General features: G+C 35.5%; 53 protein-coding genes, 4 tRNA genes and 5 pseudogenes (1 of these 62 only partly in view). 27 read left to right on the top strand and 35 right to left on the bottom strand.

Features of this window, described 5'->3' with window-relative positions; genetic code table 11:
* Positions 1-12 precede the first annotated feature (12 nt).
* Complete coding sequence (locus OPR43_RS00650; protein WP_265034959.1) at positions 13-1,044, top strand: PDDEXK nuclease domain-containing protein; 1,032 nt, start codon at positions 13-15, stop codon at positions 1,042-1,044.
* Between the two features lie 206 nt (positions 1,045-1,250).
* On the top strand, positions 1,251-1,973 hold the full coding sequence (gene recO, locus OPR43_RS00645; RefSeq protein WP_265034957.1) for a DNA repair protein RecO: 723 nt from the start codon (positions 1,251-1,253) through the stop codon (positions 1,971-1,973).
* 144 nt (positions 1,974-2,117) lie between these two features.
* On the opposite strand, the gene OPR43_RS00640 is transcribed toward recO, so the two are convergent.
* The 10 genes from OPR43_RS00640 to OPR43_RS00595 all read right to left on the bottom strand — a co-directional run bounded on the left by OPR43_RS00640 (position 2,118) and on the right by OPR43_RS00595 (position 14,331).
* Positions 2,118-3,500: a PleD family two-component system response regulator gene (locus OPR43_RS00640; RefSeq protein WP_265034956.1), complete on the bottom strand. Its 1,383-nt coding sequence runs from the start codon at positions 3,498-3,500 to the stop codon at positions 2,118-2,120.
* On the bottom strand, positions 3,472-3,768 hold the full coding sequence (gene tatB / locus OPR43_RS00635) for a Sec-independent protein translocase subunit TatB (protein WP_265025903.1): 297 nt from the start codon (positions 3,766-3,768) through the stop codon (positions 3,472-3,474). Before tatB ends, OPR43_RS00640 begins: the two co-directional genes overlap by 29 nt.
* A gap of 5 nt (positions 3,769-3,773) precedes the next feature.
* Positions 3,774-8,525 (bottom strand): NAD-glutamate dehydrogenase, encoded by a 4,752-nt coding sequence (locus OPR43_RS00630; protein WP_265034955.1) that lies wholly within the window; start codon positions 8,523-8,525, stop codon positions 3,774-3,776.
* A 27-nt stretch (positions 8,526-8,552) separates the two neighbouring features.
* Complete coding sequence (gene clpB / locus OPR43_RS00625) at positions 8,553-11,210, bottom strand: ATP-dependent chaperone ClpB (RefSeq protein WP_265034952.1); 2,658 nt, start codon at positions 11,208-11,210, stop codon at positions 8,553-8,555.
* Between the two features lie 167 nt (positions 11,211-11,377).
* A complete protein-coding gene (locus tag OPR43_RS00620; RefSeq protein ID WP_265034950.1) occupies positions 11,378-12,163 on the bottom strand; it encodes a hypothetical protein in 786 nt (261 codons plus the stop codon).
* A 65-nt stretch (positions 12,164-12,228) separates the two neighbouring features.
* Positions 12,229-12,618 (bottom strand): phage tail protein, encoded by a 390-nt coding sequence (locus OPR43_RS00615; RefSeq protein ID WP_265025905.1) that lies wholly within the window; start codon positions 12,616-12,618, stop codon positions 12,229-12,231.
* Positions 12,593-13,003 carry a DUF3168 domain-containing protein gene (locus OPR43_RS00610; protein ID WP_265034948.1) on the bottom strand — a complete coding sequence of 137 codons (411 nt, stop codon included), beginning with the start codon at positions 13,001-13,003 and terminating at the stop codon, positions 12,593-12,595. Before OPR43_RS00610 ends, OPR43_RS00615 begins: the two co-directional genes overlap by 26 nt.
* Positions 13,004-13,005: 2 nt before the next feature.
* Complete coding sequence (locus OPR43_RS00605) at positions 13,006-13,224, bottom strand: hypothetical protein (protein WP_265034946.1); 219 nt, start codon at positions 13,222-13,224, stop codon at positions 13,006-13,008.
* Positions 13,225-13,334: 110 nt separating this feature from the next.
* Positions 13,335-13,883, bottom strand: a complete 549-nt coding sequence (locus OPR43_RS00600; RefSeq protein ID WP_265034945.1) for a head-tail connector protein — start codon at positions 13,881-13,883, stop codon at positions 13,335-13,337.
* Between the two features lie 136 nt (positions 13,884-14,019).
* The gene (locus OPR43_RS00595; RefSeq protein WP_265034944.1) at positions 14,020-14,331 is read right to left on the bottom strand and encodes an ECH_0659 family protein; all 312 of its coding nucleotides are present in this window, start codon (positions 14,329-14,331) and stop codon (positions 14,020-14,022) included.
* Positions 14,332-14,354: 23 nt separating this feature from the next.
* Here OPR43_RS00595 and OPR43_RS00590 point away from each other — a divergent pair, with 23 nt between their 5' ends.
* Complete coding sequence (locus OPR43_RS00590) at positions 14,355-14,603, top strand: hypothetical protein (RefSeq protein WP_265034943.1); 249 nt, start codon at positions 14,355-14,357, stop codon at positions 14,601-14,603.
* 97 nt (positions 14,604-14,700) lie between these two features.
* On the opposite strand, the gene OPR43_RS00585 is transcribed toward OPR43_RS00590, so the two are convergent.
* On the bottom strand, positions 14,701-17,088 hold the full coding sequence (locus tag OPR43_RS00585; RefSeq protein ID WP_265034942.1) for an ankyrin repeat domain-containing protein: 2,388 nt from the start codon (positions 17,086-17,088) through the stop codon (positions 14,701-14,703).
* Positions 17,089-17,352: 264 nt separating this feature from the next.
* Between OPR43_RS00585 and OPR43_RS00580 the strand changes: the two genes are divergently transcribed.
* The 4 genes from OPR43_RS00580 to OPR43_RS00565 all read left to right on the top strand — a co-directional run bounded on the left by OPR43_RS00580 (position 17,353) and on the right by OPR43_RS00565 (position 20,087).
* Entirely contained in the window at positions 17,353-17,499 is a 147-nt protein-coding gene (locus OPR43_RS00580; protein ID WP_265035733.1) for a hypothetical protein, read from the top strand.
* A gap of 594 nt (positions 17,500-18,093) precedes the next feature.
* A tRNA-Asn gene (locus OPR43_RS00575) sits at positions 18,094-18,165 on the top strand.
* A 33-nt stretch (positions 18,166-18,198) separates the two neighbouring features.
* Positions 18,199-19,695: a 2,3-bisphosphoglycerate-independent phosphoglycerate mutase gene (gene gpmI, locus OPR43_RS00570; protein WP_265034941.1), complete on the top strand. Its 1,497-nt coding sequence runs from the start codon at positions 18,199-18,201 to the stop codon at positions 19,693-19,695.
* Between the two features lie 251 nt (positions 19,696-19,946).
* Entirely contained in the window at positions 19,947-20,087 is a 141-nt protein-coding gene (locus OPR43_RS00565) for a hypothetical protein (RefSeq protein ID WP_265034939.1), read from the top strand.
* On the opposite strand, the gene fabD is transcribed toward OPR43_RS00565, so the two are convergent.
* Positions 20,079-21,059 (bottom strand): ACP S-malonyltransferase, encoded by a 981-nt coding sequence (gene fabD, locus OPR43_RS00560; RefSeq protein ID WP_265034937.1) that lies wholly within the window; start codon positions 21,057-21,059, stop codon positions 20,079-20,081. The genes OPR43_RS00565 and fabD overlap by 9 nt on opposite strands.
* A 128-nt stretch (positions 21,060-21,187) precedes the next feature.
* Between fabD and rpmE the strand changes: the two genes are divergently transcribed.
* From rpmE to OPR43_RS00530, 6 genes are all read left to right on the top strand, one after another.
* Positions 21,188-21,391, top strand: a complete 204-nt coding sequence (gene rpmE / locus OPR43_RS00555) for a 50S ribosomal protein L31 (RefSeq protein WP_250294634.1) — start codon at positions 21,188-21,190, stop codon at positions 21,389-21,391.
* A 38-nt stretch (positions 21,392-21,429) separates the two neighbouring features.
* Positions 21,430-22,224 carry an NAD kinase gene (locus tag OPR43_RS00550; RefSeq protein ID WP_265034936.1) on the top strand — a complete coding sequence of 265 codons (795 nt, stop codon included), beginning with the start codon at positions 21,430-21,432 and terminating at the stop codon, positions 22,222-22,224.
* A gap of 92 nt (positions 22,225-22,316) precedes the next feature.
* Positions 22,317-22,466, top strand: a complete 150-nt coding sequence (locus OPR43_RS00545; protein ID WP_265034935.1) for a hypothetical protein — start codon at positions 22,317-22,319, stop codon at positions 22,464-22,466.
* A 128-nt stretch (positions 22,467-22,594) separates the two neighbouring features.
* Positions 22,595-23,938, top strand: a complete 1,344-nt coding sequence (locus OPR43_RS00540) for a hypothetical protein (RefSeq protein ID WP_265034933.1) — start codon at positions 22,595-22,597, stop codon at positions 23,936-23,938.
* Positions 23,928-24,176, top strand: coding sequence for a hypothetical protein (locus OPR43_RS00535; RefSeq protein ID WP_265034932.1), 249 nt, complete (start codon positions 23,928-23,930; stop codon positions 24,174-24,176). The genes OPR43_RS00540 and OPR43_RS00535 overlap by 11 nt, the downstream gene beginning before the upstream one ends.
* A complete protein-coding gene (locus tag OPR43_RS00530; RefSeq protein ID WP_265034930.1) occupies positions 24,148-24,276 on the top strand; it encodes a hypothetical protein in 129 nt (42 codons plus the stop codon). Before OPR43_RS00535 ends, OPR43_RS00530 begins: the two co-directional genes overlap by 29 nt.
* 116 nt (positions 24,277-24,392) lie before the next feature.
* Here OPR43_RS00530 and OPR43_RS00525 read toward each other — a convergent pair whose 3' ends face one another.
* The 3 genes from OPR43_RS00525 to OPR43_RS00515 form a co-directional block, all read right to left on the bottom strand.
* Positions 24,393-24,572: a hypothetical protein gene (locus OPR43_RS00525; RefSeq protein WP_265034929.1), complete on the bottom strand. Its 180-nt coding sequence runs from the start codon at positions 24,570-24,572 to the stop codon at positions 24,393-24,395.
* Between the two features lie 336 nt (positions 24,573-24,908).
* Positions 24,909-25,505 carry an RDD family protein gene (locus OPR43_RS00520; RefSeq protein WP_265035727.1) on the bottom strand — a complete coding sequence of 199 codons (597 nt, stop codon included), beginning with the start codon at positions 25,503-25,505 and terminating at the stop codon, positions 24,909-24,911.
* Positions 25,506-25,529: 24 nt separating this feature from the next.
* Positions 25,530-25,612, bottom strand: a tRNA-Leu gene (locus OPR43_RS00515).
* A 107-nt stretch (positions 25,613-25,719) separates the two neighbouring features.
* On the opposite strand from OPR43_RS00515, the gene OPR43_RS00510 reads away from it, so the two are divergent.
* Positions 25,720-27,171, top strand: coding sequence for a replicative DNA helicase (locus OPR43_RS00510; protein ID WP_265034928.1), 1,452 nt, complete (start codon positions 25,720-25,722; stop codon positions 27,169-27,171).
* 123 nt (positions 27,172-27,294) lie between these two features.
* A complete protein-coding gene (locus OPR43_RS00505) occupies positions 27,295-28,578 on the top strand; it encodes a coiled-coil domain-containing protein (protein WP_265034926.1) in 1,284 nt (427 codons plus the stop codon).
* Positions 28,579-28,675: 97 nt separating this feature from the next.
* On the opposite strand, the gene metG is transcribed toward OPR43_RS00505, so the two are convergent.
* The 3 genes from metG to icd all read right to left on the bottom strand — a co-directional run bounded on the left by metG (position 28,676) and on the right by icd (position 32,525).
* Positions 28,676-30,223, bottom strand: coding sequence for a methionine--tRNA ligase (gene metG, locus OPR43_RS00500; protein WP_265034925.1), 1,548 nt, complete (start codon positions 30,221-30,223; stop codon positions 28,676-28,678).
* 208 nt (positions 30,224-30,431) lie between these two features.
* Complete coding sequence (gene nth / locus OPR43_RS00495) at positions 30,432-31,070, bottom strand: endonuclease III (protein WP_265034924.1); 639 nt, start codon at positions 31,068-31,070, stop codon at positions 30,432-30,434.
* Positions 31,071-31,097: 27 nt separating this feature from the next.
* A complete protein-coding gene (gene icd, locus OPR43_RS00490) occupies positions 31,098-32,525 on the bottom strand; it encodes an isocitrate dehydrogenase (protein WP_265034923.1) in 1,428 nt (475 codons plus the stop codon).
* 143 nt (positions 32,526-32,668) lie between these two features.
* Here icd and OPR43_RS00485 point away from each other — a divergent pair, with 143 nt between their 5' ends.
* Both OPR43_RS00485 and OPR43_RS00480 read left to right on the top strand, forming a co-directional pair.
* Positions 32,669-33,163 (top strand): RDD family protein, encoded by a 495-nt coding sequence (locus tag OPR43_RS00485; RefSeq protein ID WP_265026289.1) that lies wholly within the window; start codon positions 32,669-32,671, stop codon positions 33,161-33,163.
* Between the two features lie 482 nt (positions 33,164-33,645).
* Positions 33,646-34,549: pseudogene (locus OPR43_RS00480) on the top strand (transposase).
* 215 nt (positions 34,550-34,764) lie between these two features.
* On the opposite strand, the pseudogene OPR43_RS00475 reads toward OPR43_RS00480, so the two are convergent.
* From OPR43_RS00475 to OPR43_RS00450, 6 genes and pseudogenes are all read right to left on the bottom strand, one after another.
* Positions 34,765-35,606: pseudogene (locus tag OPR43_RS00475) on the bottom strand (IS982 family transposase).
* 145 nt (positions 35,607-35,751) lie between these two features.
* On the bottom strand, positions 35,752-37,272 hold the full coding sequence (purH, locus tag OPR43_RS00470; protein ID WP_265034922.1) for a bifunctional phosphoribosylaminoimidazolecarboxamide formyltransferase/IMP cyclohydrolase: 1,521 nt from the start codon (positions 37,270-37,272) through the stop codon (positions 35,752-35,754).
* Positions 37,273-37,359: 87 nt separating this feature from the next.
* Positions 37,360-38,259 carry a methionyl-tRNA formyltransferase gene (fmt, locus tag OPR43_RS00465; protein ID WP_265034921.1) on the bottom strand — a complete coding sequence of 300 codons (900 nt, stop codon included), beginning with the start codon at positions 38,257-38,259 and terminating at the stop codon, positions 37,360-37,362.
* 19 nt (positions 38,260-38,278) lie between these two features.
* The gene (rplT, locus tag OPR43_RS00460) at positions 38,279-38,644 is read right to left on the bottom strand and encodes a 50S ribosomal protein L20 (RefSeq protein ID WP_064125369.1); all 366 of its coding nucleotides are present in this window, start codon (positions 38,642-38,644) and stop codon (positions 38,279-38,281) included.
* A 20-nt stretch (positions 38,645-38,664) separates the two neighbouring features.
* Positions 38,665-38,871, bottom strand: a complete 207-nt coding sequence (rpmI, locus tag OPR43_RS00455) for a 50S ribosomal protein L35 (RefSeq protein WP_265034920.1) — start codon at positions 38,869-38,871, stop codon at positions 38,665-38,667.
* A 98-nt stretch (positions 38,872-38,969) separates the two neighbouring features.
* Positions 38,970-39,413, bottom strand: coding sequence for a PAS domain-containing protein (locus tag OPR43_RS00450; protein WP_265034918.1), 444 nt, complete (start codon positions 39,411-39,413; stop codon positions 38,970-38,972).
* Positions 39,414-39,935: 522 nt separating this feature from the next.
* Here OPR43_RS00450 and OPR43_RS00445 point away from each other — a divergent pair.
* From OPR43_RS00445 to OPR43_RS00430, 3 genes and pseudogenes are all read left to right on the top strand, one after another.
* Positions 39,936-40,694, top strand: a pseudogene (locus OPR43_RS00445) (IS5 family transposase).
* Between the two features lie 48 nt (positions 40,695-40,742).
* Positions 40,743-41,399, top strand: a pseudogene (locus OPR43_RS00440) (Rpn family recombination-promoting nuclease/putative transposase); the annotation flags it as partial.
* A 375-nt stretch (positions 41,400-41,774) separates the two neighbouring features.
* A complete protein-coding gene (locus OPR43_RS00430) occupies positions 41,775-42,974 on the top strand; it encodes a ribonuclease D (protein WP_265035725.1) in 1,200 nt (399 codons plus the stop codon).
* Here the strand turns inward: OPR43_RS00430 and coaE are convergent.
* Together coaE and OPR43_RS08455 are read right to left on the bottom strand one after the other, a co-directional pair.
* The gene (gene coaE / locus OPR43_RS00425) at positions 42,957-43,544 is read right to left on the bottom strand and encodes a dephospho-CoA kinase (RefSeq protein WP_265026525.1); all 588 of its coding nucleotides are present in this window, start codon (positions 43,542-43,544) and stop codon (positions 42,957-42,959) included. The genes OPR43_RS00430 and coaE overlap by 18 nt on opposite strands.
* A 232-nt stretch (positions 43,545-43,776) precedes the next feature.
* Positions 43,777-44,018 (bottom strand): annotated as a pseudogene (locus OPR43_RS08455) (IS5 family transposase); the annotation flags it as partial.
* Between the two features lie 34 nt (positions 44,019-44,052).
* Between OPR43_RS08455 and OPR43_RS00415 the strand changes: the two are divergent.
* The 3 genes from OPR43_RS00415 to infC are packed head-to-tail and all read left to right on the top strand — an operon-like array spanning position 44,053 to position 46,741.
* Complete coding sequence (locus OPR43_RS00415) at positions 44,053-44,316, top strand: hypothetical protein (RefSeq protein ID WP_265034917.1); 264 nt, start codon at positions 44,053-44,055, stop codon at positions 44,314-44,316.
* Complete coding sequence (gene thrS / locus OPR43_RS00410; RefSeq protein ID WP_265034916.1) at positions 44,309-46,210, top strand: threonine--tRNA ligase; 1,902 nt, start codon at positions 44,309-44,311, stop codon at positions 46,208-46,210. The genes OPR43_RS00415 and thrS overlap by 8 nt, the downstream gene beginning before the upstream one ends.
* A 12-nt stretch (positions 46,211-46,222) precedes the next feature.
* A complete protein-coding gene (gene infC, locus OPR43_RS00405; RefSeq protein ID WP_265026521.1) occupies positions 46,223-46,741 on the top strand; it encodes a translation initiation factor IF-3 in 519 nt (172 codons plus the stop codon).
* A 28-nt stretch (positions 46,742-46,769) separates the two neighbouring features.
* On the opposite strand, the gene nuoF is transcribed toward infC, so the two are convergent.
* Both nuoF and OPR43_RS00395 read right to left on the bottom strand, forming a co-directional pair.
* The gene (nuoF, locus tag OPR43_RS00400; protein WP_265034915.1) at positions 46,770-48,023 is read right to left on the bottom strand and encodes an NADH-quinone oxidoreductase subunit NuoF; all 1,254 of its coding nucleotides are present in this window, start codon (positions 48,021-48,023) and stop codon (positions 46,770-46,772) included.
* Positions 48,024-48,041: 18 nt separating this feature from the next.
* A tRNA-Lys gene (locus OPR43_RS00395) sits at positions 48,042-48,114 on the bottom strand.
* A gap of 348 nt (positions 48,115-48,462) precedes the next feature.
* Between OPR43_RS00395 and OPR43_RS00390 the strand changes: the two genes are divergently transcribed.
* From OPR43_RS00390 to OPR43_RS00375, 4 genes are all read left to right on the top strand, one after another.
* A tRNA-Ala gene (locus tag OPR43_RS00390) sits at positions 48,463-48,538 on the top strand.
* Between the two features lie 265 nt (positions 48,539-48,803).
* Entirely contained in the window at positions 48,804-50,273 is a 1,470-nt protein-coding gene (locus OPR43_RS00385) for a magnesium transporter MgtE N-terminal domain-containing protein (protein ID WP_320157468.1), read from the top strand.
* Positions 50,274-50,319: 46 nt separating this feature from the next.
* Positions 50,320-50,763, top strand: a complete 444-nt coding sequence (locus OPR43_RS00380) for a hypothetical protein (RefSeq protein ID WP_182320993.1) — start codon at positions 50,320-50,322, stop codon at positions 50,761-50,763.
* Between the two features lie 101 nt (positions 50,764-50,864).
* Positions 50,865-51,209: a hypothetical protein gene (locus OPR43_RS00375; protein WP_265034914.1), complete on the top strand. Its 345-nt coding sequence runs from the start codon at positions 50,865-50,867 to the stop codon at positions 51,207-51,209.
* Positions 51,210-51,278: 69 nt separating this feature from the next.
* Here the strand turns inward: OPR43_RS00375 and ccmE are convergent, their stop codons facing one another.
* The 7 genes in view from ccmE to nuoK are tightly spaced (at most 17 nt apart) and all read right to left on the bottom strand, a layout consistent with a single transcriptional unit that may run on beyond the window.
* Positions 51,279-51,680, bottom strand: a complete 402-nt coding sequence (ccmE, locus tag OPR43_RS00370; protein ID WP_265034912.1) for a cytochrome c maturation protein CcmE — start codon at positions 51,678-51,680, stop codon at positions 51,279-51,281.
* Positions 51,664-51,801 (bottom strand): CcmD-like small membrane protein, encoded by a 138-nt coding sequence (locus OPR43_RS08450; protein WP_179943858.1) that lies wholly within the window; start codon positions 51,799-51,801, stop codon positions 51,664-51,666. Before OPR43_RS08450 ends, ccmE begins: the two co-directional genes overlap by 17 nt.
* Positions 51,798-52,841, bottom strand: a complete 1,044-nt coding sequence (locus OPR43_RS00365) for a biotin--[acetyl-CoA-carboxylase] ligase (RefSeq protein WP_265034910.1) — start codon at positions 52,839-52,841, stop codon at positions 51,798-51,800. The genes OPR43_RS08450 and OPR43_RS00365 overlap by 4 nt, the downstream gene beginning before the upstream one ends.
* A gap of 17 nt (positions 52,842-52,858) precedes the next feature.
* Positions 52,859-54,223: an NADH-quinone oxidoreductase subunit N gene (locus tag OPR43_RS00360; protein ID WP_265034909.1), complete on the bottom strand. Its 1,365-nt coding sequence runs from the start codon at positions 54,221-54,223 to the stop codon at positions 52,859-52,861.
* Positions 54,220-55,662: a complex I subunit 4 family protein gene (locus tag OPR43_RS00355; RefSeq protein ID WP_265034907.1), complete on the bottom strand. Its 1,443-nt coding sequence runs from the start codon at positions 55,660-55,662 to the stop codon at positions 54,220-54,222. The genes OPR43_RS00360 and OPR43_RS00355 overlap by 4 nt, the downstream gene beginning before the upstream one ends.
* A gap of 7 nt (positions 55,663-55,669) precedes the next feature.
* Complete coding sequence (gene nuoL / locus OPR43_RS00350; RefSeq protein WP_265034906.1) at positions 55,670-57,523, bottom strand: NADH-quinone oxidoreductase subunit L; 1,854 nt, start codon at positions 57,521-57,523, stop codon at positions 55,670-55,672.
* A gap of 4 nt (positions 57,524-57,527) precedes the next feature.
* Positions 57,528-57,671, bottom strand: the end of a protein-coding gene (nuoK, locus tag OPR43_RS00345; RefSeq protein WP_019236815.1) for an NADH-quinone oxidoreductase subunit NuoK. It continues 165 nt past the right edge of the window; the window shows 144 of its 309 coding nt (coding positions 166-309); the start codon falls outside the window, past its right edge; its stop codon occupies positions 57,528-57,530.

The following is a 57,671-nucleotide window of genomic DNA, read 5'->3' as shown; positions in this document are numbered from 1 at the left end:
AAAAGGAACCGTATGACAAAAATTATAGCAAAAGAATATACAGAACTTTTAGAGCAGTTGAAGGATCGTATTGCAACAAGCCGTTATAAGGCAGCAAGAACAGTAAATAAAGAACTGCTACTGCTTTATCATTATATTGGAACGCGGATTCTAGAAAAACAAAAGAGTCAGGGTTGGGGATCTAAAGTAATTGAGCAGTTAAGTAGAGACTTAAAGGCTGGATTCCCTGAAATGAAAGGTTTTAGCACGAGAAACTTGAAATATATGCGCCAATTTGCAGTGGAGTATCAAGATATTGAATTTGTGCAACAACTTGTTGCCCAATTGCCGTGGGGACATAATGTATTTCTAATGGACTTAGTTCAGGACAAAGAAGCGAGGCTATTCTACATAAAAGAAGCTATTGAACATGGCTGGTCACGTAACATTATGGTGATGCAGATAGAGCTTGGTCTACATAAACGTCAAGGGAAAGCTATTACTAATTTTGAAGAAAAATTACCATCTCCACAATCCGATCTAGCACATTACACATTAAAAGATCCATATATTTTTGATTTTTTAAGTATAGGTAAGGATGCTCACGAAAGAGAAGTAGAAAAGGGACTTGTAGGGCATATGGAAAAATTTCTGTTAGAACTCGGTGAGGGATTTGCATTTGTTGGTAGACAATTTCATTTAGATGTTGGTAATAAAGACTTTTATATTGATTTATTATTCTATCATTTAAAGTTACGTTGCTTTATAGTGATTGAGTTGAAAGATAATAAATTCAAACCAGAATACGCTGGAAAAATGAATTTTTATCTTTCTGCAGTTGATGACTTACTGAAGCATGAGACTGATCAACCATCTATAGGATTAATTTTATGTAAATCAAAAAATAATGTACTGGCCGAATATACACTGCGAGACATGACAAAGCCAATAGGTCTTGCAGAATACCGAATAACTGAAAATCTACCAGAAAACATAAAAACAGCTTTACCGACGATAGAAGAATTAGAAGCTGAATTATCCAAAATTTCAGATAAGAAAAAGTAATGTTACTAAAATCATTCAAACAATTATTTAGCAGACCAAAAACCAAAAGCTCAGCATGGAGGCTCAGGAAGAAGAGTGGCAGCCAATAACTTACTCTCTCATAGCCTTGAAACTTTGGAAGCAGACAGTGACGGAGTAAGTAATTTTTATGGATTACAAGCTCTAGGTGCACTATCCTATAATATCATACGGTCAATATACTCTAAATGAGATGGAAAGATGAAGGCATCATTATAGCTGCTAAAAAATACGGCGATAAAAACTTAATTCTTTCTCTGTTTACAAAAAATCATGGAAAGCGCAGGGGATTAACTAAGCTAACAAACAATAGCAATTATAAGTTTCAGATAAGTAATCTATTACATGCAGAATGGAGTGCTAAATTACCTGAAAATCTAGGTTTTTTTAAGTGCGAATTAATCGAATCTCCATTCCATCATTTCTTTCAAGATAGGTTAAAAAGCATTACTATTGTTTCTTTCTCCTCTATTTTAGAAAAAGTGCTTCCAGAGAGTGAACCTTGTGTTGTACTGTATGATAACTTTCGATATTTCATCGATATAATTAAGCACAATAATGAACTTTGGCAAGGCCATTACCTCAACTTAGAGCTTCTGCTTCTTACGCAATTGGGATTCAAGTTAGACTTATCCAAATGCGCTGTAACAGGTGTTAAGGAAAATCTACAATTTATTTCTCCAAAAACTGGCAGAGCAGTGTCAAAAAAAGCAGGAGATTATTATGCAGATAAACTCCTACCTTTTCCACAAATGTTGCATGATGTATACAATAATAACCTACAAAACAGCTACTCATTCCAAGAATTTCAGTTAGGACTGAAAGTCACAGGATATTTTTTAAATAAGTATCTATTTTTGCAGTTAAACGTGAAATTTCCAGAGCTGAGAAACCTCATGTTGTCGCTTTAACCTTAGTTATCATTTTTTTGAAATCATTTCAGAAATCTATAGCTAACCCAAGCAACACGTCATACCGCGATTCATTCGCGGTATCTCAGCATAGATTCCGCTAACGAGTAGCGGAATGACGGTTGTCGGTAAACTTAAGCCACTTTAGCTATAGCCAGTAATCACTCTATTTCTACCACTGTTTTTTGCTTTATATAAATATTTGTCGGCACGTACTATAAATTCTTTAATATTGTCAAGGTCAGATTCTTGCATTTCTGCAATTCCAATGCTCACAGTTACATTGTGGGTTGTATTTTTATCCGCAAGTATAAAAGGTTTTTTAGCAATAATTTTGCGTATTCTTTCCGCAATAGTATACGCATCCGATGTATCGGTATCTGGCATTACAACAACAAATTCCTCACCACCAAATCTAGCTAACAAATCTGTCACTCTAATATTTTCAGAAATTCTTCTCTGTATTTGCTTTAAAAGTTCATCTCCAGCACTATGTCCAAAATTGTCATTCACCATCTTAAAATAGTCTATATCAAGTATCATAAGAGACAACCTTCTATCTTTTTCTACAGAGTCCTTAACAATGTTTCTTAAGTGTGCATCAAAATATCTTCTATTATAACAGTTAGTTAATGGGTCCTTTATAGACATTTCCGCATTATTAAATAAATTCATTCTCAAGGCATCTTGATATCTTTTGCGTTTCACTTGCGAATTAACCCTTGCTATTAACTCACCCTCATCCAAAGGTACTGTTAAATAATCATTAGCACCTACATCAAGTGCTTTTACTAAATTGTTTTTATCATAATCCTCAGAAAGAATTAGAATTGGTGTATAACGTGTTTCCACCTTACTACGAAACCCAGAACACAAACGCAAGCCGTCAGTTTTTGAAAACTGCATATCAGAAATGATCAGGTCGTAATTATCCTTAATACCAACCTTTAATGCCTCTACTGGATCACTCAGTATTTTAATTGACCTAAAGCGGTGCTTTAGTACATTATATATCTGCTCTGCTTGAAAGACATCTTCATCTACAACAAGTATGTTAGCATCAAAAATCTGATTAGAATAATCCATAATACTGTTTCCTGCTACTCCGCCAATCTCAACGTTGGTTTCTCCTCTTAAACGCAATTCATCTATAATCATTTTTAAGCGCGTGAGAGACTTGATCCTTGCAGATAAAGCAGTTTCGTCTATTGGTTTAGTCAGAAAATCATCTGCACCAGCATTAATGCCCTGTACTCTATCATGAGCGTCATGCAGCGCAGTTACCATAATTATTGGAATATGAGTCGTTAAGGGATCACTCTTTAGCTTCTTACAGACTTCAAAGCCATTCATTTTTGGCATCATGATATCGAGCAATATAATATCAGGCTGCTGCTTTGCTACTAAATCCATGGCTTCCTCACCATCATAGGCTACGATAACCGTATAGTACTCTGCTTTTAGTCGAGCTTCTAAAAGCTTGACATTAGATAGTACATCATCTACTACCAGAATCTTCGCTGTCATTATCTTTAGATGTATTATCTATATCGTAAGTAGGATAAAGCTTACCATTTTTACCAACTATGTAATTTACTTTCTCAGTATTACACTCTTTATATAAGTCTTCAATTCCGGCATCCTTCAATAACCTTTTGGCTTTTGACTTTGCAATTATAAAATACCTATATATAGTCTTAATAAAATCAATAAATACAGGTACCTTATTTTTATCAAGAACAATTATGCTCACTAAAGCTACAACTAAAATCTCTGAAAAACCTATATTAAACATTTTCCCTATGAAGCAAGTACTTTAATTCTCCTGATTATAAATATTAATTTGCTTAAATCAAGTTTAGAAGCAACCATCTCATCTAAAAAACTATTATAACGTTCTATGTAGTCCTTATCATTACAAGCCCAGGTTTGAACCTTATCTTCGGGGTTATCAGTAGCTTTTATGACTTTAACAGCTAGCTTGTGATGGTAATTGCTTAAATCGTCCAATAAATCATTAACTAAGCTGCGATCCCAATAAGAGGAGCGGCTTTTCATCTTGATGACAATTGTTCTAATCAGATCGAATCTTAACAGCGACTTTAACTCAAAGTATATTTTACCAGCATCAAGAATGGACAAAGATGTCTGTTCAGCAACAGATATAATGTCCAGTGCATAAGCAAGAACGCATAGATCAGCAACTTTTTTTGCTAGATCTTTATTTATATTAAGTTCTACTAAAGAAGTTGATCCATGGCTATAGACCTTTAATAGGTGTTCATCTAAAACATCAGTTAAGTTCTGGCCTAAAGTTTCAATTGCATCTTTAAATTTTGTAACATCATCCAATTCTACAAAGCTAAGCTTGCCAAGATTTTTCACTAACCAAAATGATACCCTACCAATAAATTTCTGCACGTTCCTCACTATTTGTAAGTATGAGTTAACATCAATTTTTCCATCCAATTCATCAATTTTCTGCCACATACTATTTAAATCATATAGGTGGTTAACAACAATATATATGTTAACCGCTTCTTGTATCTTAATTCCAGTGTTCTCAGCCAAATTATTGATGAATATACAGCCCATTCTATTCACTACATCATTTGCAATACAAGTAGAGATAATTTCTCTACGAAGTTGGTGTTTTAATATGAAATCCTTAAATTTTGTTACCATCTTTTTAGGAAAATAACCTAGCAAGTAGTCATTAGATATAAGATCTTTTTCAGGCAGATCGGAATGTATAATTTCATTTTTTATTGCCGTTCTAGCATAAGACATTAGAACAGAGAGCTGAGGAGAACTGAAACCTTCTGCACCAGTTAACATCCTTGCTATCTCTTCTTCAGTTGGAAGAAATTCTACGCTTCGGTTTAACAGCCCAGATTTTTCTAAACTGAGCAGTAACCTGTGGTGCTGCTCCAATCTCTCTTTAGCTTGCAAACACTCAAGAAGTAATGCTTTTGTTTCAATTTTGTTGTGGTTCTCAAGCACTTTGGATGCAACTTCATCCACCATACTTGCCAGTATTTCATTCCTTTTTTCTAAAGAAATACCCCCTGCTTTCATAGCTGAAACAAATGCAATCTTGATGTTGACTTCAAGGTCCGAACATATCACTCCGGCTGAATTATCAACAAAATCTGCATTGATATATCCACCTCTTTCAGCATATTCTATTCTTCCAAGCTGTGTGCATCCCAAATTTCCGCCTTCTATAAACATAGAAGCTCTAATATCTTTACCATTTATTCTTAACTCATCGTTTGCTTTGTCACCGACCATGCTATGATTTTCACTCTTTGCCTTAACAAACGTGCCGATTCCTCCATTCCATATGAAGTCCACTTTTGCTTTCAACAGATATCTAATCAAATCACTTAGAGGTAGCATATCTTCTGTTATATCAAAGCATTTTTTTATTTCTTGAGAAATGTTTACTTGCTTGCTGCTACGCTCAAATACTCCTCCACCCTTAGAAATCAAATCTTTGTTATAATCCATCCAAGTTGAAAATGGTAACTCAAAGAGGCGTTTACGCTCTGTGAAACTCTTTTCTGCATCAGGGTTTGGGTCAACAAAAATATGCATATGGTTAAATGCGCCGATTAAATGTATATTTTTTGAAAGCAGCACACCATTTCCAAATAAGTCGCCAGCCATATCCCCAATTCCAATAACAGTTGCATCTTGGTAAATATCCTTATTCATTTTCCAAAAATGCCTCTGCGCTGCAATCCATGCACCTCTGGCTGTAATACCCATTTTTTTGTGATCATAACCTGCTGATCCACCAGATGCAAATGCATCGCCAAGCCAAAAATTGTATTCAGAGGCTATTTGGTTTGCATAGTCAGAAAAAGAAGCAGTGCCTTTATCTGCTGCAACTACCAAGTATGGATCATCCTCATCATACCTAATCACATTCTCTGGTGGAATTATTTTGCCATTAACTACATTATCAGTAATGTCAAGCATTCCCCTGATAAAACTCTTATAGCATTCAACACCTTTCTCTCTTAAAGTATCTTTGTCTTTATAAACTTGCTTAATTACAAACCCACCCTTTGCGCCAACAGGTACAATAACCGCATTTTTTGTCATCTGAGCTTTCATGAGCCCCAAAACTTCAGTGCGAAAATCTTCCGTCCTATCCGACCACCTTAAACCACCACGGGCTAATTTCCCTCCTCTTAGATGTATTCCCTCAAAAAGGTTTGAATAAATATATAATTCACGATACGGACGAGGATCAGGCAAACCATTTATTTTACTTGAGTCAAATTTTGTAGATAAATATGGTTTATCGTCTTGATAATAACTGGTCCTTAAAATAGCCATTATCAAGTTAAATATCGAGCGCAAAACGTAATCATGTGAAACATTGCTGATCTCTTTTAGAAGTTCCTCAATTTTTTCTATGAAAATGTCTGTGGTTTCTGCTCTATCAATGTCTATGTTAGGATCAAATCTTGCATGAAATAGTTGTATCAAATACTTTACTATTTTTGGATACTCTGAGACTACCTTTTGAATATATTCTGGATTGTAGTTAAATGACGTCTGCTTTAGGTAAGCACTTAACGCTCTAACCAGAAGCACTTCTTTCCACTCCAGCCCAGCAATAATGACCAAACTGTTGAAATAATCATTTTTAATTTCCTTTCTAAACACTTTCGCAAGTGTTATTTCAAATTGCTCTTTTAGAGTAATGTTGTCTATTAATTCATCGACTCTTGACAACACAAAATGGTGTATCCATATTCCGCCGTTGATTTTTATGTAATAACCATTATGAGATAGGATCTTCGCTCCCAAATTCTTAGTAATTCTTAATATCTTCGATAATTCAAGACCTCCATTGCTCGAAGTGTAAACCTTTAATTGATAATTAAGATTGTCACGAGTAAGTCTTAAATCGACCTCGCTAACTCCTTTTTTCCTCACTATCTCCAATTTTTTCATATCGTAATATGCGTCATGAGGTTCGAAACTCTCTTGATAGCTTATTGGAAATGCCTTGCAATAACGGATGAATATATCCTCAACAGTGCTAAAAGTATTATATAAATTGTCTATAAAACGATCTTCCCATTTTTCCGTAATGTTCCTTAATTTGTTTTCGATACGCAAAACTTCATCATCAGGAACACTAGCGTTTTTAGCCTTTAGCACCACGTGCAATTTCATTAAGTCATATTCGTTTATAATGTGGTGGTTATAAATATCTGAACTTTCTGCATTTATCTCATCCTTCAATATATTGCTTATCTTGAGCATTAGCCTGGAGCTAGCATAACGCATCGGTATCAGCACTATACAACTAGTAAACACTCCCTTACTTCTTAAGTATAACTTGACTCTTGGTCTTATTGCAAGGGACATAATAGAAGTACAAATTTGAAATAATTCTTCCTCATTAGACTGGAACAATTCATCACATGAGAATGCTTGTAAAATATAAATTAGAGCTTTGTTATTGTGGCCCCCGGTTACAAACCCTGCATTTTTTTCTATAACTTTAACTTTATCTCTTATTATTGGAATAGTTCGAATATCTTGGACCTCCGCTATAGAAGTAAATAATCCAAAAAAACGCCGTTCCTTTACCACATTACCCTGGTCATCAAATTCTTTTACTCCTATACAATTCATGTATGTACGCCGATGGACTATTGAGATTAGATCTGATCTCAATATGTATAGGGAATCAAGGTTTGCAGAAGGGATCAACGTACTTTGACCTACTCTCATCAGGCCAAGGTCCTTTTTGCCATCACAGACGAGTTTTTCACCTTTATCAGCAATATATTCTTGATAACCTAGAAATACGAAGTTATTATTCTTTAACCAAACTAGAAAATCTTTTTGCTCTTGATTTCGGTCTGGTGTCATTCCAGTGCGTGACACTGGAATCCACGTGTCCTTTTCCTGGATCCCAGTATCAAGTACTGGGATGACAGAAAGACTTGCCTCATCAAGTTTCTTAAGCATTAAGTGCCAATCTTTCACAACGCAATTAACTGCTTTCAGCGTTTTTTGTAGAGATTCTTTTAATGTATCAACAAAACTGTCACTTATACCTTTGATAATTAGATATATAACTGACTCTTTGATTCCATTGCTTTCTTCCAAAGGGTAAATCTCGTCTATTAGGCCCTCTTTTCTTTTAATGTTAATTATGCTGTTGCTGTAATAGCATATGGTTAAACCGTGCGACTTAATAGTTGCAATAACGGAGTCAACCAAAAATGGCATATCATCGTTTGTTATCTTAATCGTGGTAAAATCGCCTTCTATTCCTGGTATATCATCTATATTACTTACTACTAACTTACTTTCATCTTTCTCTTTTTGAGAAACAAAATTGTAAGCATCGTTTACAATATATAGCAAAAACTTATCGTTGGCTTTTAGGTCGCTTTTATAAACAAAACTATAAAAATACTTAATAAATTTTTTAATTTTTTCTTTATCTTGCTGATTTTCTTGATCAGCTAACTTAAATAAAGACTCAGTGTCAACATTATGATCTATACACATTTTTTTTAACAAAAATACACAGTGAACTTAAACCTTTTTAACTAAGATTTCATTATCAAGAGCGTACACTATTAGTTCATCATTTTCTACTACTTCCCCTGATAAAACTAATTTAGCTAAATTATTTTGAATACACTCTTGTATAACCCTTTTTAGGGGCCTTGCTCCATATTCAGGGTCATAGCCAGTTTGTGCTATTAGTTCTTTAGCTTCCTGTAACAAACTTATACTCAGTTTACGCTTAGCAAGTGTTTTTTGTAAATAAGAAAATTGAACATCTATAATTTTATAGATGTCATCTCTGGTTAAACTGTGGAATATAATAATTTCATCCAGCCTGTTTAAAAATTCTGGACGAAATGTTGATTTAACTATTTGCATCACTTCATTTGATCTCTCTGGTGTCATTCCAGCGCGTGACGCTGGAATCCACTTTTTTTCCTGGATCCCAGTGTCAAGCACTGGGATGACAGAGGGCTTTTCAAGAGGGCTATTTTCTTTTGCTCCTCTAAGCATTATCTCAGCACCAAGATTAGAAGTTAAAATCAGTATGGTATTGCGAAAATCAATTAATTTGCCATGACTATCAGTGAGTCTACCCTCATCCAAGATTTGCAGCAATAGATTAAATATATCTGGATTTGCCTTCTCTATTTCATCAAACAGAATAACCTGATATGGCCTTCTTCTTACTGCTTCGGTTAATCTGCCACCCTGCTCATAGCCAACATACCCTGGAGGCGCGCCAATTAGCTTTGAAACAGAATGTTTTTCCATATATTCTGACATATCAAAACGCAGAAGCGCTGATTGATCGTCAAACAGAAATTCAGCTAAGGCTTTCGCAAGTTCGGTTTTACCAACTCCAGTTGGACCTAAAAATAAAAATGAACCAAAAGGCCTGTTGGTATCTTGCACCCCAGAGCGGGAGCGCCTAACTGCATTACTTATCGCTTCTATTGCATCTTTCTGCCCTATTACTCTTCTTCCTATTTCATTCTCCATGTTAAGGAGTTTTTCCTTTTCACTGTGCATCATATTATCAACTGGAATTCCCGTCCACTTTGAAACAATGTTTGCAATGTCATCTCCAGTCACTTCTTTCTTTAAGAAACTATCAGTAACCTTTTCCTGATTTTTTAATTCATTCTCAAACTGAGGAATCACACCATACATCAATTCCCCTGCCCTTCCTAAATTTCCACTCCGCTGAGTTAATTCCAACTCTTTTCTAGCGTTATCTAATTTTTCGGCTGTTTCTTGTATTCTAGCTATTTTATTCTTTTCCATCTGCCATTTGCTGTTCAAGTCAGCAAATTTACTGTTTAGGTTTTCAATCTCTTCATTTATCTTTCTTAAACGCTGTTTAGAATTTTCATCACTTTCTTTTTTTAAAGCCTCTGCTTCAATCTTTAGCTGTATAACCTTTCTCTCAAGTTCATCAATAACTTCAGGCTTGCTATCCATTTCAATTCTCACCCTGCTTGCTGCTTCATCAATCAAATCAATCGCTTTATCAGGTAAAAACCTGTCTGTTATATATCTATTGGACAACGTTGCAGCAGCAATTATTGCACCGTCTGTAATTCTTATACCATGATGCACCTCATATCTTTCCTTCAAACCCCTGAGTATTGAAATGGTATCAGTTTCAGTTGGTTGAGAGATAAACACAGGCTGAAAACGCCTTGCAAGTGCAGGATCTTTTTCTATATGCTGACGATATTCATCTAAAGTTGTGGCTCCTATACAGCGAATTTCTCCACGCGCAAGAGCAGGCTTTAGCAAATTTGAAGCATCCATTGCACCACTTGTTGCTCCTGCTCCAACTAAAGTATGAAGCTCATCTATAAACAAGATAACTTTTCCCTCCGCTTTCGAAAGCTCATTAATAACTGCTTTTAACCTTTCTTCAAATTCTCCTCTAAATTTTGTTCCAGCAATTAATGCGCCAAGATCGAGGGCTAAAACTTTTGCATCACGCAAACCAAGTGGCACGTCATTTGCAACGATTCTATTTGCAAGCCCCTCAACTATTGCAGTTTTTCCAACGCCAGGTTCACCGATCAGCACTGGATTATTTTTTGTCCGCCTCAGTGACACCTGCATAGTTCTTCTGATCTCTTCATCACGACCAATTACAGGATCAAGCTTTCCTTGCATAGCAAGCTCTGTAACATCTTTTGTATATTTCTTTGCCGCGTTTAATTTTTCCTCACTGTTTGGCGAGTCCGCACTGCTGCCTTTTCTCATTTCTGCAATAACTGAGTTCAGTTTTTGTGGAGTAACACCATTCTCCGCCAGAATTTTGCCTACAGTATCATCTTTTTGTGCAGTGAGGCCCTGCAGTAAACGCTCAACGGCAACAAACGAATCTTTATTCCTCCGAGCAATACCAATTGAATCTTCAAAAACTTTTGCTATTTCTCTTGAAAGTTGAAGGCTCCCACTTCCTGGACCTTCAATTACTGGCAACTTTTTTATTGCGCTATCCACAGCATCGGAAATACTTTGCACATTTCCACCACAAGCGTTTATCAAATCCTGAACTAAACCTAATTCATCCTCAAGCATTACTTTTAGTAAATGCTCAGGCATAAAAATCTGATGCCCAGCTCCCAACGCTTTCATCTGAGCACTTTGAATTAGACTTTTTGCTTTTTCGGTAAATTTATTTAAGTCCATAACACCAGTTAAATTCGTATTTGCTGATGTATATAACAACTGATTTCATAAATTTAAACCTAAAGTTGTTTATTGTTAGGTATGAAATTTAAAACTTTTTTTTAAAAGAAACTATTATAGTAATTATAGCCCTACCCTTTACTTCATTAGACCATCTTATGGATAGTCTATACAGATCGACCTTTTTGTGAATCTGCGTTTCTGCTTTCTTCAACTTGTTTTGCAAAAGATGTTTCCTGTTTCTGAAGTGGTTTAGCAATTTCGCGCACAACGGCAGTAACTGCTGTTAAAAATGTTTTTAACAATGCACCTAAAACTCCACCAACTGCTTCCCTGCCATGTATATGAGCTTGCTTTTCATTACCGTCAGCAGTTTCCCCTGCCCTCCTTCTTGGATCCATCCTATGAGCAATCACCGAAAACAACACTCCCCTGATTGAAGACTTCACTTTTTCCTTTGCTTCGTGGACATCCCCATCTTTTGCTGTTTCATGTCCATGACTTAAGTGTTTAGCGTTCATTAGCTCCTTTTGTTGCTGGGCAAACATGCCACTTAATACTTCTTCTATCACTTGTTTTCTTCTCTTCTCTCTAACTCTTTTCATAGATTCTGATTTATCGCGAGTGTGTTTGGTAGTTTCAAATTCTGCATCAATATCTTCAGACGCAGCCTGACTATATAAAGTCTCTATGAGCCTGTCTATACTTCGCTTTATTTGCATAGTCCTTTCGTAACTATCCGAATTATCGATTCCTTCGTCGATCTGATTTAGAATATCCTCAAAAACTTTTAAATAGTCTTGAATATATTGTATTATATATTGTTTATCTTCCTCTTTGTGTTGTTCTTCTTGATTCAACTGATTTTCATTTTCCAAACTTCTCTCTCTTTTATCATCGTTATTTTCTTCAATATTATCACCGTCTTCCTCGAAAAGGTTTTCGTCGTTCATGATTTTTTTTAATTTAGTTAAAATTCTCACCAGTTATTATTGTATATGAAAAAATTAAATTAACATTAATGAAAAGCGTTTACAACTTCAGCACTAGTTAAAACTACAGTAAAGCTGTCAAAAGTAACAGGATCATAATATCTCTCATACAATTCAACTGAACACCTAAGCCTTATCTTTTCCTTAGCATTAAAACTAATTTCATAATCATTATTAGAGTTTAGCATAGCAGAATTACGTAATAATTCATCAGCTAATACAGAGTCTAAAATTCCATTAATTTTTATCGTAATGTGTCTGCTTCCAGCACAATCGAGCACTTTCCTCCAGCCAAAAGAAGAAATATCTTTCACCTCTTCTCTGTTATTACGCAAAGTAAACCTTAGGTTTCTTATATTATTTAACACAATAAAATTATTGTCATGACCTTTAATTTTTAGCTGTAATTTGCTCATTATCACCTCCTTTTATTAAAATATCAAAATTAATTGTTGAATGTAAAATTTCATCGTGCTGATCCATAGCACAATTACTTTCTAAAATGACCTCACTACTAAAACCTTCAATGCTCTTAAGTATCAAGTTAATATGCCTTATAATGGCAAACATACTGTCTATATGATAAGTATATATGTCGCATGAAAATCTTGCCTTTGTAGCAAAATTGGACAGCATATGCAGGTTATTATAATTCACTACACGCAATCTCAGGTAAGGAATGGTGACCTGTTTAGGTAAGTAGTCATAAATGTTAGTAACATATTTCCTTAAATCAGAGTTTGCTTTTAGTGCTTCATAAATGCTACTGTACAACTCGTTTATAGCTTGAATTTTTTCCATGATTAATCCTCAGATTTACTCAGACGCGGCTGTACGGACATTGCAATTTGCAGGCAATTTGCGTAGCAGATTCCAGTCTGGAATCCAGCTTTTTCATCCAAGACGGTGTCATTCCAGTGCTTGACACTGGAATCCAGCCTTCCCGCAATCTCATCAAAAACGTTGTAACCATTTTCTATGCTAGTTTGCTTGTTAGCGACCTGGATCCCAGTGTCAAGCACTGGGATGACACCATCATAAAGGAACCAGTGTCAGCTACTTTCATGACACCCTTCTGGTGGGCCCAAATCGCAATGTTCGTACAGATAAGTTCTTGGATGACAAGAAAGAGCTACAAAACAACCTTTGGTTCGCGAAATGGAGAATACACCTTCTTCACTTCAGACAAATGGCTACTTACCCCCGATTCACGATCTTTGTAAATAGCAGAAACATGCCGCATAATACCGAGTTTTATCTGCTCAGGAACATTGTCATAGCCAGCCTCGTATACAACATCAACTCTTATTGCATTCAAATAATTGAAAAACTCAACGTAGCCCCCTACATCGCTAAAATAATACTTAAGTGTTCTCTTCTCTTGATTTTTAGACATCATTGCAGTAGCCAATACTATCTTACTCACAGGGCCATAGCTTAAATAGATCCTACGAGGTACATAATCTTCATATGAAACTTGCCATGTTTGCTTTACTAGTGACTTTTCCATATGCCATTCAGCGTAATCAGTTGCCATAAAAATTAAACTTGAAATCAATTTATCATCCTGGTCGTTCTCAATGCGTAAAAAAGATTTAACCTCTTCTAAAGTAACCGGAAAAGATTCAGGCTTAGATTTACGTTGCACATGTATTCTTGGTGAAGTAGATCTTATTGACATAATAACCCTCCTTTTTGATATAGCTAGAATAAGTAAGGTTTACCTCGTGACAGCGTGGGGCAAATCTTACTTACTTTAGCTATGCAGCTTGCATTCAACATTAAGTTAGATTGGCGCAGCAACAACTCTGAGTGCTTTATCGTATGAATATATTAAGAAGAGAGCGAATTAAAGCTGTTTTTCCTTTTTTATTGACAAAATTTGAACTTATAGCATATTCAACTAGGCTAGATTTTAGTAGATTAACATTTTGAGAATGAATATTATTGAAGACGGAGTTTAACTCTTTAGCAAGCAGACTGCGAAATTTTTGCACACTGTCATATGCGATATTTTCAAGTTCATGTGCAAATTTATCTTGAGCTATAGTTGTTATATCTTCAATTTCCTTATTAAACTCCTCTAGCTTTTTTTCGTTATTTTTAAAATTTTTCGTAAAAGTTTTCATATCAATTAAACTCAACTACTATTATGATTATAATGACAATGAAAAACTACCGAAGTAAAAAATTCACACTACTGTGTAACTTGCAAATACTTTTACGCGCTAGGGCTATAGGTGTCATCCAAGTACCCCCTTCCCGTCATCTGAGTAGCCTCCTTTTCCTGTCATCCCAGTGCTTGACACTGGGATCCAGGAAAAAGAATGGTGTCATGAAAGTAGCTGACACTGATTTCCATCCAAAAGGGTGTCATCCCAGTGTCTGGGCACTGGGATGACAAAAAAAGGAGCACTGGGATGACATCATCCTTTTTTTGGGATTACAGTGTCAGCTACTTGCATCTGCAAACTGCAATGTTCGTACAGATGTAGGTGCTAAGTTTTACAAACACCATGTTGTGCTAAACCTTGAATATCCACTTCTTTCAATTCAGTGGTAGGCTTTGTTGATATTGCGTATGTAACGCCACTAGCTATCAAAGCAGATACTACAAAAGTTGCAATTGTTAATAGAACTGGTAATTGGAAAGCTATACTAAAGATAGCACCTACTGCTAACATAGTTACAAGATTCACGGAAGCAACTTTTAAGAAACACATTTGTCTTTTTCCCGTTTTTTCTAGTGACACTTCATCTGTTTTAGTTTTTGTTGTACCCTTAAGTGTTGTGTTTTCATTCTCTAGACTTTTTATTTCTTGTCTTAGTGATTCATTCTCTTTATTGAATTGTTTCAACTTAGTCTCATGTCCAGCTATACAACTTTTTGATTCTTCTAGTTCCTTTTGCGTTTTTTCTAACAACGCTTCTGCTTTAGAATACTGACTTTCTGTTTTGTCTAATTTATCCTTAAGCTTTGTGTTTTCATTTCCTAGCTTTTGTATTTTTTGTTTTAGTGATTCATTCTCTTCGTCGAGTTTATTAAGTGCTTCCAGCCTAGCCTCATGTCCAGCTACGTCATTCTTTAGTTCTGCTAGTACTTTGTGCGCTTTTCCTAGTGACACTTCATTTGTTTTAGTTTTTGTTTTTTCTAATTCACTATTAAGCGTTGCATTTTTACTTTCTAGATCTTGTATTTTTTGTTTTAGTGATTGATTCTCTTCGTTGAGTTTATTAAGTGCTTCCAGCCTAGCCTCATGTCCAGCTACGTCATCCTTTAGTTCTGCTAGTACTTTGTGCGCTTTTCCTAGTGACACTTCACTTGTTTTAGTTTTTGTTTTTTCTAATTCACTATTAAGCGTTGCTTTTTCACTTTCTAGATCTTGTATTTTTCGTTTTAGTGATTGATTCTCTTCCTTTAGTTGAGCACGTAATTCTTTTGACTTAACTTTACTTTTTTTAACCTTTTCTGCTTCTTCTGGAGTTTCCGTTGCGTTGTGTGTTTTGGAATGGGAAGAAGTACTAGATACAACCTCAGATGGCTGATCACACATACTGTTTAGTCTATCTATTACTAGGCCTTCATCCTTTATCAATGAGCGATCTGCTCCATATTTTATCAAAAGTTTTGCTAATTCTTTATTGTCATTTGCAACAGCAAAATATAAAGGGGTATGTCCATCTTTATCTTGTGCATTAACATTTGCTCCACTTTCTACTAGATATTCTGTAATTTCTACATAACCATATGCAGTAGCATAATGTAAAGGGGTCAGTCCATCTTTATCCTGTACATCAACTTTTGCTCCACGTTCTACCAAACATTTCACTGATTCTTCATTGTTGTTTGCAGCAGCACGATGTAAAAGAGTCAATCCATTTTCATCTTGTGCATAAATGTTTTCTCCATCTTCTAATATAGATTGGCTTAAAGCTTCAGATTCATCTGCATCAAAATATATTCCACTCTCGTCACTACTACTTTTATTTAAAAAGGTCTGTTCACCATTATATGTAGCACCGTATTGTTCCGAATGTTGATTATGACCGGGTTGTTCTATGCGCTTCCAATTATTGGCAAATCGTTGTTCTGCCTCTTGCAACTTTTGCTTCACAGCATCTCTTTCTCTTATAGCCTGTTCTCTTTCTAATGTATCATCTACTTTGTCTGTATTGTTTTCATTAATGATTGAGTTTGAAGAAGTCTGTTCATCCTCATCTTGTACGTAGATTTTTCTGTTGTTTGGTGTAATTCTACTATTCTCTTCCTGATGTTTTGCACCCCATGCTTGCACTGCAGCAGTTACGTTATTTCCGTTCACAGCTAAATTTCCTGGAGTTTTATTATTAGGCTGCAGTAAAGTGCCTTGTCTATAAGTTTGTCTTCTCGTACCAGCACAACGTTGTTCTTCTTTCTCTAACGTTTTTATTATAGCCTTTTTACCTTCTACATCGCCGACAATATCCCTTGGAGTTCGGCCTTGACTATCTTCTAGTGAAGGATTTGCGCCATTGTTCAATAAAAGCTGAACTATCTCTTGATGACCATGCAAAGCAGCAATGTGCAAAGCAGTTAATTGAGACTTAGCTCCATCAAGTTCATATATTGGTTCATTAACTTTTACTTCCTTTGCTAGTAGGAGTTTTACTATTGGTACACTGTTACATTCCACAGCAAGATGTACCAACATATAATTTACAATTTTGTCTGACTCTAACACACTGAATATCTTATCTATCTTCAAATTGTTACAAGTGCTATATACTTTTGAGTCTGCATCTTTTAGCTTACTCCCTATTCTTTCAAGTAAATTATTCTCATTTAAACCTTCACTCTTGCTTACCTCATTTATTATTTCAAAAAACTTTTCCTTTTCTATTGCCATAACCTTTCCTCTCAATTTATTTATTATTGCTGAACAGTCTCACAAAAAAGTTAAGTTTGTCGAAATTCCATGTTTGATCTAAAAATTAGTCATAAACATTTTCTATGCAAGTAGCTGACACTGGTTCACTCTATAATGGTGTCACAGCAGTCCTACGTCATACCGCCGCGGTATCTCTTAGCCGCTAACACGTAGCGGAATGACGATTGTCAGGCTAGCTGTCATCCCAGTTTGGAATCCAGGAAAAAGAATGGTGTCATCCCAGTGCTCCTTTTTTTGTCATCCCAGTGCCCAGACACTGGGATCCAGGAAAGTTTGCTTGTTTACAAGCAAACTAGCATAGAAAGTGGTTACAACGTTTTCGATGAGATTATATGGAAAACTGGATTCCAGTGTCAAGCACTGGAATGACATCACAGGGGCACTGGAATGACACCTCTCTTGGGCTCTTTTAGCTATAAACATTAAGAAATTTACCAAATGAAAAAAAAGGCAAAAGAAGCCCCGTGGTTATTATCCGCTTTAAAATATTGGCGTTTTTTATGTTTTAAACGCTTGACAAGCGAAATTCAGCTGCTTTTAATTGCAACTAACCTACGCTGCAAATGTTTAAGAAATTTACCAAGCAGAAAAAAAGACAAAGAATCCCCGAGTTAGCTAGTCTTTTACTATCTCTGTCGAGTATTGGCATTTTTTGATGTCTTGTAACGCTTTATAAGCGCGTTCAGCTTATTTAGATAAAAATCTAGATGTAGATGAAGTTTTGTAAAGACATACAGTATCTATATACTGCAAAAAATTGAACATAAGACGCCGATACATTAAGTAATCCTTACCTTTTAATCTGCAGATTGGCGAAAGCAAATACAATAGCTTCAGTTTCATGATAAGGGGGCTGGCGAAGGGTGTCAAGTAAGTTTTTGTTTCTATGACCAGTTGGACTCAAAGTCTACACAAAAAACGTTTACAACCAACGTTCAACGTGATAAATTAAAGACGGTTTATTCCTCGGTAGCTCAGTGGTAGAGCAGTTGGCTGTTAACCAATTGGTCGCTGGTTCGAATCCGGCCCGGGGAGCTCTTCTCTGTTAAATTCTAGTGTTAATCTTATATGGGCATTAAATCAGTCGTTTTATGTATACTAGATGGCTGGGGAAATGGAGTAGAAAGCAGTAAATACAATGCTATCAGCAACGCAAATCCACCCTGCTGGCAATATATTAGCTCTAATTATCCAAAATGCAGTTTATCCGCCTGTGGAGCTGATGTTGGGTTACCTGGTGGTCAAATAGGTAATTCAGAAGTTGGCCATATGAATATTGGCAGTGGTAGAGTAGTAATGCAAAGCCTTCAGCGCATTAATCAAGAAATCGGAACAATAGAAAATAATACAAATCTACAAAATTTTATTAGTAATCTAAAAAGTAAGAATGGCATATGCCATATAATGGGGTTGATATCAGATGGTGGTGTTCATTCGCATCAAAAGCATATTGGAGCTTTAGCAAAAAAAATATCACAGCATGGAATCAAAGTGGTGATACATGCATTTTTAGATGGCAGAGACACATTGCCGAATTCAGGAAAAAAATGCATTCAAGAATTTGAAGAGAGTATAAAGGGAAATGACACAAGAATTGCTACTGTTTCTGGACGTTATTATGCTATGGACCGTGATAACAGGTGGGAGAGAACAATTGAAGCTTATGAGGCTATCGCATTTGCAAAGGCACCTCGTCATGATAATGCAGTATCGTTGATTGATGAAAATTATCAAAATAACATAACTGATGAGTTTATAAAACCCGCAGTAATAGGTGATTATCAAGGTATAAAACCAGAAGATGGAGTGTTACTGGCTAACTTTCGTGCTGATCGAATAATACAATTAGCAAGTATTTTGCTAGGCAAAACAGACTATATTGAGGTAGCAAAATTCTCTTCAATTCTAAGTATGATGAAGTATAAAGAAGATCTCAAAATTCCTTATATTTTTCCTCCTACTTCTTTCGTTGATACTCTAGGACAAACAATAGAAGACAACAAATTACGACAATTACGCATTGCCGAAACCGAGAAATACGCTCATGTGACTTTCTTTTTCAATTGTGGAAAAGAAGAACCTTTTTCTGGTGAAGAAAGAATTCTTATTCCTTCACCAAAAGTTAAAACTTATGATTTGCAGCCCGAAATGTCAGCCTTCGAGCTCACAGAAAAGCTTGTAGAAAAAATTCACTCCCAAGAATTCGCACTGATAGTTGTAAATTACGCTAATCCTGATATGGTAGGGCATACAGGTAATATAAAAGCAGCCGAGAAAGCTGTGCTAGCTGTAGATGATTGTCTTGTAAAAGTGCTGAGTGCTGTTAAAAAGTCAAGCAACACCGCATTAATTGTTACTGCAGACCATGGTAACGTGGAATGTATGTTCGATGAAGAAAATAATACACCTCATACAGCACACACTCTAAATAAAGTGCCATTTATCGTGTCTTGCGATAATCTAAAACTAAGAGACGGAAGGTTATCTGATATTGCCCCTACTATTTTACAGCTACTTGGAATTAAAAAACCAAACGAAATGACAGGTAGTTCGTTGATTGTGTAATGTATCCGTTCAGCAGAGTGGCAAAATAGGTAGACAAGATAAACCAAAAAATCAAGAAGAAGTGAGTTTACAAGTTTACAACAAATGGTGTCATGCAAGTAGCTGACACACAACCGTACGAACATTACAATTTGAGCCTACCAGAAGGATGTCATCCCAGTGCCCAGACACTGGGATCCAGGAATTTTGATTGGGCACTAAGTTGGTAAGCATAAAAGTGGCTGATCTTATGTTAAAACACAACGTTCTTGATGAGATTACGGCAAGGCTGGATTCCAGTGTCAAGCACTGGAATGACACCATTTGCTGTGCAGTTTACCTTCAAGAATGAATGTTCGTACAGTTGTGCGTCACGCACCGGAATGACATCAAATAGATGTGTTTTAACTTAACCCAACTTTTAAATTTTTCGCTGTTAGTACTAATGATTCATTAAAGAAGCTGTCAATATCACCAATACTATCTATACTTTTTGTACTGATAGATTGGTCAATCCTTTTGACTAAATTAGATAAAACTTTATTAGGGCCAATTTCAACGAACTTGTTAATACCACAACGCGCCATATGTAAAACCATTTCTCTCCATCTCACTCTGCTTATAATTTGCTTAGCAAGCAAAGTTTTTATAACTTTGGGATCACTCTCCTCTTTAGCTGTAACATTTGATATCAAAGGAACTATAGGGCGAGTCATTTTAATACCCTTCAAAAATTCCAAAACTTTTTCATCAGCAGGTTTCATAAGAGATGAATGAAAAGGTCCACTAACCTGTAATTTAATCAATTTCTTCACACTCGAGTTTTTGAATAAATCAGGTAATATCTCAAGGACTTCTGCAGTACCACTTACCACTACCTGCCCACCGCCATTATCGTTTGCAATTTCACAAATTCCGTCAATTTTGGCTGATCTTAATATGTCTTCCACTTCATTTATCTCTGCTCCAAGCAACGCAACCATTCCGCCTTTACATTTCAGTGAAGCTTCATGCATTGCTTCGCTGCGAACTTTTAGCAGCTTGACTGCAGACTCAAGAGTCAATGCCCCTGCAGCACATAGCGCTGTATATTCGCCAACTGAATGCCCACAAACATATTTAACATTGTGATCAGTGAAAAGAGATTTGCCAAACACATGCTCGATAACGCGTAGCATTGCAATTGACACTGCCATTATAGCTGGCTGAGCGTTTTCTGTAATGGTTAATTCTTCAATAGGACCGTTGAAGATTAAATGAGACAGCTTTCTACCCAATATGCTATCTACTTCATTAAATACTTGTCTTGCAACGGAAAACTCACTATATAAGCTCTTTCCCATTCCTACAAACTGAGAGCCCTGACCAGGGAAAGCGAAAATCATGATAACTATTATTTATTCCCTATTAAGTATAACATTTTATCTATTTTTTGTCAATATTTTAGAATAATGATTGACTTAGTGAATTAAGTTCACTAGAATATTAACTGACTAAAAGTTTATAAGCAACAATGAATTATCATAAAATTATTATAGTTATGACAGACGGTCAAGAGTTTGAAACTCGTTCCACTTATGGAAAGGAAGGCGACAGGGTAAAGCTTGATAGAGATCCTCTTACTCACCCTGCATGGACTGGAAGTTTGACAAGCGGGTCAGCAAGTAAAACTAGCAAATTAGCTAAGTTTAACGATAAATATGGAAGCATTTTCTAATTTTCCTCCTCTTTAAGTTTTAGAGAGTTTACTGAAGTATGCATAAATACAAAAATATAGGCTATGTTGCTTCTCAATCACCAAAATCGCAGGAAGTATCTAAACTATTAAAGAAACTTAATTTTATCAATATAACAGAAGAAAATAAGTCCGAAATTGATCTACTGATAGTTGTTGGCGGTGATGGCTTTATGCTACGCACCTTGCATAATTACGTTATAGAAAACAAAAACACACACGTATACGGAGTAAACACTGGCAATGTTGGGTTTTTGATGAATAAATGCTTTAGCCGCAGTGAAGATTTAATTGATCATATAGAGCATGCAACTTCAACTCAGTTAACTTTGCTAAAAATGGAAGCAACAGACACAAGTGGCAAGAGATATCATTACATAGCAGTAAATGAAGTATATGTTTTTAGAAAAGCAAATCAAATAGTAGAGATGAATATTACTATTAATGATAAGCTAAAAGTAGAAAAATTTAGAGGGGACGGAGTAATATTATCTACTCCCACAGGCAGCACTGCATATAACTTCTCTGCCGGTGGCCCAATTTTACCACTAAATTCAAACTTACTTGCACTGACCTCTATTAATAGCTATTACCCAAGGCATTGGAATGGAGCACTAATCTCAAATGATACGATCGTACAAATTGACATTAACGACACAAAAAACCGTCCAGCACTTGTAGTATCAGATTATAAGGAGTTTCATAATATATCACAGATAAAAATACAAAAAGACCATGAAAACACAATAACTTTGCTCTTTGACAAAGATTACCCTCTGAATGAAAGGATCTTTGATAGACAATTTCTATACTAAATTTTTCATAATTATCCGGTATCTGTTCAGATGCATGGCTAATGTACAAATACTGAAACAAAAATTCCAGTGCTCCCTTTCTTGTCATCCCAGTGCTCCCTTTCTTGTCATCCCAGTGCTTGACACTGGGATCCAGATTGGGCACTAAGTTGGTAAACACGAAAGCGCTTTACAACGTTTTTTGTGCGAAAGGACTGGATGCCAGTGTCAGCTACTTGCATGACACCCATTTGTTCCTATAGTTGTCTTTTCTCGTCTACCTTATTTTGCCACTCTGCTAAACAGATACATTATCTGTAAATTGGTATTTACTAGATCTTAATAACTATAGCGTAATCAATGCAGCATAGTAATTAATTTTGGAGCAGATATGCCAGGAACACAAGATCAAGATACAGTAAAAACACTTTCTTATACACCAATAGGTAAAGATGGCAAGACAAGTCCAGGAACCTCACCAATACCAGCACTTAGGACAAGCGTTCCCCAAAAAAAAGATGATGAAAGTGAAACTTCACAATCTACAAATTCGTTTGATAATCCGAATTCTGATAAAGAAGATAATAGCCCAGAGAATCATGATTATGCAACTGTAGATTTCAGCAAAAAAACTCCAAAAGAGAGTTTAGACAGTGGAATAGATAATCAAAGCTCAGGAATGAAAAGATCAGTTTCACAAGAAACGGAATTTAGTGACCCTTGGGATAGTAATAAAACATTAGAAAAACTCCTCGGTAACAAATTTGGTGATCCAGGTACACCTCCAACTCCTTTTACACCAGAAGATGATGCGGACATTGAAAGTAGTGAAGTGGGTTCAGAAACTCCTCTAATCAGCTCAAGCAAAAAAACAAACAGATTCTTGCCAAGAGCAAAGTATGTCATGCAGCAGAAGGGTTTTGTAATTTTTAGTGCAACTGCTATTATACTCAGCACATCTGCAGCTTTATTATATTTACAAGATAAAGCAAAATTTATTGCATTTTTTACAAACGGCCCAAACTATATTACTATACCGGTCATTGCACTTGCTTCATTGCTTGCAATTAGTCCAATATTTTTTGCAATAAAACAGTTTAGAAATACTGAAGAACATCACATTCAAAAAGAAGATGCGAATGAAATTTTAGCTGATGTGTTGGAGCATCAGCCAAAAAATAAAGCTATAAAATCTGTAAGACTGGAATATAGCAATGGCACTCATTCAAATTTTATACTTAATGCTTGGGAAGCTAAACAAGGTTTCATTAACATTGACGAAAAAGTAGTTAGTAGAACTAATAAAATAGAATCAGTGATTAACAATAGGCCACTATTTACTGCATTACTGACCGGTGTAGTTGCTGCAAATATAGCACTTCCTTTATTGCTGTACGCGGAAGGCGGTGTTAATAACGTACAAAAATTTTACCAAAACCCTTTGATTAATAACATAGGATTATCATTACTTATAGGTTCAGGTGTATTTGCATTATTAATTATATGTTCTGGCGTGCATTATTATAGAAAAACAAATTGCACTAACCTTATATATTCTCAGGAAAAGATTGATCCTGAAAGCGTTAACAAGAAATTCATTGAAGAAATAAAACACGAAAGAACAAATGTTCTTGGGGAAAATCACAGTAAAGACGCTAAACGCAGCAGCTTAACGCTTGAGCAAGTTGTAGTCCAATCTCATAATTGTAAGGATGTTGTTTATAGTGTCGGTTAATAAAATGCACAACGTAAAACACAATGCCTTATGCTCTTTCTTCGTCATCCCGGCGCGCGACGCTGGTTCACTTTATAATGACAGTGCCATTCCATCTGTCATCCGAGTAGCAGGCACTGGTTCCTTTATGACGGCAGTGCCCAAAGGTGTCATCCCAGTGCCCAGACACTGGGATCCAGGAAACTTAACTTTACACCAGGTAATAAGAATTGGATTCCAGCGTCACGCGCTGGAATGACAGCAGTCCTACGTCATACCGCCGCGGTATCTCAAGCATAGATTCCGCTAACAAACAGCGGAATGACGGTTGTCAGGCTAGCTGTCATCCCAGTAGCTGACGCTGATTTCCATCCAAGAGGGTGTCATTCCAGTGCTTGACACTGGAATCCAGCTTTTTCATAATCATCAAAACGTTGTACTTTAGCATAAAACGGCTACTTTTATGCTTACCAACTTAATAAAATTCCTGGATCCCAGTGTCTGGGCACTGGGATGACAAGAGAAGGTACTGGGATGACGGTTGTCGTTTAGCTACAAACGTTAAGAAATTTACTAAACAAAAAAAAAGGCAAAAGAAGCCCTGGTCATTGTCTATTTTCAGTATTTGGCGTTTTTTAAGCCTTAAACGCTGCAATTTAGCTGCTTTTAAGTGCAACTAACTTTAGCTAAAATGTTTAAGAAATTTACTAAGCAGAAAAAAAGGCAAAAGAAACCCCGTGGTAATTAGTGTTCACTCCCTAATCCTGCAAATTGGCGTACTATACTGTCTTAAACGACTTATAAGCGCGTTTCAGCTTATATAGGTAAAAACCTAGAAATATTGTGAAGACATAAGGTGCACATAGTGCAAAAAATTAAAAATAAGACGCCAACTACGTTGTTTTCTTGCTGTTTAATCTGCACAGATGAAGATAACTGAATACCTTCAGCATCATGATAAGGGGGCTGGCGGAGTTTGTCAAGGAAGTTTTTAGTTCTGCCTTCTAAGGCTTTTACTCGTGACAACCACTGTGCTTGCGATCTTGTCGTGCCAAGTTTGGCAGTGTTTGTTGAAATTTGACCATAAAAAGCCCAAGAATAATGGTGCAACTGACAATATAAAGGAAAAAAATCTCTTTGTTGCTTGTCTTAAAGTTATCTTTTCGAAAGTTTGTGCATCCACAACTCTAAGCCCAAGTAATAGTTTTCCAGGTGTAGCAGCAAACCTTACCCACATATATGTTACATAGCAAAAGAGCATAATGCATTGGACTATTTGATTTAGGATTAGTAATTTTATAAGTCTACTCTGCATTGTCTTTTCTTCCGCAGACAGTGGTGCTTGCATTTGGGATTTTGCAGCAATTTGACTTAATATTTTGCTATCCTCTGAGTTCATAAAGAGCTGATTTAAGGCTTGGCTGCAAAACTGCAAGAACAAGACAATAATAATCAAATCAAGCAATACTGATATATAGCGCCTGAGGCCCGTTACATAACATATTCCATTTTCATCTTTCTTTACCTTCTGAATAACATTTATAGAAGAAAAAATAGAGAATAAACGATCAAAAAATTTATGTAACATATATACACTTTCCAATATTTAACGTGCCCCTGGCCGGACTTGAACCAGCATGCTTTTGCAAGCAGCAGATTTTGAGTCTGCCGTGTCTACCATTCCACCACAGGGGCATTAAGTTTTAATGCTATAGGTAGCACAAAATTAGTCAAATTTTATATGTCTTTCAAATCAAAACTAAATATTCTACAATAATCAACAGTTACTCTCAAAACTTAAAATGAATGAATTAGCTAGTCTCCTCAGTTCAAGAGGTGTAGACAAGGAAATATGCAAATTACCGCATAATTTAGAAGCCGAGCAAATGCTTATTGGTGCAATGATCCGTGATAATAGAATCTGTGATGCAGTTGAAGACACAATAACAGCAGAAAATTTCTATGATCCATTACATCAAAGTATTTTTACGCAAATATCCAAAACCAGAAAACACGGCATAATTGCCAATGAACTCAGCCTAAAAATGTTTTTTGAGAACGACCAAGCATTTACCGAATGTGGTGGGGTAGAGTACTTAGCAAAGCTTGCAGCTAAAGCAAGTATTGCACTTGATATCTATAGTTTGACTAGAATAATCCGTGACACTTACTTAAGGAGATGTTTAATTAAGCTCGGGCAAGAAATAGTTGGTGATAGCTACAACTACGATATTGAAAATCCTGCACAGGCGCAAATTGAACAAGCAATGACAAAATTGTTCAACTTAGCAATAAAAAAACAAGGTGAGAAAACATATATAAAACTTGCAAGTTCAATTAAAGACGTAGTTGAGAAGATCAGCACGCTGAAAAATAATCCAGAAGCGCTGGGCGTTACAACCGGACTTCAAGATCTAAATCAGCTTCTTGGTGGTTTGCAGAAATCTGACCTATTAATTCTAGCTGCAAGGCCTTCTATGGGTAAAACAGCATTGGCGCTAAACATCGCACTTAATGCTTGTAAGATGTTGCAAAAAAGAGCAGATAAACAACACTATGTAGCGTTTTTCTCGCTTGAAATGTCAGCAGAGCAATTAACTGCAAGGCTGATCACTATAGATTCAGGGATTAGTTATTATAAGGCATTAACCGGGAGAATTAGTGATTTTGAATTGCATGAATTTATCAATACTAGTACAGAATTATCTGAACTGCCTTTTATCATAGATGACACCCCTGCGCTATCAATTAGTGCCCTTCGCACCAGAATACGCTTGCTGTATCAATTATATAATGTAGAAGTGGTATTCATTGATTATTTGCAGCTAATCAGAGGAACAACAAAAAGGAGTAATGAAAATAGAGTGCAAGAAATCTCGGAAGTAACGCAGGGTTTGAAAGCAATTGCAAAGGAGCTAAATATTCCCATTGTTGCACTATCTCAGCTCTCTCGTTCTGTTGAGCAGAGGGATGATAAAAAACCACAACTTTCTGATTTACGTGATTCAGGAAGCATAGAGCAAGACGCAGATATAGTAATGTTTCTCTATAGAGAAGAGTATTATGAACTAAGAAAACAGCCAAATGAAGGGAACAATAAACATCGGGAATGGCAAGAGAAAATGGAAAAAATTAGAAACATTGCAGAGCTCATTATTGCAAAGCAGAGAAATGGACCAATTGGCAGTGTGAAGCTATATTTTGACTCTAACAGAGGTTCATTTAAAGATTACACGGAGAGGCATAGTTTGTAGCTTGGCAGCAATCTTCTTGTTCCCAAGTTCATTGATTATTTTTTTATGTAAAAAGTTAACTTGACAATTTCTTAAAAATCCTTTTATAATGATACTATATTTTATAATACGTGAGGAATAATCGTGATAAATAAAAACAATGTACCCTATTATATAACTGGAACTTTGGCTACTTTCACTTTATTGGCATCAGGAATATTTGCTGCAGCTCCTTATATTGGTTTCTTAGCTCCAGTTGCAGCATTAAGTGTTGGCCTGCCATTTATTATTGGTTGTGCTATATTTTCTGTTGTAACTATTGCACTTTCATATAAAGCAATTAGTAAGAACAAAACTATTTCTGAGAAAGATGTTCAACTGGCTGAGAAAGTAGAAGAAATATCTAAAAAAGATGCTCAACTAGCTAAAGAAGAAGATAAAGTACAGGCTCAAAAGCAAACAATTTCTGAGTTAGAAGCTAAGATACAAACTCAAGAGCAAACAATTTCTGGGCAAAATGACCAACTGACTAAAAAAGAAGCGGAAGTAAAAGCTAAAGAGGAAGAAATTTCTAAGCAAAAAATTGAAATTAATAAAAAAAATGAGGAGATTGATAATCAAAAAAAAGAAATAGAAGAACTTAAACACAAAAAAACTTTTGTTCCGCAAGCAATGAAGAATATCAAAGAAGCATCTCAAGAAGCATTTGCATATGTAGCAGAAGTCTACAGTAGTGGGCGCGTTCATAGTACTATTAAGCAGCGCCGTAGTGATGTTGCAAATGACTTAAAAAATGTCGTAGGTAGTACGAAAAATGCTTATGGCACATCAGTTGAGTATGTAAAAGGGAAATTTAATAGTGCTGGAAATAAATTAAAAAATGTTTATGGTACATTAGTTGAGTATACAAAAGGAGCACTTAACAGCGTTGGAAGCAGCTTGTACAGTAGGATTTATGGTACTAAGGTTTCTAGTCTGGCAGAACGGTTTAAGCGTTATGCAGAAGATGGGTCTGAACTTAGCATGCAAGAACTAACTCGTTTGGATTACTTAGATCTTGCAGTTTCTTCCAGTGAGCAAAAGCAACGAGCTAATAGTTTGGATTATTTAAATATTGATAACGACGTTCCTAAGCAACCTGATCATTTAAGTATTGATGCTGCTAAAAGGTATTTAATGAGTCTTTCTGAGGATCAGGATGTATTTTATGATGCAGAATCTGGTGATGCAAAAGATACTGAGGCTCCTAGCCCAGCAAATGAGCCAGCTAAATTGGATGATGTAGCTGTTAGTAATCTGTCTGACAAAAACTCTAAAAAAGAAGAAAATGGTCAAGGCTGGTTTGCATGGAGCCTAGGAAAGGCTAAGTCGGTAATGACTGAAGTAGTAGTGATAGATGCTGATGTTACTAAACCCATATTTTGCTAAAATAACTAAGGCACTTGCACCTAACTTGAATATGTAGACAGCGGTGTGCACTGTCGTTAACTAGAGATAATCTCATCCAGGAGAAATAGTGTAAAAACTATTTCTCCACTTTAACATCAAACTTCGAAAAGAACGGCGTAGGTTTAGGCAATGTTATGCCTGAACTTACGCACGCGTCGCACAAAGATTTTAAATCACGTTGCTCTTTTGGAATTTGCAGTTGATCGAGTATCATTTCCGCTGACTTGGGAACGATTGGCTGCAATAAAATGCCAATTATCCTGATATATTCCAGTAGTTTGTAGATTACTAAGTTCATACGCACTCTATCGGTTTTGCTTAATATCCAGGGTGCACTTTTGTCTATATAAGCATTGGCTTCAGAAGAGATGTTGATAATTAGAAGTATAATCTGGTTAAACTCATACTTTGATAGGTGATTCATCACCTGATCGAGTATAGCTTTGCAACCTGGAAGACTTTCTTCACCTTTAAGTAGGCTTTGATCGATTGTCGGTACAATTCCAGAACATTGCTTGTGTAAAAATGAAATTGTTCTTTGTACTAAATTGCCTATGTTGTTTGCCAGTTCTGAGTTTATTCGGCTGATCATGTTTTTCTTACTAAAGTTGCCATCCTGGCCAAAACTTGCTTCCCTGAGGAGAAAATAGCGTAGTTGATCAACACCAAACTCTTGAGCGAGGCCGATTGGATCTATGACATTACCAAGGGACTTGGATATTTTTTCTCCCTCGTTCAACCACCAACCATGAACTGCAATTTGTTTTGGCAGTGGCAAATCTGCTGCAAGGAGAATCGCTGGCCAATATACAGCGTGAAAGCGTAATATGTCTTTGCCGATTACATGAACGTTGGAAGAGCTGTCACTTGCCCAAAACTTCTTATATCCTTCATCTTCTGTGCTAGGGAAACCTATTGATGTAAGATAATTGGTTAATGCATCTATCCAGACATAGATTACGTGTTTGTCATTACCTGGTACTTTTATTCCCCAGTTAAAACTAGTACGAGAGATTGAAAGATCAGTGAGTCCTGATCTTACAAACGATACCACTTCATTTTTTCTGCTCTCAGGAAAGATAAAATTTGGCTGATTTTTATAGAGTTCCAGTAATTTGTTTTGCCAGTTTGACAAGCGAAAAAAGTAGCTCTCTTCTTTTACCCACTCAACCTCAGCACCTGTTGGTGCTTTGCCATCTATCAGTTCTGATTCCTGATAAAATGCTTCATCACGAACTGAATACCAACCCGAATAGGAATCCAAATATATTTGTCCTCTCTCTTCAAGTCTATTCCATAAAGCTATAACTGCTTTTTTGTGACGCTCCTCCGTAGTGCGAATAAAATCGTCATACTCAAAATTCATAAACATAGCCAATTCTTTAAATGAAACGCTCACTTCATCTGTAAATTCTTTTGGCTGCATTTCCTTTGCTTTAGCTGCTTTTTCTATTTTTTGTCCATGTTCATCTGTACCGGTGGTAAATTTGACATTTTTTCCAGCTAGTTTCATGAACCTTGCCACAACATCACACAAAAGAGAAGTGTATGCATGACCGATATGCGGCTTATCGTTTACGTAATATATTGGCGTGGTGATGTAAAAGTTCTCGAATTGCTTCATTATCCAGTGCTTAAAGCTTTATCGTATCTGTGCTAATAATAAAAATCAATATGTAGTACACTATGTATAACTATACAAACGTTTGTTTTAGAAAGCAATCCGCACAGCAGATGGTGTCATGAAAGTAGCTGACACTGATTTCCATCCAAAAGGGTGTCAAGGAATTTTTGCATTTCTATGAGCTACTTAGATGACAAAAGAAGAAATACTAGACCTTATACCTTTTGCACTCAAATTCACATAAATCATGAATTATACACGTTTCACACGAAGGTTTCTGTGCTTTGCAAACATATCTACCATGCAAAACTAGCCAGTGATGAGCATAAAGCAAGTATTCTCTTGGAACTACATTTAAAAGAGATTGCTCTGTTTTAAACACATCTTTTTCTTTCACAAGTCCAACTCTATTGCTCACCCTAAAAACATGAGTATCAACCGCCAATGTTGGAATGCCAAGTCCCGAATTTAAGAACACATTAGCGCTCTTTCTCCCAACCCCTGGTAAAGACACCAAATCATCGAAATCAGTAGGCATTTTGCTATTGTACCGCTCAATCAATATTTTGCTGAGCCCGATTATGTTTTTTGCTTTGGAATTATATAAACCAATACTGCTTATGCATTTTTTCAGCTCATTTTGTCCCAAGCTCAGCATTTTTTCTGGCGTATTAGCGATATTAAATAGTTCTCTTGTAATTTTATTAACACTTACATCGGTTGTCCGTGCTGATAAAACTATCGCAATCAGTAACGTAAAATGATTGGTATAATTTAGCTCTATTTTTGGCGTAGGATTTGATTGCTGAAATTTTTCAAATATCAATTCTACTTTTTTTGAGTCCATTTCATTTACCACACCTCTTTTAAATATTTAAACGAAGAACCCCTCTTTCCCATCATACAAATACAATTTGTCCATTCTCACCACATCAAAGCTATTTTCTTCGAGTTTGATTAGCAAGTTATTTACATCACTATTTGTAATAGCTTGCTTTTCATTATTTGCGATAAACCTACAGGTTATTTGGTCACTTGAAGGTTTTGAGTTTCCTGGCCAAATCGCAAGTCCTTTTGAGTATATTGCTATAATTTGCGGATTACTCGATTCAAATAATCCTACTATTTGATCAACATTACTGGATTTGTCCCAAGCGAGAGTTATATCACTACCCACTAGCTTTTTAACTTTGTAATCTTGTTCGTAATTGTCTTGTACTTTATTTATTTTACTATCCGAACCACTGCCAATTATAAGCTCAGGTAATATTCCAGGTTTCTTTCCTAGATTATCTATAACAGCTTCTGCAAATTCTTTTGTACCAACTTTCTGTTTACTCCTTCTCTCCTTATATAAATCGGCAGTGTGTATTCCATCCTCCAAAGTCTTGAGCCATGCATCGTAAACCAGTTTTGCAGTACTCACTTGACCTATGTAAATTAGCATATGCACTGCAGCATTTAAAAGACCAGAAGGATTGGCTATGTTTTTTCCTGCAATATCAGGAGCAGAACCATGCACTGCTTCGAACATCGCATATTCGTTGCCAATGTTACTACTTCCGGCAAGCCCTACAGACCCTGAAGTTTGTGCCACAATGTCCGATAATATATCGCCATATAGATTTTCAGTTACTATAACATCGAAATTCTCCGGTTCTGTGGCAACACGTGCCATTCCAATATCAACTATATAATGTTCTGCCTTTATGTCCTGGTATTCCTTTGCAATGCGATCAAACGCTGCATGGAAAGTTCCGTCAGTCATTTTCATTATGTTATCTTTAGTCAGGCAAGTTACTTTTTTTCTGTTGTGTTTTTTCGCGTATTCAAAAGCGTACCTGCATATCTTCTCTGAGCCAGATCTAGTAATAATTTTAGTGCATTGGTAAAAGTCACCAGTGAGCCTATGCTCTATTCCAGTGTAAACATCCTCTTCATTTTCACGTATTACTACGATATCAAACTTATCGAATTTATTTTCTATAACAGGATGATATGAAACGCATGGTCTGATATTTGCATATAACCCTAGGTTCTTTCTGAGTGCTACATTTAAGCTTTTGTGGCCTTTACCTTGAGGAGTTGTTGTCGGAGATTTTAATAATATTTTTGTCCTTTCAATTGATTCCCAACCACTTGGAGAAATTCCTTGAGACCATTCTTTATTATAAACACGCTCCCCTATTTCAATAATATCCATTGAGATTTTTGCTTCCGCTTTGCGCAATATCGACAGCACCGCTTCCATGATTTCTGGTCCGATACCATCACCATATGCAACTGTGATTGGTGTTGACATAACTTCCCTAGTTATAAATGATTTAATGTTAATTCAAATAATAGAGTGGCACAAGCAGCTAGTATTATCCAAATTAGTATATTTACGGTTATTTAATAACATATTTTCATACTAGTTATGTCACAGTAGAACATGGGCAGAGTATGGATACTAAAGTAAGTTATGCAGGGATTACAAGACGTATTTTTGCATTTGCAATCGATTATGTTTTAGCACAGGGAATGGGGTTTGTTATCGGATTTATCATTGGATTTACTTTAGCATATTCTCTATCACTCAATGTAACTGAAATGATTTTAGATAAAGCAGTAACTATACAAGTAATAGGGTTGATATTGGAATTAATATTTTATGTATTTACGATAATAGAATTTGGTGGTACTCCAGGACAATTGTTACTTCGCATGCGTGTAAAAGACGAAAATACACTTGAAAAAATCACTCTAATACAAGCAATAAGCAGAACAGCAGTTTTTGGAGTATTATATTTTATAATCTGCTACACACTATTCAATATTTCTAGTCTATTCATAGTTGTATCAATCTTAATCATATTATTTGCAATCCTTGACCAGCGTAAACAATTTCTTCACGACAAAATTGCAAAAACAGTAGTAATAGACTATAAACCTAGTTGATATTTTTCTTTAGCTGTCTGCCACCAATGGTGTTATTCCAGCGCATGACGTTAGTTAGAATCCAAAAACCATGAGAGCTACAAAAACTTACTTGACAAACTCCGCCAGCCCCCTTATTGTAGTATTAAGGGTATTTATGACTCATTGTTTTTGACCTGCAGGCTCAATGACAAAATTCAGTAAAAAACTCAGGGTATTTATTGGCGGATTACATAAAATTATAGCGGCTGCATGTCTTTTTTATTTTTTCTACATTCAGCCAAATCGCGCTTAAACTAAGCGTCAGCAAATTATTACAGCGCCAATTTAAAGGTATCCGTTCAGCCAATGGCGTCAACTTAAGGGAAAATATCAGTGATTGTGTATAAAACTTCTCTCTAAATTTTTTACCATTAAATTACCCAAAAGCTGCAATAAACAGCACTTTTGTTTCTGTTTTATTTCAACAAAGAAGTCTAAAATATGTCCTTTTTAGGTGAAACATGCAAAAAGGAAAAAATCTTATTCTACAAATTAAAAATATAATATACTCGAAAGCTTTTCAGAGAATCCATTGTGTTGAGTTTTACACGAACAAGAAAACTTCCTTTTACGACAGTATTTTCTATGATTTTAAAGTTAATTAAGAAAAGTTTAGGAAATAGAATGTGAGCTCATTAAGTTCCACCCTCAAAGCAAGCTTTTTCTAAAGCAAGATATAAATACAGGTCTTAAAGAATTTAAGCATCCAAACAGCCTATTGAGCAAACGTTAGCAGAAACCTGAAGTCGTTACTCAAATGCGTTCATTAAATCAAATTATTTATCTACGACCGTCTTCATTAAAATTTATTCAGCAGCATTATGAATTGAAAGTAGACTTTATTTTTCGCTTGCAAAAAAGAAATTATAGCAAGCTATGGTTCATCTGGTGAATTAGATTTTGTGCTAGAAAATAAAACGAAAAGCCAAAAAGTAAGAGTAATAGTGCTTACATTAGCCAATGGGGAAACAGAGTTTTTGACCGAGACTTTGGAGCAAAGCTTATGTGTTAAGGTGGCATATAGAAGAGTGCTATAAACGACTCAAAATAGGTGCAGAGTTAGAGAATTTTTCTGGCGTAAATTTAGAGGCTGTATTACAAGAATTTTGGGCAAACTTAGTCATGTGTAATATATTGTCGCTTCATATCACAAGGGCCTTGGAATCCAGATAAAATTGCTGATAAATTTTTCAGTTTTATTTGGTGTAATGAGGCAGAAACTCTATCAGGTACTTATTGCGCCAAAAAACTTTCAAGCCCTTTTTGATAGAGCAAGTATACGCGCTAAAGTTAAAATCCGACCAGGACAGCTGCAATAAGGTAGATAAGCCCAAACGCCATCATGTCTTTAGGAGAGTTTGCTAATGAAAGTTCTTAAGTTGACGCCATTGTCTGTTCAGGGGCATCGCAAATATTGAAGCAAAAGTGGTGTCATCCAAGTAGCCTCCTTCTCCTGTCATCCCAGTGCTTGATACTGGGATCCAGATTGGACACTGAGTTGGTGAGTATAAAAGTATAGCTAACGCGAGCTCTACGTCATACCGTGATTTATTCACGGTATCTCTAACGCTAACTATGGATTAGCCGGTAAAGAAAGTGCTGGAAATAGAAGGTTTTTTCCGTTTTAGGGAATATGAAATAAGCGTGGAAAAAATGTGAACTAACAGGAGATCTATGGCGAGTATGTTCAATTTCCAATCTATTTTTTAGGTAACCAAAGACCGTTTCGATAATCGATCTCTTCCGTAACAAAATCTTCTCTTTCAGAGGAATTAATGCATTTTTCATACCTTTTTTCACCTTGGTAACAAGCTTTAGATTTCTATCAAAAAAATAGATCTTTTTTAATATAACCTTTATCTCCAAATAATAAACCTGCTAACTTTTTAGTCAGGTCTGGAACTGGTTTCCTATCGTCAACGTTACCCTTTGTCAAAATAACCCCTTACCTATTTCATTGATTACCATATGTAATTTAAAGCCATAAAACCAGCCAGTAGTGTTTTTCCCTATTTTTGCAATTCTAGCAAAGACTTTGTGTTTTTAGATTCTTTTTTTATGACATACTGCAATTGAAGTTGAATCAATATAGGAAATGCCTGTGGTTTTTGCTTAACCACTGTAGCAACATTGCTAAATACCACAAAACTCGTGGTTTTAACGCAATAAACCTATCATATGAAGGTAGTGTTGGAAAGTCCGACTTATGTAACAACTTTAAGTAATATAGATAAAATGATTTAAAATTTTCGTATCTAGATTGCTGGTATAGTAGAATTATTGTGATAATTTCAGAATACGTTATTTCTGGCACTCTGGTAGGTTTTTTACCATTAGACAACAGTCTGTTGGCAAAATTTTCATCTATTATTTTACAATAATCATCTACAAAACAGAACAATTCTGTTATATTCTTATTCATTGGGTAACCTCCTATTTCTTGCTAAAATACTGGAGTTTACCCTCTTTTTCCCTCCTCTCTTACTATTTTTCTAATCCATAGTTAGCGTGCATGGTAGACGATGTTCGTATAGTTGTAGCAGTGTAGTTTGGATAAGACACAAAGCCTAATGGAAAAAACTGCGAACGCCAGTGAAAAACATAGCAATTTTATTTTCATTTGCAGCTTTTATCACATCTTGATCTTTTAGCGAGCCACCTGGCTGAATTATAGCTGTAATCCCATGTTTTGTACTTTCTACTATGCTATCTGGGAATGGGAAAAATGCATCTGAAGCAAGCACCGCACCTTTACATTTTTCACCTGCTTTTTTCACTGCAATGTTAACACTATCTATTCTGCTTGTTTGTCCTGCACCGATGCCAATAGCACAACCGTCTTTTGCTATAACTATTGCGTTGGATTTTACATGTTTACATATTTTCCAGGCAAAAATAAGATCTTTTTTTTCTTTGTCTGTTGCAGTGTGCTCTGTTACTTGGCTCATTTCTTCTGCTTTTATTGTGTGGTTATTATTTTCTTGCACCAAAAACCCACCAACAACATTTTTAATTTGGTATTTCACATTTTGTTGGAAAGATTTATGAATAATCACTCTTAAATTTTTCTTTTTTTGTAAAATTTTTAGTGCCTCATTGCTGACTGACGGTGTTATCACTACTTCCAAAAATATCTCGTTTAATTTTTCTGCTAGCTTTAAATCTATCTCCCGATTTAAGGCGACTATTCCGCCAAAACTGCTTACTTCATCACACGATAGAGCTTTTTCATATGCCTCCAAAGCATTATCACCAACAGCAACGCCACATGGGTTATTGTGCTTGATTATCACTGCTGCAGGCTCTTTAAACTCAGAAATTATGTTAAGTGCGGATTCTATATCTACTATGTTATTATAACTCAGCTCTTTTCCATGTATTTTTTCCAACGGATATTTTGTAAATTGATTACTATAAAATGCAGCTTTTTGATGGGGATTTTCACCATACCTTAATACTTGTGCTTTATGCCCGTATAGAGCACAAAACTCTGGTAACTCATTATTTTTACTCTGGGATAAAAACCAACTGTGAATATTAGAATCGTAGTGTGCAGTGAGAGCAAATGCTTTGGTTGCTAAATGTTTTCTATATTCCAATGTTGTTTTATTGTTATTTTCTATCATCTCAGCTTTCAGTGCTTCATAGTCTTGAATGCTGGAAATTACTGAAGTAAAATGAAAATTTTTTGCTGCAGCTCTGATTAACGCCACTCCACCAATATCAATTTGTTCTATGATTTGCTCTTCATTTGAGCCGCTACTTACTGTCTCCCAAAATGGGTATAGGTTAGTTATAAGCAGGTCTATTGGCTCAACACCTAGATTTTGCATTTCCATTTTGTGCTTTTCTCGATCACAAAGTATTCCTCCATGAATTTTAGGGTGTAAAGTTTTCACTCTACCACCCAGTATCTCTGGAAATTGTGTGTAATCTGAGACCTCTTGTGTTTTTATTCCTGCACTAGATAGCACTTTATAAGTATTTCCCGTTGAAAGAATTTCTATTTGTTGCTGCGTTAAAAACGATGCAAGATCAATTATATTCGTTTTATCGTATACTGATATTAAAGCTCTTTGTATTTTCATTTTTGTACAGAAAGTTTTATAGGATTATATCTAAGAAAAGGAAATTTAGCTATTACATTTCTACACTAAGCTCTTCTTTAAAGTAGTCTATTCTATAAATTTTTTTACCATGCTTGATTTCAAGCCACGAATAAAATCTTCAATACTGCAAGGATTTCTCCCTTCCATTTGTACAACTTTAGGAATTAAAGTGCCACCTTTTAAACTTATGTGCATATTATCATTAACGATCTTACCTTGTTCTGAAGCGAGAGCTTCAAAGTCAGCATCAAGTATCCTGATACGTTTATTCTCTATCTTGATGAACGCTTTTGGGTAAAATGCTTTAACCTTTCTATAAGCAACTTCACAAGCATCACTTGCATAAATTTTATAGTCTTCCACTTTGTCAGCGTAACATGCATCATTATCGTTCTGTTTTAAGGGAACCTGTTTTTCAATTTCGTTTAGCACTTTCAGCAGTAAATCACTGCCTAGCTTAGATAATTTATCATGCAATGTCTTGTAATTATCGTTCTTTTCGATAAGAAATTTTTCCTGTTTTAAAATAGGGCCGGAATCTAATCCTTCATCCAATTGCATAATGCTAACCCCGGTTTCTTGATCTCCTGCTAAAATTGTGTGCTGTATCGGAGCTGCACCACGCCACCTTGGTAATAATGAAGGATGAATATTAATACAACCATATTTTGGAATATTCAAAATTTCTCTTGGGAGTATCAATCCATACGCAGCTACAACTGCAACGTCTGGTTTGAAATTTCTAAATTTTTCCTGCTCTGCCAAAAACTTTAGAGAGATAGGAGTACATACCTCTATGTTACTTTCTTCAGCGATAACATGTACTGGAGATTTCGTTGGCTTCTGTCCACGCCCTGAAGGTTTTGGAGCCTTGGTGTATACTGCTACTATTTCATTCTGTGATTTCAATAGTAAGTTTAGCGTACTAACAGCGAATTCCGGTGACCCCATGAAAATAATTCTCACGCTTTCAAGTGTTTTTGCTTTAAGAATTCTCCGCTAATTTACCACTTACAGCTTCTACTAATTTGGCAAAATCATCCTTATAATTAACGGCCATCTCAGCAAGAATTTTTCTATTTAAATCAATTCCAGCAAGTGTAAGACCATGCATAAACCTACCATAAGTAAGCCCATGCTCTCTTGCTGCTGCATTAATACGTATTATCCATAAGCTACGGAAATCACGTTTACGGGTTCTTCTGTCTCTGTAAGCATATTGCAGTGCTTTTTCAACTCTTTGTAATGCAATTCTATAACAACTTTTTGCGCGTCCTCTATAACCCTTTGCCAGTTTCAATATTTTTTTATGACGAGCGTGAGTAGTGACTCCACGTTTTACCCGAGCCATTTTATTTTACCTCCATTTTGTTAAATACCATAAGGCATATAAAGCTTAACTATACGCGAGTCAGATTTACCAAGAATCGTTGTACCGCGCTGATTACGAATATTAGATTTACTTCTCTTTATCATGCCATGCCTTTTGCCTGATTGAGTAGAAATGACTTTACCCTTAGCTGTAAGGTGAAAGCGCTTTTTAACAGAAGATTTGGTTTTTAATTTTATTTTCTTCATATTCCAAATAAATTTACAAATACTACTATTGAGTTCTTTAATAGTAATTAAGTAGTAGTATAAATAATTTTATTAAAGAATCAAATTAAAATTGTATATTAAAGGAGCTTAAATGTAATTACGCCCAATATATGTGTTATACCTTCTTTATTCCCAAGTGGCAACAATACTTGCCTCATTTTAACACTTTCACTTTCTTCCTCTTCGTTGATTGGACATTTACTCTCTATTACAGTATCAAGTTTATCAATAACTGCATCTATTTTATATAGTCGCAAAAATGGTGCATCAATTGCATACTTATTATCAATGCGCGTCTTGTTTTCAAAACCATAGAATTCAACGGCCTTTTCTCCTGCATTTTCACAAATATAACCTTGATCTTTGACTTCAATGATAAAACAATGCTGCCATGACTCCATTATTTCTGCAGTGTCTATTTCATGCCTTTCTGGCCAATCTCTGTCTGATCCTTTTATGTCACTCCAGTGCTCAGTTACCACATTTGCTATTCTTTTTTCTTTGCCTACATAAATTTCCATTCTAATTTCCACATATAAAACACAGATATGAGGTAAATTTATCGTGAATGTATTGATTTTTTCTTACCACAAGGTGCATATCACTAGAAGTTCTTGTACCGATTCCTGTTTATAGAATAAACAATACGGGAAACAAGATTATACAAGGTAAATATAGCTAGTTGGTTTAGGGTAGCATTAACACCAAAATTATTAAATGAAAAAGTTGTGGATTTAGTAAAGGAAATATTAAAACAGGATATACAATTCTATTGATTTATTAAAGAATCCTGTATGTGAATTTAGGGGATGTTTAAAAAACATCCCCTAGTTTGGACAAGTGCTAATATTCGGTGCTAATTTGAGAAGATAGATGCGCTACTGATGTGGCATTGCTTACTCTGCTGGACAAAGATCCTCTTTCCTCTGTTTTTGGTGTAGCTCTGGAATGCTCAAGTTGAGTTTGATCACTGTTCTCAGAACCTGTTTAAAATCTCAAAGAGATGAGCTAAAGTAGGAACAGGTAAATAATGAGGTATATAAATGAGTCAAAGGTATCCAAGCGACATAAGTCGTGAGCAATTTGAAAAAATCAAACCAATTTTAGAAAGTAGGAAAAAGAAAACAAGACCAAGATTAATTGATATATACAAAGTATTTTGTGGAGTGTTATACGTGCTAAAAAGTGGTTGTCAGTGGAGAATGTTGCCAAAAGAGTTTCCAAGGTGGGAAAACATATATTACTATTTTCAAATGTGGAGTAAAAAGAAAGGAAAGGAGCCAAGCTTGTTGGTTAAAAAAAATTGGTTGCGACAAAACAGTGGTCGGAAAGAGAAAACCAGTTTCTGCATAATTGATGCTCGAAGCGTCAAAAACGCAGATACTGCTGAAAGAAAGGGCTATGATGCAGGTGAAAAGATTTCAGGGTCATATCGCAGTTGATACACAACACATGCAATTCATATAACAACGGCAGAAGCAACTGATCGTAGCAGTGCTGTGAAAATGGTGGAAAATGCTAAAGAAAACCTCTCTGAAGTCAAAAATATACTCGTTGATGCTGGCTATACAGGAGAAAATTTTGCAACACAAATAAAAGCAACTATTGGTGCAACTGTTGAGGTAGTAAAACGAAGCGAATTACATACCTTTGCTGTATTGCCAAAAAGATGGGTTGTCGAGCGGTCTTTTGCTTGGTTGGAAAAATGTAGACGGTTATGGAAAAATTGCGAGCGTAAACTCAACACAAGTTTACAAATGGTTGTTCTTTCCTTTATTTCTCTTCTATTGAGGAGATTTTAAACAGGTTCTAAGGGAGGGGATAGTAGTAATACTGTCTCCTTACCTAACCAAGTTGCTAAAACTAAAGAATTTGAAAAACGTGCTCAATACTATGCTGCTAAAGCTTACTCAAGGCAAGCTGATAAAGGTGACCAGTATCATAACCTTAAGGAAATTATCTTCATTGCTATAGCAGATTGTGTACTGTTTCCTAATAAATCTGAGTACAAATCAAAGCATACTATTCGAGATGAAGACACTAATGAGCATGATCTAAAAGATTTCTATTTTATATTTATTGAGTTGCCAAAATTTCCAAAGAATAAGGAAGATCAGTTGGAAAATATAGTTAAAAAATGGGTTTATTTTTTTCGATATGCAGATGAGACTAGTGAAGAAGAGCTGGAAAAAATAATAGGTAGTGATGTAATAATTAAAAAGGCCTATGAAGAGCTAAATAGATTTAACTGGTCAGAAAAAGAATTTATTGCCTATGAACAGAAAATAAAACGTATTCTTGATGAACAGGCTGTCCTTGCTCAAAAGCTTGATGATGCTACTGAAAAAGGCATCAAAATTGGTAAAGAGAAAGGTAGGAAAGAAGGGAGAGAGGAAGGCAAAATTGAAGTCGCAAAAGCAATGCTGGCTAATAATGTTGATGTCAACACTATTGTTAAGTTTACTGGACTTTCCATTAAAGAAATTGCAGAATTAAGGTCAAGTTAAGAAGAAGTAGCATTAGAAAGGACTATTTTAAAATTAAACAATAAAGTTAGTGGGTTTTCTAAAAAAATTGTTTTGCTCTACTTTCCTAAAAAATAAATGTAACAAATAAGATGTCTATTTTAAGCATTGCTTATTTGCCAATATTCCCTTAACTTGACGCTTATGCACAGTCCACGGTATCACTCCAGTGCGTGACACTTGTATCTAGTTCTTATTATACAACCACCTAGTGTACTCGTTTCTAATTGAGTTTTCTGGATCCAAGTAGTCACGCTACTTGGATGACACCAATGAGTGATAGAAAGTTTTGCAAGAAGTCACTAATTGCAAAAATTTAATGTAAGTGGTAAAGTAGAACCACTGAATAAAAAACATATGTTAATTAATACAACGTCGGAGCTGGAGGACATATGTGAGGGGTTGATAGCAAAAAAGCCGAAATTTATAGCAGTTGACACGGAGTTCATTAGAAATAATTTAATCTACTACCCAAAATTATCGTTAATTCAAATTTCTTGCGGAGAGAAGAGTTTTATTGTAGACGCATTAGTGCCAGAAATTGATTTATCATTCATTAAGAAAATAATGCTAAATCAGGGGATAACCAAAGTGTTTCATAGCTGCCGGCAGGATATAGAATCCTTACTCACTGTGTTTAAATGTATTCCCACTCCCATTTTTGATACCCAAGTTGCCGCTATGTTTTGTCATTATTATCATGACTTTATTGGTTACTCAAAAGTAGTGGAGCAATATCAAGGAATAGCACTGGATAAAATTAAAGCTAAAAATTCAGACTGGTTAAGAAGGCCGTTATCCGAGGATCAGTTAGATTATGCAGTAAACGACGTGATACACCTATATGGCCTATACCAAATATTGTGCGATAAACTTGAAGAAAATAATAGGATGGGTTGGTTTCAAGAAGAGATGGAATCAATAGTTGATATAAATAAGTATTTACATAATCCAAAAGATGCATGGAAGAGGATTAAATTTAATTATGAAGTAAATCCAAGATTGATACTAACTGTTAAAGCAGTTAGTGAGTGGCAAGAGACCTTAGCACAGCGCTATAATATGAATCGTAATAAAGTAATTAATAATGCTGTAATAGCTGGTTTTATTGAAAAAAATGTAGAGCATGTTGATGAGATTTTAGATGATCTCAAGAGGAATGCAAAAAATATAAGAGATGCAGATTTACTAGAGTTTGTGAATATTTTTAATGAAAATGAGAGAAATTGGATGCAGCAAAACAACACCTTCCCGAATAATTATGACAAATCTGTATTCGATATACTCTCAATTATTTTAGATAGTAAATGTAAAGAAAGTAACATATCAAGGAAATTAGTTTCTTCAAAAGATGAGTTAACTGGGTCAATATCTAGGCAGACAGATAAACTATTCAAGGGGTGGAGATATGATTTTTTTGGCAGGTCAGTTGAATCATTTTTGAACACAAGCTCAAAATTTGAGATTTTAGCAGTGAAATCCGCAAATAATACAACTAAAATTCGGAGTAATTTGGTGGAAGCAGATTGTGAATTGAAATCAACTGCTGAGATTTAACGAGTCCACTATATCTTTTACTTGAGAAAAAACATACTCTTTGCTTACACTGGTATCGATAATAAAGTCACTCATCTTCCTTTTCTCCTCAATAGATAACTGAACATTGGAGATTAAATTTAGCTTTTCTTTATCTATGTTGCGTTCGTTAAGTCTTTGAGCTTGCACAACGCTATCTGCATGGACGAAAACAATAAGGTTGCAATATAAATAAAATTTTGTTTCTAATAGAAGTGGCACATCTAAAACTAAAAGTTTTCTATCGATCTTTATTTCCTTAGCAATAAAAAGTTCTAGTTCATTTCGCACAACGGCATGAACCAAAGATTGAAATTGTTTCCAATTTTCATCGTAGGCTAAGAAATATTTAGACAGTACTGTTCTATCTATTTCACCATTTACTACCACTCCAGGAAAATTTTTTTCTGCATAGCTTATTATGCTTTTATCCACTTTATAAAGTTGGTGTACAACAGAATCAGCATCAAATACAGCAGCACCAAACTCTTGAAAGCAATTAGCTACAAAGCTCTTTCCTACACCAATTCCGCCTGTTAGACCTATGATCATATAGCAAAATACATCAGACTCTTTTCGAAACTATAGCTAAGGTTTCTCTATATATATTAACTAGATTTTCTAGATCCCAGTGGGCTTTGTTGCATAGCAACTGAAAAAATCTGGTGGCTACTGACAAAATTCATTATAAAATAGCCATTTAACCTTTGAAGAAAAAATATGCCACAGAAAATGAAAGTCAGTAACCAAAACGAATATAACAAATTCCTTGAAAAAAGGGAAAATTTTTTCCTATTCGTTCAATGTATCCCTCTAAAAATCCCACTCAAACCTATTCTGAATAGATGGGTTGTTATATGTATCAAAATCACCACTTTATCACTATAAATATAGTTGCCGCTGCATTTTTGGCCCAATTTCATACCAATTTTCGATAGCTTCATCAATGTAACGAAAAATATTTCCCCTTTTTTCAAGGAATTTGTTATATTCGTTTTGGTTACTGACTTTCATTTTCTGTGGCATATTTTTTCTTCAAAGGTTAAATGGCTATTTTATAATGAATTTTGTCAGTAGCCACCAGATTTTTTCAGTTGCTATGCAACAAAGCCCACTGGGATCCAGGTGTAAAAGTATTTGCAAATTATGCAATGGACAGCTGACTCTAGGGGTATATGTCAAAACAATGTTCGTAAGCTGGATTCCAGTGTCACGCACTGGAATGACATCAATCGTTAACGTCTTACATTTATTCTATTGCCTTATGGAACATTTGAATAATCACGCTTGGATTTGGATGACAAAAGGTCTGATGAATGATTAAAGTTACTTTTTCAACCGAACAAAAAGTAAAAGAATACAGTGGTAAAGTCACTGGCTTTGATATATTACAACCGGATGCTTTGAAAGAAGTAGTTGTATTGAAAGTAAATGGTGAGTTATATGATCTCTCACGTGAAATTGAATCTGATACAGAGATAGAGGTGATACAACTGAGTGACGAAGCGGGTTTAGATATAATAAGGCATGATGCTGCTCATATAATGGCGCAGGCAGTGAAAGAGCTATTTCCTAATACTCAGATTACTATCGGTCCAACAATTCAGGATGGTTTTTACTATGATTTTGCTACAGATCGTACCTTCACTACGGATGATCTTGCTGCAATAGAAAAGAAAATGAAAGAGATTGTAAAAAGTAATCACAGATTTGTTCGAGAGGTTTGGACTCGCAAGCAGGCAGTTGATTTCTTTAGTGGTATAGGCGAAAAATATAAGGTTGAAATTATATCCTCTATATCAGAGAGTGAAAACCTAACTGTTTATAGACAAGGCGATTTTGTAGACCTATGCCGTGGTCCGCACTCACCATCAACCGGCAGAGTTAAAGCGTTTAAACTTATGAAAGTAGCGGGTGCATACTGGCGAGGTGATGCAAAGGGCCCAATGTTGCAGCGAATATATGGCACAGCATGGAGAAATAAGGATGAATTAAACGCTTATCTCGAGTGTCTCAAAGAAGCAGAGAAACGTGATCACCGCAAAATTGCCAAGGATATGGATTTATTTCACATCCAAGAGGAAGCTGTCGGGCAGGTTTTTTGGCATGAACAAGGATATATTTTATATAATGTTCTTGAGTCTTACATCAGAAAGAAGTTAATAAATAATGGCTATTTTGAGGTAAAAACCCCTATTTTAGTAGGCAAAGAGCTGTGGGAAAAATCTGGACATTGGGATAAGTTTCGTGAAAATATGTTTACTGTTGACGAGTCTGAAAGTAAAAAGCTAGCAATAAAACCCATGAATTGCCCCTGTCATGTGCAGATTTTTAATTCTCACACCAGAAGCTATCGTGATTTACCGATACGTATGGCAGAGTTTGGCATATGCCATAGAAATGAAAGCTCAGGCTCATTGCATGGACTGATGCGAGTGCGTGGTTTTACGCAAGACGATGCACACATTTTTTGTATGGAAAAACAAGTGAATTCTGAGACTATAAAGTTTTGTGACCTTTTAAAAGAAGTATATTCAGAGCTTGGATTTAATGAAATTTCTGTGAAATTTTCAGACCGTCCAGATATTAGAGCAGGTAATGATGAAGTGTGGGATAGAGCTGAAAAAGCGCTGCTTGAAGCCGTTCAAGAAGCGGGCTTGAGTTATAAACTTAACCCTGGTGAAGGTGCATTTTATGGTCCAAAGTTAGAGTTCGTTTTGAAAGACGCAATAGGCAGAAATTGGCAATGTGGAACATTACAAGTTGATTTCATTTTACCAGAACGTCTGGGAGCTTTTTATATAGGGGCAGATGGACACAAGCATCACCCTGTCATGTTACATAGGGCAATTCTTGGGACTTTTGAGCGTTTTATTGGAATTTTGATAGAAAATTATGCAGGAAAATTTCCAGTTTGGCTTGCTCCAACGCAACTTGCTATTCTGACCATTACAAATGAGGCTGACAGTTACGCCACAGAAATCAGCAATGTCTTAAAAAAACAAGGTATGAGAGTCAAGACTGATTTGACCAATGAGAAAATTAGTTATAAGATACGTTTGCATAGTTCAAACAAGGTTCCTATATTATGGATTATAGGCAAAAATGAAGTTACAAGTAAAACTGTGTCAGTGAGAAATTTAGGATCAGAAAGACAGGAGTCTTTTTCTTTGGAAAAGGCTACTGAATCGCTGTTAAAAAGTATTAATTTGAATTAAGGGAGTTAAAGTTTGCAAGTTAAAAAGAACAATAAAAACAGAATTAATGGATTCATCACAGCTAAGGAGGTACGCTTAGTTGATCATAGTGGTGAAATGGTCGGAATCGTGCCAATAGAACGAGCTTTGGAATTTGCACAGGGTGTTGGTTTAGACTTGGTAGAAATTGCACCTGATTCAACTCCTCCAGTATGTAAAGTTCTGGATTATAGCAAACAAAAGTATGATATAAAAAAGAAGGCAAGTGAAGCAAAAAAGAAACAAAAAACATTAACTATAAAAGAAATTAAACTGGGCCCCAATATTGGTGATCACGATTACGAAACAAAATTGCGTCAAGCAAGAGACTTACTTGCCCACGGACATAAAATCAAAGTTACAATGAGATTTAAGGGCAGAGAGCTTATAAACACTGAAGTCGGACTGGAAAAATTAGAACGGCTAATTAGAGACACTGAAGATATTGCAAAGGTAGAATTGGCACCTAAAAGGGAAGGGAATCAATATTTTTTAGCTCTGGTTGCTAAGTAGCAAAACGGCTTAAGAAGTATAAGTAGAGTTAAACTATCGCTCTCTCTTTGATAACATGGCGAAAATGTCTTATTAATCCTTGAATCGGCCAAGCTGCAGCATCACCAAGCGCGCAAATTGTATGTCCTTCTATTTGAGTTGTAAGGTCAAGCAGCTTATCTATTTCATCAGGCTTAATATCTCCTGCCACCATCCTCTTCATAATCCTCCACATCCATCCAGTACCTTCACGGCATGGTGTGCATTGTCCACAGGACTCATGCATGTAAAAGTGTGATAACCTCTCTATTGCAGCTATTATATCAGTTGATTTATCCATCACTATTACAGCAGCAGTACCAAGCCCTGATTGTGCGGTTCTTAATGAATCAAAATCCATTTCAATAATATCGCATATAGATTTTGGAATTAATGGCACTGAAGACCCACCAGGTATTACAGCAAGTAAATTATCCCAACCCCCTCGCACTCCACCTGCGTATTTTTCAATCAATTCACGTAGTGGAATTCCGAGCTCTTCTTCAACATTACACGGGTTGTTTACGTGTCCTGAAATACAAAAGACCTTGGTACCAGTATTATTTGGTTTACCAAGAGATGCAAACCATTCTCCTCCGCGATTCAGAATATCTGGAACCATGGCTATAGTTTCAACGTTGTTTATTGTGGTTGGGCAGCCAAAAAGTCCAACACCTGCGGGAAATGGAGGTTTCATGCGAGGAAAGCCCTTTTTTCCTTCAATTGATTCGAGTTGAGCTGTTTCTTCCCCACATATGTAAGCTCCTGCACCCCTATGGATAAACACATCAAGATCATAACCTGATTTGCAGGCATTTTTTCCAATTAAGTTTTCTTTATAGGCTTCCTCAAGTGCTTTTTTTAGAACTAAATATTCATTATAAAATTCACCCCTGATATAAATATACGCAACTGATGCGCTGATCGCTTTGCCGGCTAGGAGAATTCCCTCAAGTAACTTATGTGGCTCATATCGCAATATATCTCTATCTTTACATGTACCAGGTTCTGACTCATCTGCATTGACTACTAAATATGCTTTTGGGAGATTTTTGGGCATAAAGCTCCACTTAAGGCCGGTGGAAAATCCTGCACCCCCTCGACCTCTCAAACCAGATTTCTTTACTTCATCAATGATCTTTTCTGATCCTAAATCTAGTAACTCCTTTGTTTTTTGCCAGCTACCACGTTTTTTTGCACCCTCAAGTAGTGGAGTTTCTTTACCATTTAAGTTTGTAAATATTTTGTCCTGTTCCTTCAGCATGCTTTTTAAGATTCTAAGTGATCCCGACGCGATTCGAACGCGTGACCCACTGATTAAAAGTCAGTTGCTCTACCGGCTGAGCTACGGGATCATTTCATTTTTTAGCTATACTAAACAGTAATATAGTTTTTATCCGTTTTAATCAAACTAAAATTTTCATGTGTGGTTAAATAAATTATATAATATACTGCGTTAGTGATAATTTAGTTCAAAAATCTATGGATAATTTAAAAAAATTTCCAAAGGAAAACTTCTTGTTAATTTTCGGTTCACAGATTCATTTGGCAAAGCTTATAGTGTGATGTACAAATCTGAAAAGACAAAAAGATAGAGAATTGTACATAACTGCAGAATTTGTGCACTATTTAGCAATAGCCTAACAGATAAATATTTCTTGCATTTCAGCCTGAGTGATTTATGCTTTAAGCAAGAATTACCTGGGGGTATAGCTCAGCTGGTAGAGCATCTGTTTTGCACGCAGAAGGTCAGCGGTTCGATCCCGCTTGCCTCCACCAATATAGGTTCTAGCATATCATAAAGTCAGCTTATTTTAGCTCATGAGTATTTTACACTAGTTCCCTAAAAAATCCCTATTTCTTTTCGTAACTTTTCTCTACACAAGTAATGTTTGTTATTATAATTCTGATATATACTAACTTAACAATAAATTAATCAATAAATGTTAGAATACTAACAATTAATTTATTAGTAATGCCCATGAGTGGAAAAAAGCATGTTTTTAAGATGGTGCCTGGACAAGGGGTATTTAACGAGACTAGAATGCGGATATTTCAAGGTTCCGTAGATGGTGAAGAGTTAACTTGGAATAATTTTAATAAAATTTGGTTTATTCCACTGGATGATGAAGACGATAGAGTACTAGACTTACCTATAAAATTTTGCAACGCTGCAAGTGATGGTCCTTTTATACCTGTTGTATGCATAAAGGAGAATGGGAAAGATTTGAAAAAAACATCTTACCGTTGTGATAAAGAAGAAGGTCTAATCACAAATTGTAAATTTCCAGTCGTGCCATTTAGAAACGCTAAACTCGGTTATGAACATAACTCGCATTCTTTTGTATATCTCAATGAAAAATTAATGAAGATATCAATTGACTACGAAGTATCCCATCCTTATGCTAATTATGATAATATAACAAGATATACGCACCTTCTTAAGGCGCAACCAGCGGAATATAAATATTTAACATGGGAAGAGTCAGGTGATACCTACAAATATTATTTCTCGGATGATCAAGGAAATATTATTGACTCACCTGACAATGAGGCACTCCAATATATTGAACGGCACGTCAAGGAAGAAGTAATACAAGATATAGTATCATCTAAAATACCAGAGGATATAATACTATCAAAGGCGTTTGCCAAAATTTTTGTTGAGAACCTAACAGAAAATCAGTTAGAGACTCTTGCCAATACTCTTAATAATGAGCAACTACAGGCCTTGGCAGAGAACTTAACAGACAACCAATTCCGAGCTTTAGTGGATCATCTAACCGACCACCAATTACACACTCTCGCTCAAGAATTAAATCCAGAAAAATTACAAATAATTGTTCCTATTTTAAATTATGCTCAGCTTGAAGCTCTAGTGAGAGAGTTAAATCCAGAGCAAGTAAAAGAAATTTTACCTCACTTAAAAATGGATCAGTTCGCAGTACTTATTCCAACTTTAAGTAACAAGCAACTTACAGCGCTTGCAGAAGGCTTGGCTGAGCACCACTTGACAATACTCTCCAAAGCATTAGAAGGTGATCAGTTGAAAGCTTTAGTAAATAATCTGCGAAAAGAACAACTGGAAGACTTAGTTAATAAGCTTGATCATGATAAACTTGGCATAATTGCTCAGGATTTAACTGATTCTAATAAGATTAAGATTATCATTAAGTCTTTAGTTGATAATCCAGAGAAACTTCAAGCTTTTGCTCACAATATGTCTAATGAGCAGTTTAAAGAACTTTTGGATAACGTAGGCGCAGAAGAGCTTAAAGACATCATTCACAAACTGCCTTATGAGAAAGTAACAGCTGTGATTGGTGATCTCAGCAATCAAGATCAGTCTAAAGCTATTATTGATGCATTAAAAGGGGAACTTGAAGAGCAGAGTAAACAGAACAAGGAAATGATTGAGATGCTCAAACAAATCAAGGACGATATGCCAGACATTGGACAGGCTCCAGACTTTACAATAGTAGACATTAATAATGACTCACTGTTATTTGTATAGTAGTGATTTATAAAGATAAGTAGTTTTTTTATAGGAGGTAACTATTATGAATAAAAATATAAAATTATATTCTAGTGAAGAAGTTGAATCAAATAATACATTACAACTTTCGAAGCCGAAGTTTGATAAACCAAGCTTTGAAAAGCCAGTAATAAAGAAGATTGTCAGTGGTAAAACAAAGGAAGAATTTGATATAACTAAAGATATGACACAAGAAGAGATTGATAAGATGCCACAAATTACATTGACCATAAAGCACCTTAAAAATTTTTATGATGGCTTGATAAACAGCATTAATAAGTATGACGAAAATATGGATAGTGCAATTCAAAGTGGTATAATAACACAATTATCATCAACCATAGATAGTATAGGCAGCAAGACAAGTAGTATAGACAGTGAACTTGCAGATCTTAGGAATTCGATTCCAGATATTGGAGAAGCTCCTCCATTACTCCATATTACTGGTGAAGAGAACGGATTGCTTTAATAAAAAAGGTAATAGCCTGATATCAGGCTGTTGCTTTCTTTCACATACCATTTCAAGGTAACTAGTTAGTTTTAAAATTATAATTTTTTATAGGAGTTAATATGAGTAATTACAGTATGAAAGAAAGCGAAGACGACTTTGAAGTGAAAAGCGGAATGAGCGGTACTAACCATAGAATAATAAATGACATAGAGGTCAAAATTAAACCTAAATCTTTTGAAAGCGATAAAGAAAAGAATGCACAGGTCAAGTATGTCCACACAATTCTAGATAAACTAATCGCAGATTTAAACGACACATTTGTTCCTAAATTGAATGACGTGTTGAAAGGTCATCAAGATTATATGGATGAATTGTATGATAAAATTGACGAATTAAAAACAGGAACTATTGGTGGTGATAATATAGATGAATGGGAAGCACCAACTCACTCTGATATATTGTAAGTAGTTAGGAAAGTAACAGCTTGCTAGCAGGCTGTTACTCTCTCTACATACTATTTCAATACAGCTGGGTTAAGGAATCTGTTTGAAAACTTTCGGCATATAGTTCTCATCATGTTTTGCAAACACCGTATCTGCAAGAAAGGTACTGTTATCAGACATTTTACCTTGCACAACAACACCACTTTTTTCTGAAAACATTGGTGGAAGTATCCCTTGGTATTTTACCACAACGCTTTTGTTAAAATCTGTCATTTGAAAAACTACTTCACTTTCGCTCCGTATCACACTATCTTCAACAACCATTCCACCAACACGGATTGGCTTTTGACTATTTGGTAAAACTATTGCCTCACTTACTGTATAGAAAAATGAGATATTTTCTTTGAGTGTCGTTAAAATAAAAAAGACTATGCAGCTTAAAAAGCAGAAAATTCCTGAAGTTATAAGTAATCGCTTATGTTTCTTCTTCATTATTATCTTTCAGGCTTTCTAGAATTTTTTTACTTTTAGTATAGCAAGAAATGGTGAAAATTAGCTCTCCAGCAATCAGCGTGAAACTAATAAGGTAAGCAAAAATTACATACGTATTCATAATGCACTGCCAATAAATAACTCACCTGCATCAAAATAAATTAAGCTTCCATCCTTTTGCTGCAACACCAATTTACCACTTTTATCTATATCAGCAAAAATTCCTTCATACAATTTGTCAGCTAACTTTACACTGATTTGCTCGTTCATCTTGAATGCTCTTGTGAGCCACATTTTTCTTATAGCATAAAACCCATCAAATAGCCATTGCTTTCTTAGCTTGTTAAAATTTATTATTAATTTTTTTAGTAGATCTATGTTAGACACAGAATCACCGTAATTGCTAATGCATGTTGTTCCTGGAAGTGGTGCATAATTGACATTAATTCCGATTCCTATAATGAGCCAATTCGAATTGGATCTTTTTTCAAGCAATATTCCACTTATTTTCTTGCCATCAATAAGGACATCATTTGGCCACTTATACTGGAGATTTAGACCATTTATAAATGACAGTATAGCATTTCCAACAGCAAGAGCAGTAACAAAAGTCAATTCTGTTAATTTGCTAACTTGATTCATTAAACCTCTTTCTATCATCCCAGTATTTTCCCCAGTGCTTGACACATAACTATGCGAACATTGCAATTTGCAGGTGGTATGTGGTGTCATTCCAGTGCGTGACACTGGAATCCAGTTCTTATTACACAGTTGCCTGATGTGCCCATTTGTAATTAAGTTTTCTGGATCCCAGTGTCTGGGCACTGGGATGACATCATCCTTGGTGGGAATACCACAACGTTTGTACAGTTGTGTGCTTGACCATTCTTCTTTTTTTCTAGATTCCAGCGTCACGCGCTGGAATGACACCGAAAACTGATTTTCACTTAGATAATCGTTAAAGAGGTTTACTATCAAACTTGCATAGAAATTACCTTCTGGAGAAACCCAACTTTTTCCAGTACGCCCTCTACCTTCTGTTTGTTTATCGGCAATAATAATAGTTTCATTTGATATTCCTCTCCCAATTAAATCCAACGCTTCTTTATTAGTGCTTGAAACTTCTTTGTAATGATGAATATGAAAACCCTCAGGGATCACTTTGTCAGCCCTTTAGTTCAATGAGTGAGTAAAACGTACAAGAAAAGAACGAGGTTGATCAGTGAAGCCACTGAAGTGATAATGAATAGACCCCTAGAATAAGCAACCTTATTACCACTAGCTTTATCAAAATACATAACTTTCATGATATTTAAATAATAGTAGCATGATATCACACTCGCTATTACAAGGATCAAAGACAGGCTGATAAAGCCAGAATTTATTAAGCTTTTGAATATAAAAAACTTAGCGATAAAACCTGCAAGTGGAGGTATTCCCGACATCGAGAGTAACAGCACAGAAAGATGAAATGCTACAATTGGGCGTTTCTTCCCTATACCAGATAAATTTGCAATATCACAATCGTCATCGTCAATTTGTACGAGATATGAGAATAGCCCTATGCTTGTGATGATATATATCACCAGATACATTAAGGCACTATCTGTTCCTGCTTGTGTAAAAATAGAAAGTGAAGCAAATATAAAACCAATGTGACCAATTGAACTGTAAGCAAGCAGCCTTTTTAAGTTTTGCTGACGCAAGGCCCCAAAAGCTGAGATAAGCACAGACAATGCTGAAACGTATAAGAAAATAGGCTGAACATAACTTTTTACATTTACTAACTCTTCATTCATCAATCGAATTAAAAATGTTACAAGTGCAGCTTTTGGAGCTGTAGAAAAAAACGCAGTTACTATGGTAGGTGCACCTTGATAGACATCTGGAGCCCACATATGAAAAGGAGCAATAGCAAGCTTGAAACACAAACCAATTAGGACAAAGACTAACCCAAAAACTATTCCATAAGTTATCTGATGGTTTTGCAAGAATGAACTTAACTCAGAAAAATTGACTTGTCCTGTATATCCATAAAGCAATGACATACCATACAGCATAATGCAGGAAGATAATGCACTAAGTGTAAAATATTTCACTCCTGCTTCACATGAATAAGCTGAATCTTTATTAAAGCTCGCAAGAACATATAAAGATATACTCATCAATTCAAAAGCTAAGTAAAAAGAAATCAGACTATTTGCTGAAACTAAAGTTATCATGCCAAATAGCGCAAAAAGAATCAGTATTGAAAATTCATATTTATAGTCATATTTTGATAAATTCAGCATCAAAAGTATTAAAATTCCTGTGCTGAGAATTAACCCTTGGACTGACCTGATGTATAAATTGAGTTTTAACAACGAATTAAAGAGAAAAATTTCATTGTTTTCTGCCGAAATAATTAAAATAATCAAAGTTATCACTGTGCAGCCAAGTGCTAATAAGTTGATAGTTCGGCGGTTAAATATAATTCCAAGCAGTAGCAACACTAACGAGGAGATAATAGAGAACGTTTCCGGCAATATCTGTATATAATTCATAGCGCATTATATTTGACTAACAAATTTGCCATACATGGCTTCAAATAATTCAGTGCAAGGGTTGGGTAGAATCCAAGCAAAATAACAAACACTGCAAGCAGAATTAAGACAGAAAATTCTATGCTATCCAAGCGGTTATTTAATAATTTAGAATAGCTAACCCCCCATATTATTTGCTTACATAAATTCAGCATATAAACTGCGCTTAAAATAGTGCCAAGTGCGATAAATCCTGTAAAAAACCCTATGCTCTTAAACATTCCAACCATAGCCAAAAACTCACCTATGAATCCAGATGTTCCAGGTAGCCCTATTGAAGCCATTGAAAATAAAATGAACATAAAACCAAATTTTGGCATTGTGTTTACTATGCCAAAATATTTTGCAATCTCCAAAGTTCCAGTTCGAGTATATAGCATTCCAACACATAAAAATAAAGCAGCAGAAATAAGGCCATGACTAATCATTTGAAATATAGCGCCGAGTACTCCTTCCTCACAAAATGAAAAGAGTCCAGCAGTAACGATCCCCATATGTGCTATTGAAGAATAAGCTATTAACTTCTTTATATCATCTTGAGCAAACGCAACTAGCGAAGCGTATATTACTGCAATAATGCTCAGCACAACAACGAAATTTGAAAAATACAAACTTGCCTGAGGAAGCATTGGAATAGAAAACCTTAAAAATCCATATCCCCCCATTTTAATAAGCAAGCCAGCTAAAATCACAGATCCAGAAGTTGGTGATTGCACATGCGCATCAGGAAGCCAAGTGTGAAACGGAAACATTGGAACTTTTATTGCAAAAGAAATAAAAAATGCAATCCACAGCAATGACTGCACTTTAAGATCAAGGCTTGGCACTAATGTAGCTAATTTTTGTATATTAAACGTTCCAAAAATGTTATAGATGTACACCAATCCAAGTAGGAATAATAATGAGCCAGTTAATGTATAAAGAAACAACTTAAACGTCGCATATACCCTTTGCTTCCCTCCCCAAACGCCAATAATAAAGAACATTGGTATTAAAACAGCTTCAAAAAATACATAAAAGCTTATAGCATTCAGTGAAATAAAGAAACCGACTACAAAACTCTCAAGCAGCAGAAACAATGCCATATATGGCTTGAGGGTCGTATAACTCATTTTGCAATTGTAGAGCATACAAATAACAAACAAGAAAGTTGTCAGCAGAAGGAAAAGCAACGATATGCCATCTACCCCTATTCCAACATTTCTAATTGGATAGCTGACAAACTGAAAGTCTGTATTGTTATAATCAAACTCTACAAGAGTTACAACACTAAGCAAAAATGGAAGTACAGCAAAAAATAGGGCAAGGAATCTTAGGTGTATAGATTGATGATTAATCCTGATTAAAGATAAAATCAACGCTCCTATCAGTGGAAGCAAGAATATACTAAGTAACAACACCTTCTATTTAATTCCAAATAATATACAAAGCACCGATTATTAGAGTAACAAACATAATAAGCGCATAATCAAATATATAACCAGTTTGTAACTTTATAGAACTTTTTGAACATTCATTAACCAACCTTACAACACCACCTGGTCCAAATGAATCAATAGCCCTAACATCAAACTTCCATAGAAGCCTAGATATAAGCCTTATCGGTACAATTACAACAAAATCATATACCTCATCAAAGTACCATTTATCCTGCAAAAATTTAAGTAAAAATTTACTCTTAATTTGCTTAAATTTTTGATAGTGGTAAATCAGATATGCAAGTGCTATTCCACTTAGGCTCGCTAAGGTCGGTAGTAATTTTATAAAGAAATTATGAACTCCATGCTCATCAACAACTACTAAACTTGATTTCCAAAACGCATTACTAGTTATGTTCAAAATATTTGCTCCCCACACTCCAGAAAATACCGAACCAAAAGCAAGTATCAGTAATGGTATAAGCATAATCTTTGGTGCCTCATGTATATTAATTTTACTTTGTTTTTGGCTATGGAACACAAGAAGCAATAACCTCCAAGAGTAAAACGCTGTGAAGAATGCAACAACTAAGCTTATTACAAAAGCAAAGCTATCCGTGCTATAAGCATGTTCAATTATCAAGTCTTTTGAGTAAAAACCTGCAAATGGAAATATTCCAGAAAGTGCAAGAGACCCAATCCACATGAGAGTGTAAGTGCAAGGGATTTTCTTCCAGCAATTTCCCATTTTCTGAATATTTTGCTCATGATGCATTGCATGAATCACATTGCCAGCACCAAGGAATAGTAAAGCTTTAAAAAAAGCGTGTGTCATTAAATGAAAAATAGCAACATTGTAAGCAGAAAGCCCACATGCCATGAACATATAACCAAGTTGACTGCAGGTTGAATAAGCAATTATTTTCTTTATATCGTTCTGAGTAATCGCAACGGTGGCTGCAAAAAAAGCAGTAAGTGCACCAACAATAACTATTAATTCTCGTGCCACATTTGATAACTCAAACAATGGAGAACATTTTGCTATTAAAAATATACCGGCTGTTACCATCGTTGCTGCGTGAATGAGTGCAGAAACAGGGGTTGGCCCTTCCATTGCATCTGGCAACCAAACATGTAAACCAAGCTGTGCAGATTTACCCATACAGCCAATAAAAAGTAATATGCATATTATATGAATTACTTTGAATTCACAGCAGAATGCCCTAATGTTCTGCGCGCCAAGAAGATCAGCTGTGTCAAAAACTTCAGTAAATTTCAAAGAGTGAAATGTATAATAAATAAGAAAGATTCCAATTAATAGTGCAAAGTCTCCTACCCTATTTACAACAAATGCTTTAATTGCTGCATTATTTGCAGAATATTTTTGGAACCAAAATCCTATGAGTAAATAAGAACACAGGCCAACTCCTTCCCAGCCAAAGAAAAGCTGCACGAAATTATCGCTTACAACCAGCACAATCATGCAAAATGTGAACAGCGATAGGTAAGAAAAAAACCTCGACTTCCCTTTATCATGCTCCATATAACCGATAGAATAGAGGTGGACTACTAGTGAAACGGTGGTAATAACAATAAGCATTAAGGATGAGAGAGCATCCACACTAATTGCCCAATTTACTTTTAATACACTTAATGAAAATAAAGGAAATAAACTCAAGTGATAATTTTCAGAGAAGGTGAGAAAAATATACCAAGATAAAACTGCAGATATTCCAATCCCTGCCGTTGTAACTAACTGACTAAAAACATCTCTTCTAAAAAGTGCTGCAAATAGCGAACCAAATAGTGGCAAAAATACTATTAATTTCAGTATATCCATCATACTTTCATTCTTTCATTAAGTTCGCTTGTTCAACATCTATATTGCCACGGCTTCTATAATATACAACCAATATTGCAAGCCCAACTCCTGACTCTGCTGCCGCAACAGTCAACACAAACATCACAAAAATTTGCCCAACTATATCATT

The sequence above is a fragment of the Wolbachia endosymbiont (group A) of Apoderus coryli genome (assembly GCF_947251615.1).
GTDB lineage: Bacteria > Pseudomonadota > Alphaproteobacteria > Rickettsiales > Anaplasmataceae > Wolbachia.
Note: the sequence above shows the minus strand (reverse complement) of the source record. Positions and strands in the feature narration are given on the sequence as shown.

Excerpts from the sequence above, each read along its gene's own strand:
- OPR43_RS00385 (WP_320157468.1), top strand. The coding sequence starts at position 48,804 with ATGCGGATATTTCAAGGTTCCGTAGATGGTGAAGAGTTAACTTGGAAT.
- nth (WP_265034924.1), bottom strand. The coding sequence starts at position 31,070 with ATGGACTCAAAAAAAGTAGAATTGATATTTGAAAAATTTCAGCAATCA.
- purH (WP_265034922.1), bottom strand. The coding sequence starts at position 37,272 with ATGAAAATACAAAGAGCTTTAATATCAGTATACGATAAAACGAATATA.
- OPR43_RS00610 (WP_265034948.1), bottom strand. The coding sequence starts at position 13,003 with ATGGAAAAAATTCAAGCTATAAACGAGTTGTACAGTAGCATTTATGAA.
- OPR43_RS00585 (WP_265034942.1), bottom strand. The coding sequence starts at position 17,088 with ATGGCAATAGAAAAGGAAAAGTTTTTTGAAATAATAAATGAGGTAAGC.
- fabD (WP_265034937.1), bottom strand. The coding sequence starts at position 21,059 with ATGATTTTCGCTTTCCCTGGTCAGGGCTCTCAGTTTGTAGGAATGGGA.
- OPR43_RS00600 (WP_265034945.1), bottom strand. The coding sequence starts at position 13,883 with ATGTCAATAAGATCTACTTCACCAAGAATACATGTGCAACGTAAATCT.
- OPR43_RS00375 (WP_265034914.1), top strand. The coding sequence starts at position 50,865 with ATGAGTAATTACAGTATGAAAGAAAGCGAAGACGACTTTGAAGTGAAA.
- ccmE (WP_265034912.1), bottom strand. The coding sequence starts at position 51,680 with ATGAAGAAGAAACATAAGCGATTACTTATAACTTCAGGAATTTTCTGC.
- OPR43_RS00615 (WP_265025905.1), bottom strand. The coding sequence starts at position 12,618 with ATGAGCAAATTACAGCTAAAAATTAAAGGTCATGACAATAATTTTATT.
- OPR43_RS00630 (WP_265034955.1), bottom strand. The coding sequence starts at position 8,525 with ATGTGTATAGATCATAATGTTGACACTGAGTCTTTATTTAAGTTAGCT.
- OPR43_RS00565 (WP_265034939.1), top strand. The coding sequence starts at position 19,947 with ATGAGATTACGGCAAGGCTGGATTCCAGTGTCAAGCACTGGAATGACA.
- OPR43_RS00380 (WP_182320993.1), top strand. The coding sequence starts at position 50,320 with ATGAATAAAAATATAAAATTATATTCTAGTGAAGAAGTTGAATCAAAT.
- OPR43_RS00510 (WP_265034928.1), top strand. The coding sequence starts at position 25,720 with ATGAATGAATTAGCTAGTCTCCTCAGTTCAAGAGGTGTAGACAAGGAA.
- rpmE (WP_250294634.1), top strand. The coding sequence starts at position 21,188 with ATGAATTATCATAAAATTATTATAGTTATGACAGACGGTCAAGAGTTT.
- OPR43_RS00540 (WP_265034933.1), top strand. The coding sequence starts at position 22,595 with ATGCCAGGAACACAAGATCAAGATACAGTAAAAACACTTTCTTATACA.
- OPR43_RS00485 (WP_265026289.1), top strand. The coding sequence starts at position 32,669 with ATGGATACTAAAGTAAGTTATGCAGGGATTACAAGACGTATTTTTGCA.
- OPR43_RS00590 (WP_265034943.1), top strand. The coding sequence starts at position 14,355 with ATGATTATAATGACAATGAAAAACTACCGAAGTAAAAAATTCACACTA.
- OPR43_RS00450 (WP_265034918.1), bottom strand. The coding sequence starts at position 39,413 with ATGGAAATTTATGTAGGCAAAGAAAAAAGAATAGCAAATGTGGTAACT.
- OPR43_RS00640 (WP_265034956.1), bottom strand. The coding sequence starts at position 3,500 with ATGACAGCGAAGATTCTGGTAGTAGATGATGTACTATCTAATGTCAAG.
- tatB (WP_265025903.1), bottom strand. The coding sequence starts at position 3,768 with ATGTTTAATATAGGTTTTTCAGAGATTTTAGTTGTAGCTTTAGTGAGC.
- OPR43_RS00415 (WP_265034917.1), top strand. The coding sequence starts at position 44,053 with ATGAATTTTGTCAGTAGCCACCAGATTTTTTCAGTTGCTATGCAACAA.
- rplT (WP_064125369.1), bottom strand. The coding sequence starts at position 38,644 with ATGGCTCGGGTAAAACGTGGAGTCACTACTCACGCTCGTCATAAAAAA.
- gpmI (WP_265034941.1), top strand. The coding sequence starts at position 18,199 with ATGGGCATTAAATCAGTCGTTTTATGTATACTAGATGGCTGGGGAAAT.
- OPR43_RS00620 (WP_265034950.1), bottom strand. The coding sequence starts at position 12,163 with ATGAACGACGAAAACCTTTTCGAGGAAGACGGTGATAATATTGAAGAA.
- recO (WP_265034957.1), top strand. The coding sequence starts at position 1,251 with ATGAGATGGAAAGATGAAGGCATCATTATAGCTGCTAAAAAATACGGC.
- metG (WP_265034925.1), bottom strand. The coding sequence starts at position 30,223 with ATGAAGCAATTCGAGAACTTTTACATCACCACGCCAATATATTACGTA.
- OPR43_RS00595 (WP_265034944.1), bottom strand. The coding sequence starts at position 14,331 with ATGAAAACTTTTACGAAAAATTTTAAAAATAACGAAAAAAAGCTAGAG.
- OPR43_RS08450 (WP_179943858.1), bottom strand. The coding sequence starts at position 51,801 with ATGAATACGTATGTAATTTTTGCTTACCTTATTAGTTTCACGCTGATT.
- clpB (WP_265034952.1), bottom strand. The coding sequence starts at position 11,210 with ATGGACTTAAATAAATTTACCGAAAAAGCAAAAAGTCTAATTCAAAGT.
- nuoL (WP_265034906.1), bottom strand. The coding sequence starts at position 57,523 with ATGATGGATATACTGAAATTAATAGTATTTTTGCCACTATTTGGTTCG.
- OPR43_RS00430 (WP_265035725.1), top strand. The coding sequence starts at position 41,775 with ATGTTAATTAATACAACGTCGGAGCTGGAGGACATATGTGAGGGGTTG.
- OPR43_RS00650 (WP_265034959.1), top strand. The coding sequence starts at position 13 with ATGACAAAAATTATAGCAAAAGAATATACAGAACTTTTAGAGCAGTTG.
- OPR43_RS00550 (WP_265034936.1), top strand. The coding sequence starts at position 21,430 with ATGCATAAATACAAAAATATAGGCTATGTTGCTTCTCAATCACCAAAA.
- OPR43_RS00520 (WP_265035727.1), bottom strand. The coding sequence starts at position 25,505 with ATGTTACATAAATTTTTTGATCGTTTATTCTCTATTTTTTCTTCTATA.
- icd (WP_265034923.1), bottom strand. The coding sequence starts at position 32,525 with ATGTCAACACCAATCACAGTTGCATATGGTGATGGTATCGGACCAGAA.
- thrS (WP_265034916.1), top strand. The coding sequence starts at position 44,309 with ATGATTAAAGTTACTTTTTCAACCGAACAAAAAGTAAAAGAATACAGT.
- nuoF (WP_265034915.1), bottom strand. The coding sequence starts at position 48,023 with ATGCTGAAGGAACAGGACAAAATATTTACAAACTTAAATGGTAAAGAA.
- OPR43_RS00360 (WP_265034909.1), bottom strand. The coding sequence starts at position 54,223 with ATGAATTATATACAGATATTGCCGGAAACGTTCTCTATTATCTCCTCG.
- coaE (WP_265026525.1), bottom strand. The coding sequence starts at position 43,544 with ATGATCATAGGTCTAACAGGCGGAATTGGTGTAGGAAAGAGCTTTGTA.
- rpmI (WP_265034920.1), bottom strand. The coding sequence starts at position 38,871 with ATGAAGAAAATAAAATTAAAAACCAAATCTTCTGTTAAAAAGCGCTTT.